Origin of the sequence: Collinsella ureilytica, from assembly GCF_019795105.1 — a bacterium.
Lineage (GTDB): Bacteria > Actinomycetota > Coriobacteriia > Coriobacteriales > Coriobacteriaceae > Collinsella > Collinsella ureilytica.
Genome location: NZ_JAIMFO010000004.1, coordinates 57672 through 115342, shown reverse-complemented (window position 1 = coordinate 115342; position 57671 = coordinate 57672). Strand labels below are relative to the sequence as shown.

The window sequence follows — 57671 nt, the reverse complement described above, 5'->3', positions numbered from 1 at the left end:
GTCCCATGGCTGCCATTAACACCGCCATGATGGACTTCCTGCGTGGCCTTTCTGCTTCGGGTGCTGTGGTATTGGGTCTTGCCATTGGCTGCATGTGCGCCTTTGATATGGGCGGCCCGGTTAACAAGGCTGCCTATGTTACGGGTACTGCTATGCTCACCGAGGCGCTGACCGCCGGTGTGGGTACGCCCGCGTATGCCTTTGGTACCAACTTCATGGCTGCAGTTTCTGCTGCCTGCATTGTTCCGCCGCTCATTACGACCTTCGCTGTTTTGGTAGGTGGGCGCTACTTCAGCCAGGAGGATCGCGATGCCGGTATCGTGAACCTCATCTTGGGCTGCACACATATCACTGAGGGTGCCATTCCCTTCATGACCAAAAACATCTGGCCAGTCATGCCGATCATGATGCTCGGCTCTTCTATCGCCTCTATTCTGACCATCATCTTTGGTGTTCATGTACCTGCCCCGCATGGTGGCTTCTTGGTACTTCCGGTTGTAGATGGCGGCCTGCTGTGGGTCTTGGCGATCCTTGCCGGATCTGTGGTGGGAGGCCTGCTTTTCATCCTCTTTAAGCGCAGTGAGTTTCATCGCGCCCAGGCTGCAGAAGCATCTGCTGTGCTTGAGGCTCCGGTAGCTACTGAGGCTGCTGCAGCTGGTGAGACTGCTGTAAGTGCGCCTGCTGTAAGCGCGCCTGCGCCTGAGGCCGCTGACGCCCCTCGTTCTGAAGCGACCGAAGAAGCTGAAGAGGGCTTTGTAAAGGCAGAAAACATCTTTGTCAACCAGGACTTTGCTTCCCGCGATGAAGCGCTTTCCTTCATTTCAAACGAGGCAGTCAAGCACGGTATTGCCAGCGATGCTGACGATCTCATGGCTGCGTTTTTGAAGCGCGAGGGTGAGGGTTCAACGGGCATGATGGATGGCTTTGCAATTCCGCATGCCAAATCCGATACCGTCCGAGAGGCTGCCGTCATGGTGGTAAAAGATGAGGCCGGTATTGCAACTTGGGAGACCATGGATTCCGCTCCGGTGCATGTTGCTATAGCACTTCTGATCCCCGATGGTCAGGCTGGCACCACGCACCTGCGCCTGCTCTCTAAAGTTGCCGAGGCTTTGATGGATGAAGACTTCCGTGCCACTGTTAAGACGGAGTCTGATCCGGCGCGAATTGCCGCTACCATCAATCAGCGCCTGAGCTAAGCTCACTTTATAGTATGGTCAAGGGAGGGTTATACCAATTGCGGTAAGCCCTCCTTTTCATGTGTGATGAGACGTTGTTTGGTTCTTGTTATCTCTTCGCGCTCATTGCGCTAGAATGAACCCGTAGTCCACTGTGCCCAACACCGTTTTGAGGGCATGGAGCAAAGGAGAGACAGGTATGGTTTCTGAGAAAGTCACGCTGGTCAACCCCCAGGGTCTGCATATGCGCCCTGCTGGTTTGTTCGCCTCCACCATGGGCAAGTTTGCCAGCGATGTGACGGTTGTTGCCCCTGAGAAGGAGGTCAACGGCAAGAGCCCTATGGCGCTCATGGCCGCCGGCATCCCGTGTGGTACTGAGATCGAGATCAAGTGCGACGGGCCAGATGAGGCTGAGGCCTTGAAGGCCGCTGTCGAGCTCGTCAAGAGCGGTCTGGGCGAGTAAATCCCGTCTGGCTGCGGGTGTCAATCCAACCTGGTTCGCGGAAGGCGTCTGCTCATCGGGTGGACGCCTTCGGTATATGGAGACACATAACACTTTGGGTGTTCGTGTTGTAGCTAAGCACGGAGAGAGGAATGGGAATGTACAAGGGAGTCAATGCATCGGAGGGCATCGGTATCGGCACCGTTATGGTTGCTGTTGATCCCGATTTGTCATTCGAGCCGCACGCAGTGAGCGATCCCGCAGCCGAGAAGGAGCGCTACCAGGCAGCTCTGGCAGTCTTTTGTGAAAAGACCCAGGCACAGGCTGACCACATGCGCGAGGCCGTGGGTGAGGCTGAGTCTGAGATTATGCTCGGTCATATCATGCTTGCCCAAGATCCTGGCATGACCGATCAGATCACGAGCATGATCGAGGGAGGTACCTGTGCCGAGCAAGCCCTCGCCGAAACGAGTGGCATGTTCGAGAACATGTTCCTTTCTATGGATGATGAGATGTTCCGCTTGCGCGCTGCCGATATTGCCGATATCCGCACGGGTATCTTGGCAGAGCTTTTGGGCAAAGAGGTTATTGACCTTTCTGTGTTGCCAAAAGATACCGTTATTGCGGTGCACGATCTCACGCCATCTATGACTGCCACTATCGATAAGGCTCACGTGGCCGGTATTGTGACTGAGACCGGTGGTCGTACCTCTCACTCGGCCATTATTGCTCGCGCCTTGGAGATTCCGGCTGTTCTTTCAATTCCAAATATCTGCTCTGAGCTTTCCGGTGGCATGACCTGTATCGTTGATGGCACTCATGGCCATGTCATTGCTGATCCCGATGCTGCTGTGCTTCAAGACTATACCGAGCGTGCCCGCAAATTGGCTGAGGAAAAAGCATCCCTGGGGGCATTCCGGGGTAAAGAGACCCTCACCCAAGATGGTGTGAAAAAGATTGCCGGTGCCAATATTGGCAGCCCCGCAGATGTAGACGCTGCTCTTGCCAATGATGCAGAGGCGATTGGCCTGTTCCGTTCGGAATTCTTGTTTATGGACGCCAAGGAGCTGCCTTCCGAAGAGGAGCAGTTCCAAGCCTATCGTTCGGTTGCCAGCTCGCTCAAAGGTGCTCCGGTCATCATCCGCACCCTCGATGTTGGCGGCGATAAGGCAATTCCGTACCTCAATATGCAAGAGGAAGAAAATCCCTTCATGGGATACCGCGCTGTGCGCTATTGCCTTGATAATGCAGATCAGTACAAGGTGCAGCTCCGTGCCCTGCTGCGTGCGAGCGCCTTTGGTGATGTGAAGATCATGGTTCCGCTGGTTACCTGCGTTGAGGAGATCCGCGCGGTCAAAGATTTGGTTGAAGTCTGCAAAGAGGAGCTTCGTGCTGAGGGCGTGTCTTTCAATGAGGATATTGAAGTTGGCATCATGATGGAGACTCCTGCAGCTGCCAATATTGCCGATCTCTTAGCTTGTGAGTCCGACTTCTTCTCTATTGGTACCAACGATTTAACGGGCTATACCATGGCAGCGGATCGTGGCAACGATCGCGTGGGCTATCTGTATAGCTGGTATTACCCCTCAGTGCTTCGTTCGATCAAGTTCATTATTGAGAGCGGTGTTGAGGCTGGCATCATGGTTGGTATGTGCGGTGAGGCTGCAGCAGATCCGCTGTTGGTGCCCTTGCTCATTGCTTGGGGTATGGAGGAGTTCTCCATGTCTGCACCGAGCATTTTGCGCACCCGCAAGACCATCTCACTCTGGTCTGTTGCCGACGCCAAAAAGCTTGCCGACGAAGCGCTTGCCTGTGCGACTGCTGGAGAGGTTAAGGCAGTGCTCGAGGCGGCAGCGCGCTAAGTTATCTACCATATTCTGCGAGGCGGCACCTGCTGCCTCGCAGTTCATGTATACGGTTCATCCTTTGGAGGTTATGAATGTTTTACACCCTCACTGCCAACCCGGCTGTTGACATGACAACGTCGTGCTCAGCACTTATTCCCGATGAGAATGTGCGCACGCCTGGCGCGAGCTATTCCGCCAACGGCAAGGGCTTGGATGTGAGTTACGCCCTCAAGAAGTTTGGCGTGGACTCAGTTGCTTTGGGTTTTTTTGCTGGCTTTACTGGCCGATATATCGTTGAGGAGACCATGAACATGGGCTGCCTCTGCCGCCCGGTTTGGATCGACGGTATTACCCGCATTAACTGCTATATCAACGATGGTGAGCATGAGTACGGCATCTTAAATCCAGGCCCTGCCCTCACGCGTCAAAGCCAGGAGGAGCTCTATCATATTCTCGATACTGCAGGAGACCTTGACTGCCTCGTCGTATCGGGCTCACTGCCGCCTAAGGCCACTCCTGATTTCTTGTCGCGCGTAATGGATCATGCTCAAGAGCGTGGTGCTGAGGTTGTTTTGGACTTGTCGAGCACGAAGTTGCGCGATCTTGCCAGCAAAAAGCCTCTGCTCATCAAGCCGAATCGCCATGAGATGGCAGAGATTTACGGCATCAAGATCGAGACGGATGACGATGCCCGTCGCGCCTGTGCTCTCGCACATGAGTCTGGTGTACAAAACATCTTGCTCACCATGGGAAGCCGTGGAAGCGCGTACTTCTCCAATGGTGAAGATATCTGGTATGCCAAGCGCGAGTTCAACATCAAGCTCGTCTCTTCTGTGTGCGCAGGCGACTGCACGCTGGCTGCCTTCCTGCATCGCTGGTTTGATGACCGCGATAACGTGGTGGAAGCCTTAAAGCTTGCTCTTGCTACCGGTGCAAACGTGGCTGAGAGCCGTGGCTTGGGCGACTTTGGTCATGTTGATGAGTACAGCAAGCGAATTACGGTTCGCAAGCTCTCGTAGCTCGAGTTCTGCTAACTCGCAAGGTAGCCGTCTTTGAGGTGAGTTTGCTCAGCTCAAACATATCGTGTGTCGGGAGTGACGCCGCTTGCTTGTAAAGCTGTGTTCACTCCCGAACTTCTATTTCTTTTCGCTAGGAGGCCTCATGATTTACACCCTGACTGCCAATCCCGCGATTGACTACAATATCGCCTGCGATGGCCTTGAGCCCAACTGTGTAACGCGAACCCGCAATGCCGTTTATACGCCAAATGGCAAGGGCTTAAACGTAAGCTTTACCTTAGATCACTACGGGGTACCAACAACGATTCTTGGCTTTTTTGCAGGCTTTTCTGGACGCTTTATCGTTGAGGGTGCCGAGGCCTTGGGTGTGCCGGTAAAGCCGGTGTGGACCGAGGGCATTACGCGCGTTAATGTGTTTTTGAACGCAGGTCCTGGTACCGAGTACAACATGGTCAATGCCGGCGCTGCGGTTAATGCTGACAATGAGCAGGAGCTGTTTGAGCTCATTGAGAGCCTTGATGACTTGGATTGCTTGGTCATCTCGGGATCCTTGCCACCTCAGACTTCAGAGCATTTCTTGCAAGAGGTGATCAAGCGCGTGAAGGCCAAGGGAGCTGAGTTTGTGCTCGATATTTCCTCGCCTCAGCTGAAAGAGCTGGTAGCTCTTGAGCCCTTGCTGATCAAGCCCAATGATGATGAGTTGGCCGATATCTTTGGCATTACGGTATCTGGCGAAGATGATGAGTCAGTCCAGGCGGCTATGACAGAGCTGCACGAACGTGGCGTAAAGAACGTCTTGCTCACCTTAGGTGGCGCAGGTGCATATTTCTCCAATGGCGAGCGCCTCTGGTTTGCACGCCGTACGTTTGAGGTCAATGTGGTCTCTACGGTATGCGCAGGAGACTCCTCGCTCGCAGCCTTCTTGTCGGTCTGGTCGCACGATCAGTCTCAGGTTGAAGAAGCCTTAAAGCTTTCGATGGCAACTGGTGCCAATGTGGTTGAGTGCCCGGGTCTTGGAGACTTTGCAAAGGTAGATGAGTACCGGGATAAGATTCTCGTTCGTGAGGTTGTAGCGACCAAATAAACGCTCGCACAAGCTTCGGACTTGAACGATCGTCTCTGGGTAGGCTTAAGGCCGTATACGATTCGACCTGAAAAGGAGTCGCTATGGATACAGCTTCCATCTCAGAGACAGCAACGGCCACGCTTGCCCAAACGCTTGCGAACGATCGAGCTCATCAGTTGGCGAAAAACGCGGTGACCTCAGTGGGAATCCGCAAGGCAGCCAGAAACGCCGAGGCTGTGGCTCAGGCTACAACAGTTTTTGACATCCAGCTCGAGCAGGGCGATCCCACCGATCAAAAGCGCTCTGGTCGATGCTGGATGTTTGCCAGTCTTAATACCATGCGCTATCGCATTATGAAAAAGCTTGGGCTTAAGACCTTTGAGCTCTCCCAGGCCTATCCGCTTTTTTGGGATAAATATGAGCGGTGCAACTGGTTTTTTGAGAACATTATCGCAACGGTCAGCAAGCCGCTCGATGGCCGTGAGCTGGCATTCTTATTAACTGATCCGCTTTGCGATGGCGGGCAGTGGGATATGTTTCGCTCACTCGTGAAGAAATACGGCGTCGTCCCCAAAGAGGCTATGCCGGAGACTCATGCATCTTCAAATACTGGGGATCTCAATAAGTATCTTACACGCTATTTGCGCTCAAGCGCTCGCCGCTTGCGCGACTCCGCCACAGCAGGAGCTACTCAAAGTGACTTGCGTGAGCTGAAAGAAGAGCTGATGGCCGATGTATATCGGGTACTTTCGGTGTGCTTAGGCGAGCCGCCAAAGAGCTTTGAGCTGAGAGTTCGTGATGATAAGAACGAGCTCAAGGCTGAGGGCACGTATACGCCCCAGGAGTTTTTTGCCACATTTGTTGATATGGACTTGGACGACTATATCTCGGTCATTAACTCGCCTACGCACGATAAACCCTATTTGCACTCCTATACCGTTAAATACTTGGGAAACCTGGTGGAAGACGGAGGCGTGCGCTATGTGAACCTGCCAATTGAGGCTTTAAAGCGTGCCGCCATTGCTCAGATGAAAGACGGGCTGCCAGTCTGGTTTGGCTGCGATGTTGATCAGGGCTTTTTGTCAGATGATGGCGTGCTCGATCAACATGCTCTAGACATTGATGCCCTGTTTGATGTGCCGATTGAGGCGGGGATCGATAAGGCGGCGCGCTTGGATTATGGCGAGTCGCTGATGACTCATGCTATGACCTTGGTTGGTGTCAATCTTGATGCGGATGGGAAGCCAACGCGCTGGCGGGTTGAAAACAGCTGGGGAAGCGATCATGGCAAGAAGGGCTACGATATTGCGTCAGACGCTTGGTTTGACGAGTACGTATACCAGGTAGTTGTTGATCGGAAGTATCTGAGCGATGAGGAACTGCGCGCCTACGATAGCGAGCCGATCGAGCTCGCGCCTTGGGATCCCATGGGAGCTCTTGCGCGCTAAGTCATGTGCTGCGTCCTGTTGAACATCGTGCATGTGAGCACACCTGCGCACGTTTTCTCAGCGGGCTCCTAGCCGTGTCCATTCGCGTATACTGCTCTGTATGCGGTACTTGAATGCACAGCTTGCTGGAGTGAGTCCTACACCGGCCTCCCTCGCCGTTCTCGAAGCTCTCGAGGACGGTGGGCTGGAGGCCTGGTTTGTTGGTGGCTGGGTTCGCGATGCCCTGCGAGGTGCTCCAAGCCACGATATTGATCTGTGTTGTTCTGGCACCTGGCAAGAGAGTGCAGCGGCGATCAGCGCTGTTGGCATTCAGGTACTTGAGACGGGCACTCGCTTCGGTGGTATTACCGCCAAGATTGGCACTGAGCGGATCGAAATTACTGCGTATCGAGTTGATGGCTTTTATACCGATGGCCGCCACCCCGATGGCATTGCCTCTGCTCAAACGATTGAAGAAGATCTTGCGCGAAGAGACTTTACGGTTAATGCAATAGCCTGGCATCCACATCGAAAGATCTTGGATCCATTTGGTGGTCAGGCAGATCTTGCTGCGGGTCTTATTCGTGCCGTTGGAGATCCTACTCGTCGCTTTCGTGAGGACGCCCTGCGTATCTTGCGTGCCGTGCGATTTGCCTGCCGCCTAGGCTTTGTTGTAGAAGAAAAAACAGCTGCTGCACTAGCTCTGGCTGCTCCTTTGCTCTCTGCAATACCTTATGAGCGGATCGGCACAGAGCTTGACGCCACCTTGTTAACCGGACGAGCAGGCCCTGCCATGCTGGTCTATCCTGAGGTTTTTTGTGCGGCCATACCTGAGCTTTCGGTCTGCAGAGGCTTTGATCAGCGAAGCCCCTACCATCGCTTTGATGTCTATGATCATACGGCCTACGTGCTGTCCTGGGCCTCGCAGACTATGGTGCGCACAGATAGGAAAGGCGAGCACATCCCAGTAGCAGTTACTGAACTGAACGATGAGCGATCAGGTACCTCAGGAGCTCCTAGAGATGTGTTATCGGACGGCTCAAGACCCAATCGAGGCGTGGGAGCCGGCCAAACATCTGAAGGCGAGTACGCACGCGCTTCTGCTGCCTGCCAAACACCGCTGACTGAGCAAGTTCGGACTCAGCCTCATCTACTGAAGCCTTCACGATCGCTGCTTTGGGCAGCATTGCTTCACGATATTGCAAAGCCTGAGACCTTCACCATTGATGAGGAGGGGAGAGGCCACTTCTTTAGCCATCCTGAGCGTGGCGCGGTTCTGGCGCGCCAGATTATGAATCGACTCTCTTTGCCAAGCCGTCTCATTTCCGATGTTGCACTGCTGGTGCATTATCACGATATGCCGCTTAAGCCTTGCCGCTCAAGCATCTTAGACATGCTCGGTCGTCTTACAAAAAAGAGCTCAGATGCTCCGCGACTGATGGGCGAGCTCCTAGATTTGAAGGTAGCTGATGCGCGAGGTAAAACTGCTGAGTGCGCTGACTATGTTGATGAAATTAGCAAGATGCGCAGGCTCTATGAGCGTCTTCTTGAGCAAGGCTCAGCATATAGCGTGAAAACACTAGCCCTGACAGGATCAGATCTGATTTCAGCTGGCATTGCGCCCGGACCTCAAGTAGGCGAGCTCTTGAATCGCGCGCTGGAGCTCCATATAGACGGCGAAGTGCCGAATGATGCCATAGCACTACTTAAGGCGCTTCAGCTCGGTCTCTGAGTGCATCGAACAATGCGCGTGAGACCCGCTGAGCTGCTTGCCGTGGGCGTACCGAACAATGTGCATGAGGGCAGTTCAGGTGCTTGTCGTTAGTGCAGCTTTTTTAATATAGAACAAACGTGTAATAGCTAACAAGAAACGTAAATTGAATATTACAAACTTAGGAGCAGAAGCTTCTGACCATGAGTAATACTAACTAATAATAATGTATCACTTATTACGAAACATACGTACAAAAAGAGGGGTTGATAATACGAAAGAAGCATGGAATAATACCTGAGACAGTAAATATCGGTATATGTAATTTGAAACTGCGTATCGTCACACAAAATAACCGTTCAGGGGCTATTTCCTACCGAACAGGGGCGATTCGCAGGATGATACAAATGGGGGCAGAAATAACATCTCTACGAATATCCTCTTCTATCTACAGTAATCGTAAATATACGACAATAACTGGACATTTGCTGGCTTGGCGGCTTGACAGAAATTGAATAACTTCATAGCATAAGAGAGGGAGTGGACGCACGTGGTACGAATGAGCGTACCCGTTAACTTATCACCCCTCCCAAATTCTGTATCAAGCAAGGTATCGCCACGGCAGAAAGGAATCCCATGTTCTTAAACGAGGTTGAACGTGAGAAGCTGCAGATCTTCGTCGCGGGCGAGCTCGCTGCGAAGCGCAGGGCTCGCGGTCTGAAGCTCAACTACCCCGAGACGGTGGCCTATATCACGAGCTACCTGCTTGAGGGTGCTCGCGATGGCAAAACCGTCGCCGAGCTCATGCAGAGCGGTCGCCAGGTTCTTAGCCGCGACGAGGTCATGGAGGGTGTGCCCGAGATGATCCCTGATATTCAGGTTGAGGCCACGTTCCCTGATGGCACCAAGCTCGTCACGGTTCACAACCCGATCGCGTAAGAAACGAACGAAGCAAAACGGAAGAGGATTGGAGCGAAATGGGACAGGAGCATCCTTTGATCCCCGGTGAGATTCGTCTCGCAGACACCGACATTGAGATCAACGAGGGTTCGGCAGTAACTACGCTGAGGGTTTCAAATACGGGAGACCGTCCGGTACAGGTCGGTTCTCACATTCACTTTGCAGAGGCAAATAGCGCCTTGAAGTTTGATCGCATGGCTGCATATGGCAAGCGCCTAGACATCCCGTCTGGTACGGCTACCCGCTTTGAGCCGGGTCAGGAGATGGAAGTTGAGCTGATCGACTTCGGCGGCTCTCGCATTATGCACGGTGTCAACAACCTCGTGAACGGCCCGCTCGACGAGACTGATGCGTCCGCCAAGATCAAGGCCTTTGAGGGGATGGAGTAAGCATGAAATACGATCGCCACTCTTATGTGGATAACTATGGTCCGACCATTGGCGATAAGGTTCGCCTTGCCGATACCGACCTTTGGATTTCGCCCGAGCGCGACCTGACCACCTATGGTGAGGAGTCCAAGTTCGGCGGCGGTAAGACCTTGCGTGAGGGCATGGGTCTCAACAGTGTTCGCACTCGTGATGAGGGCGTGCTTGACCTGCTCATTACCAACTGCTTAATTGTTGACTATACCGGCATTTACAAGGCAGACGTTGGTATTAAGGATGGCCGCATCGTAGGCATCGGCCACGGCGGAAACCCCGATCTGCAAGACGGCGTAGACGAGAACATGGTCGTTGGCGCTGCTACTGAGGTTCTCGCTGGTGAGGGCAAGATCCTCACTGCTGGCGGTGTCGATACCCACGTTCACTTTATTGAGCCTGATATCGTAAAGCCTGCCCTAGGCAACGGCATTACGACCCTCTTTGGTGGCGGCGTTGGTCCTTCAGATGGTACGAACGCTACGACCTGCACCCCGGGTGCTTGGTATATCCAGCGCATGCTTGAGGCTGTTGAGGATCTGCCGATGAACTTCGGTATTCTCGGTAAGGGTCATGCTGCTGCTGAGGCTCCTCTTATGGAGCAGATCGAGGCTGGAGCTGCCGGTCTTAAGATCCATGAGGACTGGGGCTCTACCCCATCTTCGATCGATATGGCCCTGCGCGCTGCAGATCGCGGTGACGTTCAGGTTGCTATTCACACCGATACCTTGAATGAGGCTGGCTTTGTTGAGTCTACGATCGACGCTATTGGCGATCGCGTGATTCACGCCTTCCACGTTGAGGGTGCTGGCGGTGGCCATGCTCCTGACATTTTGAAGCTTGTTGGCCAGAGCTCGGTTTTGCCTTCGTCCACGAATCCCACGATGCCGTTCACTAAGAACACCATCGAGGAGCATCTGGACATGCTCATGGTCTGCCACCACCTGAACAAGAACGTTCCTGAAGACGTTGCCTTTGCTGGTTCTCGTATTCGCCCTGAGACCATTGCCGCTGAGGACGTCCTGCACGATATCGGTGCTATTTCCATGATGTCTTCTGACGCTATGGCCATGGGTCGTATTGGTGAGACGGTCATGCGTACCTGGCAGGCAGCCGATAAGAACAAGCGTCAGCGTGGCGCTCTGCCTGAGGATACAAACGGTAACGACAACTTCCGTGTCCGCCGCTATATCGCTCAGTACACCATTAACCCGGCAATCGCCCAGGGTGTCTCGCATGAGATTGGCTCTATTGAGGTAGGCAAGTTTGCTGACCTCGTGCTTTGGGAGCCCAAGTTCTTCGGTGTGAAGGCTTCCATCGTCTTGAAGGGCGGCATGATTGCCTACGCCCAGGAAGGCGATCCGGGTGCTTCCATCCCCACGCCGCAGCCCATCATGCTTCGCCCCATGTATGGAGCACACGGCCGTGCCATGAACAAGACCTGCATGACCTTTATGTCTAAGGCCTCCATTGAGCTCGGTGTGCCTGAGAAGCTTGGACTTCAGCGTCAGGTCTCCGCAGTCAAGGGCTGCCGCAACATCAGCAAGCGCGACATGAAGCTCAACGATGCACTGCCCAACATCACGGTCGATCCTGAGACCTATGAGGTGCGCATCGACGGCGAGCTCATTGTTTGCGAGCCGGCTGAGAAGCTCCCGATGACTCAGCGTTACTTCTTGTTCTAATCATCCCGACGTCCTAGAAAGGCTCTCCATGCTGAAGGTAACCCGTGTGTTAGGTTCCATGAATGATACCAACCATCCTGACCTGCCGGTCGACTGGGTGGAGCTGGATTGGGATCAACTCGGCAAGCGTATCATCCGCACGACCTCCACGGAGGGCCGCGACGTCGCCATTGAGCTTGAGCGCGCAGGTGAGTTGCGCTGCGGTGACATCCTTTTTGAGGATGCTGACTTCGTAGTTGCCGTGCGCGCCAAGCCCGAGGATGCTCTGATTATTAAGCCGTCTGATATGGATGAGATGGGTCGTGTTGGTTGGCAGATTGGCAATCGCCATACCCCATCGGTTATTGAAGCCGGCGAGATCTTCGTTCGCTTTGACCCGACCATGGTAGAGCTGCTTGAGAGCATGCATGTTGAGTTTGAGCGGGGTGAGCACAGCTTTGTTGAGCCAATCAAGTACGGCGGACATCAGCACTAGTAGTTGGTTTCTGCCCTTGGTTCAGCTGCTCGACTCTGCATTTCCAACCGGCGCCTTTGCACATACCTTTGGCCTTGAAACATATTTTCAAGATCGCCGCGTACATGATGCAAAAACGCTTAAGGAAGTTTGTACCTCTTACATCGTGGATGGCGTCGCAGACGCTGACGCCATCCTCGTAGGAGAGGCGCACCGAGCAGCTGCTGCAGGCGAGCTCGATCATTTGATCGAGCTCGATCAGCTTTGTCATGCCATGAAGTTATCCCTTGAGGTACGCGATGCGAGTTCAATGCAGGGACGCCAGTTCCTGCGCTCCATCCGAGCGATCTGTTCAGATGAACTGCTTGTTGCATGGCGCGATCTGGTTCGTGAAAAAGAGGTTCGTTGCCACTATCCCATCGTGTTTGGGATGTATGCAGCCCTTATTGGTGCTCCAGCAGAGGCAGCAATTCTTGCGTTTCTCTATGCCACGACCGGCTCGCTTGTGCTCAATGCAGTTCGTGGTGTGCCCTTAGGTCAGCTTGCAGGCGTGGAGGTGGTGCACGAGATGCTTCCGGTGCTTTCGGCTGCTGCAAAGCGTGCACAAGCGTGCGGTGTTGATGATCTTGCTACCCGATGCGTGGGAGTAGAGATCGCCTCTATGCGCCACGAGCGCCTGCATTCAAGGCTGTTCATCTCTTAGGTGTAACGAAGGTTCGGCTCGTATCCGTATATCGACAATCATATTGGAGGTTGTTCTATGAGCAAGGCACGTCGCTTAGGCGTTGGTGGTCCGGTTGGTACCGGAAAAACCACCATTATTGAAGCTTTAGTTAAGCGTCTGAAGGACGACTATAAGATCGGTGTCATCACCAACGATATCTATACGAAGGAAGATGCCAACTTCCTGATCAGCGAGAATGTGCTTGAAGAGGGAAGGATCATTGGCGTTGAGACGGGTGGCTGTCCGCATACCGCCATCCGCGAAGATGCTTCGATGAACTTTGAGGCAATTGATGCTCTCGAAGATCGTTTTGATGACCTTGATCTTATTTTTGTTGAAAGTGGTGGAGACAATCTTTCTGCCACGTTTAGCCCCGAGCTCGTTGACGCTGCTATCTATGTCATCAGTGCCGCTGCCGGTGGAGACATTCCCCGCAAGGGAGGACCGGGCGTTACCCGCTCAGACATGCTTGTTGTAAACAAGATGGGTCTTTGCCCCTATGTTGGCGTTGATCCTGAGCGTCTGGTTGAGGATACGCGTCGCGCTCGCGATGGTCGTCCCTTTGTGATGGCAGACATGCTTGAGGGTAAGGGTCTCGACGAGATCATTGCCTGGATCAAGCGCGATCTTATGCTTGAGAACGCGTGAGGTAGCTGCCGTGGCCGAGACGACGATGAAGCGCTTAGAGCATGACGGTCGACTGTCTATTGTCTTTGACAAGGTTGCCGGACGTACGGTAATCGCTGACAGCTTCCAGATTCCGCCGTTAAATGTTATGCGTCCGCTGTATGTGAGCGGGCATGACAGGGGAGAGGCGACCGTCATTCTCATGGACTCCTCAGGAGGCTTGCTTCCTGGGAATACGAATGAGATTAGGCTTTCTACAAAGCCGGGTGTGCGGGCACGTTTGCGTCCGCAGGCCGCGACCCTCATCCATCCTTCTTTTGATGGAGGCATCTCTTCTCAGTACATCACGATTGATGTTGCCGATGAATCATCCTTTATGTGGGAGCCTGAGGTCACGATTCCGTATACCGGATCTCGTTATAAAACCGATGTTGAGGTCCATCTCGAGAAGAACTCCTATTTTAGCTGGGGCGATATTCTCGCTCCTGGCCGCCTCCATAAAGATGAGCGCTTTGAGTATGAGACGCTGCTGAGTCGTATGCGTATCTATCGCGAAGGCGAGCTGATCGCGTTTGATTCACTGCGCTTGGATCCGGCTGATCATGATCTAACCCGCTTAGGCGTGCTTGATGGTGCAGACTACATCGCCACGATGTGGTTTGCGATCCCTTCAGTTTATTCCGTAGATGTTGAAGCACTCGCTGCTCCCATCGAAGCTGCTGCCGGTCTTGTTACCGGCGGAATCTCTGAGATCGAGGAGGGGCTGTATCTCATTCGCCTCCTTGGTTCTGATTTGGTTGCCCTGAGAGCTCTTATGGCCGAAGTCGGTCGTATTGCTCTCGGTCAATAGTCCCGGTAAGAGGAACTGCACGAAAGGAAATGCCCATGACCACTACGAATGCGTCGAGTTCTTCGGCGCACAGCTCTGGCAACGGAAAGGCCTATATCATTATTCTATTAGGTCTTCTGGCGCACGCCTTCACCGCTCCTATGGTGAAGATTGCTAACTTCGAGCCCTTCACTTCGGTGATTTTGCGCTGCGGCATTGGTGCTTTGTGCATGTTGCCCTTCGCCTTCCACGAGATTAAGAAGCTCGGTGCCCTGAATAAAATGGGTATCGTCTACTCAATCGTTGCTGGTTTGTTCTTGGGCATCGATTTTTGCTGCTTTAATCTGTCCATCTTCTATGCAGGCGCTGGCATCGCTTCGATTCTGTTGAACATCCAGGTCATCGTCTTGCCCGCCCTCGCCTTCATCTTTGACCGTGAGAAGATTGAGAAGAGCTACTATATCGTTGCTCCGATCATGATCATCGGTGTTGCTATGTCTGGCGGTCTGTTCGATCCTCCTGCACCTCCGGTTCCGGGCGCTCCTGAGTCGGTCTTTGGTATGGATGTTACCCTCTTCGGTACGCTGACCGGTGCTCTTTCTGGTTTCTGCTATGGCTTCTACCTGTACTTTGCTCGTAAGGCCTCCCGTATTAACCACGGTCAGTTCCTCCAGCCCATGACGCTTTCTTCGATCGCTCAGCTGGTTGCTCCGGTAATCGCCATTGTTTTGCTGAGCCACGATCGCGGTTTTGACGTCGTTCACGGCATGATGGCCAACGGCCTTGTTCCTGCTCAGGGTGTGGGTACCGATATCACTGCTATGAACTGGGTCTTTGCAATTCTTCTGGGCTCTGTTGGCCAGGCTGTGGTCTGGACCTTCATCCAGTACGGTTCCATGCGTCTTGAGCCTACTCATGTTGCTGGACTTCTGCTGCTGAGCCCGGTTGCTACCCTTGCAATTTCTTTCGGTCTCTTCCACGAGGTTCCGTCGATGCTTCAGCTCTTGGGTGCAGTCATCGTTCTTCTGGCCGTTTCTTATCAAAATGGCCTCTTGAAGAAGGTTCTTCCTGGCAAGTCTGCTGCCTAAGGCGTTGCTTGACAGCGTAAGCTTCATCTAGCTAAGCGGGGTGCTGATTTTCTGGCTTTGCACCAGATAGAATCGGCACCCCGTCTTTTTATTTCGGTTTCATCTCTAACTTTTTGTCTGCCTTGACAGGTGAACGCTCAAGATCTTCAGTTGAACGGTTGAATGATACTAATTATAGAATACGTGTTATGATGTGTTCGTATCTTTCCCCGTCGTTAAAGGAGACTCATGAGCGATTCTGTGAATCAGCACACAACGAACCGTGTGTCGCCTGCACCTACGCGTCGGCACTTTGTTGTTGGCGCTGCTGCTGCTTTTGCAGCAGTTGCTGGCGGTAGCCTCTTAGCGGGTTGCGGTCAGACGGGCTCAAAGGCCGCTGGTAGTGCTGAAAAGAAAGATGGCACATCGCTTGTAATTGCACTTGGATCGAGCAATGAGCCTGAGGGTGGATTTGATCCATGCTTGGGCTGGGGCTCATCTGAGCATGTGCATGAGCCACTCATTCAGTCAACGCTGATCGTTACCGATAAAGACATGAATATCGTGAATGATCTTGTAACGGAGTATAGCGTTGCTGACGATGGCCTCATGTGGACGTTCAAGATCCGCGACGATATTAAGTTCACCGACGGCAAGCCTCTCAAGGCGAGCGACGTGGCCTTTACCCTGAATACGATCCGTACCTCAGATAAGGCTGAAGCAGACCTCACCATGATTGATAACGTGGAGGCTGTATCTGATACAGAGGTGCGCATCCATCTGAACAAGCCCTATAACGCCCTCATCTATACCTTAGCGGTCATTGGTATCGTTCCTGAGCATGCCTATGGCCCCACGTATGGCGATAAGCCTATTGGATCTGGCCGCTATAAGCTTGCACAGTGGGATCACGGCCAACAGGCTATTTTTGAGGCAAATCCTGACTATTACGGAGACGCGCCAAAGATTAAGCGCTTTACCGTGGTCTTCATGGATGAGGATGCAGCTTTGGCAGCTGTTAAGGCCGGCAAGGTTGATATGGCCTTTACATCGGCAATCCACGCCTCGCAAACGGTAGACGGCTATCGTCTTGAGGCCTTTAAATCGGTTGACTCTCGTGGCATTAACTTGCCGGTTATCCCGGCAGGGTCCACCCGTGTCTCTGATGGTGAGTCCTACCCTGCGGGCAACGACGTAACTTGCCACAAGGAGATCCGTCAGGCCATGAATATGGCGCTTGATCGCAAGGCACTGATCGATAATGTGTTGGGTGGATATGGCGAGGTTGCCTACAGCATTGGTGATGGCATGCCATGGGCAAATCCCGAGATGAAGGTCGAGTACGATCCAGATCAGGCTCGCAAGATCATGGAGGACGCTGGCTGGAAGCAAAAAGATGGCATCTATGAAAAAGATGGTAAACAGGCAGAGTTCACGCTCTACTATTCCACCTCAGATCCGGTTCGCCAGGGTCTTTCCAACGAGTTTGCCCGCCAGATGGGTGAGGTTGGTATTAAGGTGAATGCCGCTGGCCATGCCTGGGATGACATTTTCCCACACTCGTTCTCTGATCCCATCATGTGGGGTTGGGGATCCAACGCACCTTCTGATATCTATGGGGTGACCTACTCCACCAGCGATATGAACTTCTCCTGCTATGAGAATCCGGTCTCTGATGCCTATATTGATCAGGCTTTGGCTACCAAGACCATTGAGGAGTCCTATCCGCTGTGGCAAAAAGCTGAGTGGGACGGAACAACCGGCCCTGCTCCTCAAGGAGACGCAGCGTGGCTTTGGTTCACCAATATCGATCACCTCTATTGGGTCAGCGATGGACTGACTGTCGCTGAGCAAAAGCTCCATCCTCATGGGCATGGCTGGTCTGTCTTGAACAACGTTGATGCGTGGAGCTGGGGCTGATCCATGCATTCTCACGAGGCAGCATCTGCTCGCCCCGTGCCCGCCAGGCGCCAGCATCCCGTATGGGGTGTTGTACGCCTGGTCGTGCTTCTGGTGGCTGTGAGCATTATGAGCTTTGTGCTCATTGGTATATCGCCTATCGATCCGGTGCAAATGAACACCGGTCAGGTGGCTTATGCCCGTATGAGTCCCGAAAAGCGTGCCCAGCTACGCGAGCGCTGGGGTACCGATACACCTATTCCTGAGCGCTATGCCCATTGGGCGGCAGGCGCTATTAAGGGAGACTTTGGAGAAAGCCTGCGCTTTAACCGACCAGTTGTTACCATTATTGGTGAGCGTGCAGTCTCTTCGTTAGCACTCATGGCAGCTGCCTGGCTCATCTCAGGGGTCGTAGGGATTGCTCTTGGGATTCTCGCAGGCATGCACCGCGATACCTGGATTGATCGCATCGTGAAGGGCTACTGTTTCTTGCTCGCCAGTACTCCTTCGTTTTGGCTTGGCCTTGTTGCACTCATGGTTTTTGCGGTAGCTCTTGGCTGGTTCCCGCTTGGCTTTTCTGTGCCTATTGGCGTAGAGGCATCTCAGGTCTCGTTGCTCGAGCGCATTCATCATCTTATCTTGCCAGCTCTTACCCTAGCGCTGACCGGCGTTGCTTCGGTGGCTCTTCATACACGAGAGAAAACCATCGATGTGATGCAGACAGACTATGTATGGTTTGCACGAAGCAGGGGAGAAGGAGATTTTCAAATCCTCATTCGCCATGGCTTAAGAAACCTTGCACTGCCAGCAATTACTTTGCAATTTGCTCAGGTGAGTGAAATCTTTGGCGGGTCGATCTTGGTGGAGCAGGTGTTCTCCTATCCGGGCTTGGGCTCTGCGGCAGTAACCGCAGGCATTGGAGGAGATGCTCCCTTGCTGGTAGGTATTGCCTTAGTTTCTGCGCTCATCGTGGCAGTTGGTAATGGCTGTTCTGATTTGTTATATGGCTTGGTAGATCCAAGGATCCGAGAGGGGGCTGCTCGTGGCTGATCTTGCATATAACGAGAGCTCTCTTGAGCGCGGAGTTCACGTGGGATCGGCGCCTGTTTTGAGCGCATCGGTCGTCAATCTTCGGGGAAATCGCGTACGCATGCTACTCGCTGCTCTTATTGCAGCAGGCTTGCTCATCGTGGTTGCTGTGGTTGGTCGTGTAGTAACGCCTCAGGCTATTCTGGTCGATTTCCCTCATAAGAATCTTGCACCATCTGTGGCTCATCTCTTTGGAACTGACTGGATGGGTCGAGATATGTTGATGCGCACACTTTCAGCGCTTTCAACCTCGCTTTTTGTTGGTCTTGGTGCAGCGAGCGCCTCCTCACTCATTGCATTTTTACTCGCCTGCGTATCTGCTCTTGGTGGACGTGTTGCCGATACGGTGGTTACCTGGCTCATCGATCTCGTTATGGGACTTCCTCATATCGTGCTGTTGATTCTCATTAGCTATGCTTTGGGTAAGGGCTTTACTGGCGTTGTGGTTGGGGTGGCACTTACGCATTGGCCATCACTTGCCCGCGTGTTGCGTGCAGAGATTTTGCAGGCGCGTGAGCGCCCATCTGTTGCAGTCGCTCGAGCCTTAGGCGCAGGTCCTTTAGATATTGCTCTTCGTCATATGGTGCCAGCAATTTTGCCGCAGTTTTTGGTAGGCATGGTCTTGCTCTTCCCACATGCAATTTTGCACGAGGCTTCAATTACCTTTTTAGGCTTTGGTCTCTCGCCTGATGTTCCTGCCATTGGTGTGATTCTTTCAGAAGCGATGGGACATCTCTCTGCTGGTATGTGGTGGCTCGCACTGTTCCCCGGTCTTGCCTTGGTTTTGGCAGTAGCTCTCTTTGATCGCATGGGCTCATTGCTGCGTCGTCTTGTTGATGCCCGCACGGTGCAGGAGTGAGGTCGCTATGAATACCGGTGCTCAAGAAATCCTTCTCGAGGTTGACAATCTTTCAGTCGGCTTTGATCTATATGATGGATCAGCTCCATTTTTCCGGGCAAAAAGACGGCGGACAGAAGTTTTGCACGCCATGTCAATCTCGGTATATACCGGCGAGGTAGTTGCCATGGTGGGTGCCAGTGGTGGCGGAAAGACCGTACTGGCAGATTGTATCCTTGGTCGCTTTGCGGGAAATGAAGAGGTAACGGGAAAAATTCGTTATCGTGGCAAGCCCTGCTCAGCTGAGGATTTATCGAAACTTCGAGGCAATGGTATTTCATATGTTCCTCAAGGCGTGGGCTTTTTGGATCCTCTGATGCGTGCTGCAGACCAGGTTCGTGGCCTAGCTCGAGGAGCCACGCGTGAACAGCGTGCTCAGGATGCTGATCGGCGTATTGTGCGGCAACGCGAGCTTTTTGAATCCTATGGGCTTGATCGCGAAGTTGAGCGCCTCTATCCTCACCAGCTCTCTGGCGGTATGGCGAGACGCGTCTTGCTCATGTGTGCGCTCATGGATGCTCCTCAGCTTTTGGTAGCAGATGAGCCTACGCCCGGTCTAGACTTGGTGCTCGCAATTCATGCCTTAGACGATATTCGAACCTTTGCCAATGAAGGCGGGGGAGTACTGCTCATTACGCACGATATTGAGCTGGCCTTGGCCGTGGCAGACCGCGTAGCAATTGTTCGCGATGGAACTGTGGTGGAGGTAGCGCCAGTTGCCTCATTTGAGCGCCCGGAGCTGCTCGCTCATCCGTATACCCGTGCCCTTTGGCATGCCCTTCCCGAAAACGGGTTTACTGCATGTGATGAAGCGGACATGGCAGCTGAGGGACCGCAAAACGATGCGGCAAAGGAGGTTTCTCATGGCGCTTGAGGCAACAAATATTGGATATGCCTATCCGGGCTGTACGCCTGTTTTTGAGCAGATCAGCCTGACGGTCGCTTCCCGAGAGCGCCTCGCGCTTACTGCTCCTTCAGGCTTTGGAAAAACCACGCTCTGCCGGGTGCTTGCTGGCTATATGCCCCCCTTAACCGGCCGGATTCTTGTTGACGGATCGTCTCTTCCCAAGCGAGGAGTCCGGCCGGTTCAGTTGCTGTGGCAGCACCCCGAGCAAGCCTTTGCCCCTCATTTGAGATTGCGCAATTCTTTGGCAGAAGCCGGGGCGTGGGATGGGCAGACCGGTCGTGAGTTACGGGAGCGCTTTGGCGTGCGTGGTGAGTGGCTCGACCGTATGCCTCATGAGCTTTCTGGAGGCGAGCTGATGCGGAGCTGCATGGTACGCGCCCTACTTGCTCATCCTCGCTATCTTATTGCTGATGAGGCCACGGCTATGCTGGACGCTCTAACACAAATGGAGGTCTGGAAAGCCTTTATTTCAGTACTTGAAGCAGAGGAGATGGGATTGCTGTTTGTTTCCCATTCACCCTCCTTGGTTTCACGTATCGCGACGCGAAGCATCGATCTCGCGAGCCTATGCAGGCAGTCTTCTTCACTGTCTTCATAAGCCTTGCACAAGCGTGAGGCTTAAGAACTTTGGTCTTGCGCTTGAGCTGCTCGTCACGTAATATACGTTCTTGCGCAAAGGAGCGCAGGCACATCATTGGGACGTCGTCTAATGGTAGGACAGCGGATTCTGGTTCCGTCAGTGGGGGTTCGACTCCCTCCGTCCCAGCCAAACTGCTCTCTTTTAAGCAAACGGCCCGTTCGTCTAGCGGTCAGGACGCCGCCCTCTCAAGGCGGAGGTCACCAGTTCGAATCTGGTACGGGCTACCATGAGTTCTCTGGGCACTCCGAGCCCTTTACATATGGCCCGTTCGTCTAGCGGTTAGGACGCCGCCCTCTCAAGGCGGAGGTCACCAGTTCGAATCTGGTACGGGCTACCACACGCCATGCGGGCTATCGAACATCATCGGTAGCCCGTTTTCGTGTCAACTCAATTGGCTGTAGAGCGTATACGGGCTATAGAGCGTATACGAGCCGTTTTACAAGGGTGCTCAAAAGCCTGGTGAACAATATGTAATAAAACATGATATTTCAAGTCTTTCATCACCGGCCGTTGCATGGGCTTGGAACATGGATGTTATGCAGGTAAGTTCCATGCGAATTTACCTGCATTTATTGTCTGCTCTTGGGATCGCATAAGAGCAAACAGTTGTGATCTATCAAACAAGATGCTCTCATTACATGATGATGCAAGGGTGTTCTCCGTGAGACCTCGCCTAACTTGCGAGCTACAGGTAGGATAGGAGAGTCTGAGAGTCACGATCATGTATTTAGCCACTCTTCATCTTCGGATTTAAGAGCGGTATCGAGGAGAACCATGACGGTCACAAGCCCAAGCACGCCGCCAGCACCGCAGGTTGATGCCCCCCATTCCGGAGATGATAGAAAAGGGGCAACCCGCGGAGCGATCTTTATTGGATGCGCACTCATTGCGTTCTTGGTGTATTTGGTGTTGACCGGCCAGGTAGCCCAGTTTATGGAAGCCCTTTCTAACGTGCAGGGCATGTGGCTCACGATTGCCTGCCTTTGCATGTTGTTATATCTCGTGTTTGGAATTGCTGCCTATGCAATTGCTGTTTGGCTCGATCCAGAGTCTCCGGTTGGTATCCGCGACCTGATTTCGGTTGAGGCAAGCGGAATCTTTTTTGGCAATCTCACGCCTATGATGATGGGCTCAACTCCTGCTCAGATTTATCGGCTCACAAAGGCTGGTCAAAACGTAGGCGAGGCGGGAGCGATTCAGTTCACACGCTTTATTGTGTATCAATTTGGGCTCGTGGTTTGGGGAGCCATCCTGCTTGCTGCTCGTATGCCGTTCTTTATTGAACGCTATTCAGATATTGGCGCGCTCACGGTGCTTTGTATTTTTAGCTTTGGCGGGCACGTGGGCATTTTGCTGCTCATCTTTGCAATTGCGCTGATGCCCAAGACGGTTGTGCGTGTTTCTCACTGGGGGCTTACGCTCTTGGGTCGCCTCGGTTTTGACCGTGAGAAGATTGAGCGCTGGCGCGGCTTTGTAGACGGCGAGGTGTATTCGTTTTCAGATAAGTTCAAGCTTGCTGCCGCCCATGCGTCATCTATGGCACTCACGGTGGTAATCACCATGCTGCAGCTTGCCTTTTTTTATCTCGTTCCGTATTTCTTGATGCTTGCCTTTGGGCATCATGAGGTAGATTTTCTCTCCGTTATGGCAGCCTCTGCCTTTGTACAGCTCTTGTCTTCTGCAGTGCCCTTACCGGGCGGCACGGGTGGTGCAGAAGGCGGCTTTGCTCTGTTCTTAGGGCACTTCTATGGATCTGCTGCCACGGCTGGCTATCTCTTGTGGCGTCTTATTACCTTTATTATTCCAACGATTGTGGCAGCCCCTTTGCTTGGCTTGAGAAGCTCGCATGAGGCGAGTATTCATGATCGCTGGGATCGCTTGATTGCCACACGCGCCCGCCGAAAGCACAAGCGTGAGAAGACAGCCGCGAGGTCTTCTCGGGCACCTGTGCAGCTTTTAGAGGCCACAGGAGATCAAGAGAAGCCAGTGCAAGAGGTACGCTCCTCGAAGGCAGCTGCTGTGCGGCGAACCGCAGAAGGTATTACGGTCTCTCCAGAAGCAATGCGCAAACGCGTGAAAGCGCGACGTCATCCAAACGCAAAGTAACAGCAAGGCGAAGCACCAAGGTAAGGTGCGCCCCCGGCTATTAAGGCCCCGGCTATCTAAAGAAAGATCCCAAGAGCGTATCTTGCTCTCGGGATCCGAATTCCTTATGTGCTACTGAAATCGATTACTGGTAGCGGAGGGCTTCAACAGGATCGAGCTTTGCAGCGCGGCGTGCCGGATAAATTCCAAAGATCAAGCCAATGCCAACCGAAACACCAACGGCAAATAACACTGTTTCGACCGACATTGCAGGCACAATATGGGTGGCACCGCCCGTGCCTAAAAAGCCACTGCTTTGTTCTGCTGAATTAACTGCAAAGGCAAGTCCCCAGCTAATGAGGTAGCCAAACACCATACCGATGATGCCACCGGTCACGCATACCACAGCAGACTCAGTTAAGAACTGCATGGTGATGTCTCGTCTCGTAGCACCGAGAGCCCGGCGAACACCAATCTCACGTACGCGCTCGGTGACGTTGGTAAGCATCATGTTCATGATGCCAATGCCGCCAACCAACAGTGAGATGCCAGCAACGGCACCCATGATGAGCTGAAAGCCGCTCATGAATTGATTCATCATATCGATGATTGATTTCATAGTTGAGGTGTAGAGCAGCTTTTTATCTTCCTCTGTTTGGAGGTTTTTGATCTTTGCAAAAGCCTCCTTGGTCTTTTCTGCGAGCTCGTCTACGTCAACACCTTCACGTGCTAATCCAACGATATGATCAATCTCGCCGGTGCCAACCTTGAAATAGCGATCAAGGGTACCAAAGGGAATGCAAGCTTGGAAAAAGTCCTCAGAAGGCCTCATTCCGGCACTGTTCTCGGTCACACCAATGACGGTAAAGCTCTTACCATTGAGTGTGAGGGTTTTGCCAACAGCTTCTGATTCTGAGGTTCCAAATGCAATTCTGACGCCCGTTCGATCTAAAACGATGACACGCGCGGCAGTCTCATTTTCGCTCTCAGTAAACATCCGCCCTGCAATGATTTTTGCCTGTCCGGTCATCTCAAACAGGGAAGGGGAGCCGCCCATCATGGACACATTGACATCTTTATTCTTTGTTTTCAGATTGGTGCCACCAAAGTTTCCTGCCTCAATACGTTCATACTCAGGTAAGGCGAGCCCCAGTCGCTTCAGGTCTGTTTTTGAGACCGGGCCAGCATAGCTCATATTGATGATGCGAGAGGCATTGAGGCCAAGGCTGCCCAGAAGACTTTGTTGAATGCCGCCAATGAGCGAGGTCATGGCAATAACGGCAGCAATGCCGATAACAATTCCTAAGATGGTAAGAAAGCTTCGGCCGCGATTTGCCTCTAGTGAGCGAAGGGCTTCGCGAATAAGATCGATAAAGCTCACAGCGAACCCCCTTCTGAGCGGGTATGGGGCAGGTCGGAGAGGGTGCGCCCGGAAACTGCAGTACCGGGAAGCGAGCCATCCGCACTACCTTCATGAAAGAGCCTGCCGTCGCGGATGGTCACAATTCGGTCGGCTTCAGCTGCAATATGGGGGTCATGGGTGATGAGCACGATTGTTTTTCCTGTGCGTTGCAGAGCATGGAAGCTCTCAAGCACCATCTGGCCCGTTGCAGAGTCCAGATTGCCGGTGGGCTCATCTGCCAAGATAATGGCTGGATCGTTCACGAGTGCACGAGCAATGGCTACACGCTGCATCTGTCCACCCGAGAGCTCGCCAATCTTATGGTCGTAGTGGTCTACCGGAAGACCCGCTTGAGCGAGGGCAGATACTGCTCGCTCTTCGCGATGCCCATGGGCATAGCCTGTATAAACCAAGGGGAGCATGACATTATCAAGGACGGTCATCCTTGAGAGCAAATTAAAGCTTTGAAATACAAAGCCGATGCGCTCGGAGCGAACCTCTGCAAGCTCTTCATCATCGAGCTGAGCTACATTTAAGCCCTCTAAGAGATAGGTTCCGGCCGTTGGTGTATCAAGACAGCCCAGGATATTCATGAGGGTAGACTTGCCCGATCCCGAAGGGCCAGTAATTGCCACAAACTCACCTTGAGCAACCGTGAGCGAGATGTTGTGGAGGATGTGCGCCATACCCGCCTCTGTTTCAAAGACGCGATGAATGTGGCGAATGTCTATGACAGGAGGCATAGTTCTCAGCCCTCAGAGTTCTCAGTTGAACCCTGCTGCCCATCTTCTGCCTTACCCTCAGCTCCGCGAGCATCTGCTTCACCTTGAGCTGCTGTGGCCTCTGAGGAGCCGTCTCTGGGAGCCGAACCGTGATCCTCAGCGCCTGTTGGAGCCATGTGATCCGAAGATCCAGCATTGACAGGGGTGCCACCTGAGATAATGAGAGCCTCGCCATCGGCAACCGGGGACTCGGGCATGTCAGAGACAACATCAGCAGGACGACCAATGACTGCCATATCTTCATTTTTCGCAACGACGGTTACCTCACGAGACTCATAGGTGTGCTTCTCGGGGTCAACCTGAACATTAACGTGGAAGTGCTCGCCATCATCAGTTTGGAGCGCGGTGACAGGCACCATAATGACATCTTCAATACGCTCAGTGATTAACGATACTTGAGCGCTCATGCCGGGCTTCAGGCGCGGGTCTGGCTCTGGAATGAGAATATCAACGGCAAAGGTGGCACCAGCACCACCGGGATCGTGATAGCCCATCGGCCCACCTTGGCCAAGATTAGAAGCGATGGAAGCAATGCCGGTAACCTTGCCGCTCAAGGTCAACTCTGGCAGGGCAGCAAAGGTAACACTGGCTTCTTGATCAACAGCAACCTTGGCAATATTTGCCTCATCAACCTGAACCGTGACCTTCATCTGTGATAGATCTGCAATCATCACAGGCGGCTCGCCGGCACGCTCGCCAGTACCAACAACAGGAGCTCCAACGCGGGCGTTCATAGCAACCACGCTACCGGTAAGCGGCGAGGTAACCGTACGCTTATCTCCTTGTGCGATAGCCTGATCAAGTGTGGCTTGAGCGGCTTCAACAGCAGCCTTGGCATCTTCTACGCCATTGGCAGTCGCCGTAGCACCCTTTTCGTCTACACCCTCGGTGTCATCTGAGTTCAGCATATCTTCTGCCTCGCGGGCAGCAGCGAGGTTGCGCTTGGCGGTTTTCAGGGCGCGCTGAGCCTCAGCGATCGTGCGATCAAGGTCATCGTTTTTAACCTTTAAGACGACGTCGCCCTTTTGTACGGTTTGACCGGCAACAACATCAACTTCAGAGAAGGTACCGGTGACTTCTGGGGTGATGACCGTGGCAGATAAAGGCTCCAGCGAGCCGGATGCCCGAACGGTTGTTGTGTATTCTCCGCGTGTGGCCATATCAACCACAGGCTCTGTAAGCTGATCTGGCTTTTGCGAGAAGATATGCACGAGCACAACAAGAAGGATGATGACCGCAGCTATAAAGCCACCAATAATTGCTCTCCGGCGAATTTTGCGACGCCTGCGCTCAGCCCGCTTGGCCTTGAGCTTGGCATAGACCTCATCGTCAGTCGATCCCACATCGCTTACGTTTGCAAGGGCTTCGGACGGTGGGGAAAGCTTGGTAGTAGCTTGGGTAGAGGGCACCGGAGGAATCGGTGGAACCGGATTTTGAGCCTCGGTCTGCGGCTTGATCGGAATGTGTGGTTCATTCGTATCAGACATCTGCGCTCCTATCGTAAGGTGGCATGATGTCATGATAGATTAACTTGAGCGATCTCAAGGGATCAGTGGATGATTTCAGGCAAGTGTTACGATTTTGTTATCCAATCGGGCAGTGCAGAGATCGCTCAGTTAGTAGTGCACAATTACGCAAAGCCCTGCTGAAATGAGACCATAGAGCTCTTCTGCCTTAGCGTAGGGGAGGTTTACACATCCGTGGCTTCCTACATAGTAGTAGGCATCAGGATTTGAAAAGCTCGACGATGCTTGCCATGTTGCATCGTGAAAACCAATAGCGCCTCCTACAAAGGGCATCCAATAGTCAACCGGCGTGCGATAGATTGGCTCTCCTGTTTCTGGATCCTTCTTGCCTATGAGCGTGACGTGGCGAGCGAGGTTATTGATGCTGTAAATGCCTGTGGGGGTGGCATTGCGCTGGTTGGGGTTGCCTGTAATGATGCCCGATTCCCAAAGGAGTGATCCGGCACTGTCATAGAGGTAGGCGTGCTGTTCTGAAATATCGACATCAAGCCATGAACCCCAGTCGCGCTGGCCTTTTCCGGCAAAGGTATCTGCCTCGCGCTTGAGTGGAAGCTCAAGTGTTTTGTCGCCCCCTGCCTGTACTGCCTCAGCTACCAAGCGAGCAGCCTCTGCTGAGTCGACAATCCAGCCGAAGGTGCCTCCCGAGATAGTAATCTGCTTGCCGTCAGGTCGTGTATAGCTGCGCTCTGAGCCTACGGTATCAAGCGAATCGGTGGTATAGGTGCGCACCCAGTCTTGTAAGGCTTTGCTATCGAGGTGAGGAGTCAAGTGCTCATCAAAAGAAACCCAGGTAGCAAGTTGTTGTGGCTCAATCTTTGCTACCTCATTGCCTGCCATCGTAAGCGTGATGTGAGAAGAGACGAGCTTCGTAGCTGTGGCGCACGCGGTTTCAATCTCTTCTTTTGAGGACCGATTAGCAAAGGATAAAAAGCAAGACTCATCGATCTCAACTGAGTCAATAAGGTTTGAGAGTGCGGTACGCGCCAACTCCGAGATACGATTTTGATCGAGCTTGGCATTGCTCAGTGCCTTTGTGGAGCTAAAGGTAGCGGTTTGAGGATCAAAGGCACTTTGAGCATTAAATTCACCCGTTCTGTCTTCGTTATATGCATCAATTGCCTGGTTGAGCTCTTTTTGAAACGCCTCATTATTAAAAGAGGCGGGCAAAGGAGCAGCCTCTGTTGTGGGATCAAGCGTGTTTGCTCGAGCTTGCTCTACCTTGAGCAGAGCCTTCCCAAGCCGCCACGGCCAGGCAAAGGGCGTATTGGTAGCTAACACATCTGAGGAACGTTTGGAGGCATCGAGGAGGTCTGAACCTTTGGGAGGTGTATAGGTCCACGAGAAGCCTTCACCGTTGATATGCAAGCGATAGGCTGCTGCAGCCTTGCCAATACGCTCCGAAGCAGCATCTTTGGTGGCAAGGGATACATCAACGCCAGCAATCGAGGTATGCGGATAATAGATGAAAGAAAAGACGAGGACTCCCACGAGATAGGTGAGACCGATGAGGCCGCCAAAGACGCCGAGCGCGATACGAAGGCGGTGATGAGGTCGATCGTGAGCTTTGCCGCCTTCAGACTCAGCGGTGCTGTCGCGCATGTGAGCTCCTGTTTGAGCAGAAGCCTGTTCATGAATGCTCACCGGGGCAAGTATGCGCCCAAGATTGTTGTCTTCAGACGTTACGCTTGGGATACGTGCGTTGAGAGCGCTTGACTCACTGAGCGCGCTCGAGTGTATAGAGCCCTGAGGCACCTCATCGTTTATATCTGAGCTGGATGCTTGGGCGCCTGAACTGCCAGGTGCACCTGCGCTTGTTTGCATAGTTGAATCGTTTGAACGGGGCATCTGAGCACTCCCCAAGGATCAATCTGTTTTAACTTCGTTTCAGCCATGAGATAGTATAGCAACCCAGCGCGGACATGCACCGTCCTGAAACAATGAGCACGAACTCGAGATTTCTTTTGGAATGATGGGTTTAGGCACGGGGGCAAGCTGCACAGCCAATCCGCGCAGCTTGGGCAGAAGGAGCCACGGCAATGCCTCCCTGAGCAGTTTCGCGAAGGCTCGAGGGCAAGGCCTTGCCTACGTCATACATGACACGTGCCATTTCATCAAAGGGAACAAGAAAGCTAACGCCTGAGAGTGCGAGCTGTGCTGAGGAGAAAGCTGTCGCCACACCGATAGCGTTTCTCGTTTGACACGGCACTTCTACCAAGCCAGCAACCGGATCGCATACCAGGCCTAAGAGATTGGAAAGAGCAAGCGAGGCTGCATCTAAGGCTTGCCGAGGGCTGCCTCCAAGCATCTGAGTCACTGCTGCTGCAGCCATAGCAGCAGCACTTCCTACCTCTGCCTGACAGCCGCCTTCAGCTCCAGCAACACTGGCATTTGCAGTGAGGATGAGCCCAATGGCTGCGGCACAAAAGAGGGCTTCAGCAACATCTGCATGGCTTGCACCGACGTGCTCGGCGAGGGCGAGCACGCAGCCAGGCACAATGCCTGCTGATCCTGCGGTAGGAGCTGCCACGATAACGCCCATAGAGGCACTTCGCTCAAGAACAGCCATTGCTCGAGCGATAGCGTTGGTTTGAACAGAGCCGGTGAGCGCGGATGCAAGCTTGGAAGAAGCATCTGCGACTGCCTTTGCCTGGCCGCCTAAAAACCCGCCCAGCGACGGCTCGGGATGGGCAAGCGGAGCCTCTGTTTCCTCGTGCATAACCTCAATGACGCGCTTCATAAGAGCTGAGGGATCTTTGCCCATAAGCGCAGTCTCTCGCCTGCGCATCAAGTCGCCAATGGTGGCCTTGTGCTCCTGACAAGCTTTGAGAAGTTGAGCGCCTGTTTGAAAAAGACTTGACGTACTGACGCCGGGAGCCGAGCTTGTGGTACCCGGCAGTTCAATAAAGGTTGCCCAAAAAACCGCCGGTATTGCTTCAATGCGTGGGAGTACCAGAGGAAGAGCCGCGCCGTCCATTTCAAAGATGGTATACGCTCGTCCGCCTTGCTCAGTTCTATAGGTACGGCAAAAGGCAATATTGACGTGATCTTGAGCGAGGGTTTGGGTGAGCGCCGCTAAGGCACCGGGAATATCTTGGTGAACAACAAAGAGGGTGGTGTATTCGCCCGATAGGTCAACGTCAATATCGTTGATTCGGCTGATGCGAATACGCCCGCCGCCCAAGCTTTCTCCATGAATCTGAACGGTCGAGCCAGACGTGGTGGTGACATCAATTCCTACGGAATTGGGATGGAAGGCCTCGTTATCGCCACCAATCTGTATGCGGTACGAAAGGCCTGCTTGTTGGGCAAGCTCGAAAGCATCTTTAATGCGCATATCATCGGTGTTAAGCCCTAAGGCTCCTGCTACCAAGGCTCGATCGGTGCCATGCCCTTCATGAGTATGGGCAAATGAGTTCCAAAGCGTAAAGGAAATGCTTGCAATCCCATCGGTTGCAAGGGCGCGAGCAACCCGGGCAAGTCGAAGCGCTCCTGCAGTATGTGAGGAGGAAGGGCCGACCATGATCGGGCCTAAGATCTCAAAGGCAGATAGGTTGGCAGCAGTTTGGGCGGGGGCAGACATAGTGCTCCTAAAGGGTTGGAAAGGAGGTATTAGCCAGCAAGACCACGTGCACGCTTGAGACGGGCAAGGCAATCCTTGGAACCAATGAGAGCCATGGTCTGACCAAGCGGAGGGCTGACAAGGTTGCCACAAATTGCTACACGAACTGCCTGGAAAACCTGGCGCTTTTTCATATCAAGCGCTTCGGGCAAGGTTTCAAGAGCAGCATCAATCGTCTCGGGATTCCAGTCAGTGTTTTTTAGATGCGAAAGCACTTCTTCTGCTGCGTCTAACACCTTGCCCATGCCTTCAGGCGCAAGGCCTTTCGCCACCGATCGCTCATCAAAAACAAGGGTGTCGGCATGCTGAAATACGGGCTCAGCAATAGGTGCGGCATCACCTAAAAACTTCGTGCGCGGCTTGACGATTGAGGCCAAAGCATCAATCCAGGACTCATCAAACTCATCGCCAACCTCAACAAAGCCAGCTTCAACGAGTTCAGGAAGCAAGATTTCATCTGCAAAGCGTGAGTCATCCATGGCAGAAATATACTCAGCATTCATCCAGTCAAGCTTTTTTGGGTCAAAGGTTGCTGGGTTTTTAGAAATGCGATCGAGGCTAAAGCGACTCGCCAATACATCGCGCGGAATAATGGTGGTTTCTCCATCGAGCGACCAGCCGAGAAGAGCAAGATAGTTTACGAAGGCATCAGATACATAGCCTGCATCTCGATACTCCTCAACTGAGGTAGCGCCGTGGCGCTTGGAGAGCTTTTTGCCATCCGCACCTAAGATCATCGAAATATGAGCAAAGATGGGAGTTGGTGCTCCGAGCGCTTCATAGACCATGACCTGGCGAGGCGTATTCGACAGATGGTCGTCACCACGGATGACATGGCTAATTTGCATAGCCGCATCATCAACCACGGTGGCAAAATTATACGTTGGCGTTCCATTTGAGCGCAGAATCACAAAGTCATCTACCTCATGAGCATCAAAGACTACCCGTCCGTGGACCGCATCATCAATGATGATATCCCCGCGATTTTCCGGCACCTTAATGCGCAGGGTATAGGGCTCTCCTGCCTCCATGCGTCTTTGAGCCTCGTCATGAGTAAGATGACGGCACCGCTTTTGATAACCCTGATTGGGGTCTTTGCGAGCCTTCGCCTCTTCACGATCTTGGGCGAGCATCTCTTGTGTGCAAAAGCAGGGATAGGCATGGCCTTCTTCAAGCAGGCGCTGAGCAGTCTTTTGATAGATATCCAAGCGCTCGGCCTGAGCATAAGGACCAAAGTCTCCACCCGCATCCGGTCCCTCATCCCAGTCAAGGCCTAACCAACGAAGCGCTCTTAAGATAATCTCGGTATTTTCTTTGGTTGAGCGCGTCGGATCAGTGTCATCAATGCGCAGAATAAAGGTACCCTGATGAGATCTGGCAAATGCCCAGTTGTAGATAGCCGTCCGTGCCCCGCCAATATGTAGTTTGCCAGTGGGGGAGGGTGCGAAACGTACGCGGACAGGTGAGGTCATGCTCAAATCCAATCGTCGTAGTAAGAGAAGCCATGAAGCTTTTGATTACATATGCATTTTTGCATTATAGCGCCGCAGCTGCTGGCCTGCCCCAGATTAAGATGAGACGATGAGGGCGTAGAGAGGGGGAACGTATGAGAATCGAGCATATTGCACTGTATGTCCGTGACCTTGAGGGTGCTCGAGGCTTTTTTGAAACCTACCTTGGTGCGCAGGCAGGTGAGAAATACCACAATGCACAAACCGGATTTACCTCATATTTTTTGAGTTTTGAGGATGGCGCTCGCTTGGAGATTATGAATCTTGCAAGCAAGCATGAGTATCCGAATCCGGAGTCGTCCTTAGGCTGGGCTCATCTTGCGTTTTCGCTTGGATCGAAAGCTGCGGTAGATAAGCTGACTGCGCGTTTGGCCTCAGATGGCTTTGAGGTGCTCTCAGGCCCTCGAACCACGGGAGATGGGTATTACGAGAGCTGTGTAGTTGGCTTTGAGGGGAATTTGATTGAGCTGACCGTCTAGGCTTATGTCTGGTTTTGCAGAGCGTTTTATCTTAGGGCATCGTGTTTGGCGGGCATTGCACGCTTCAACCTCGAGCTGATGGTCGTGGCTCATGTCGTATCAGCTCACACGGTATCGCGTGCTCGAGCTGATGGTCTCGGCGCATGCCTTATCTGACTCGCACGGTGTTACGTGTCTCAGCTTGTGGCTTAGATGCATGTCTGATGTGGTAAGCCTTGCAGGCCGGGGGCGGAAGCCTCAGGTGAATGCTTGCAGCGTGCCCGTGTGTGCTTGTTCGCATGCTCGTATTTCCTGTCTCCAATATGGAAAAGTAATATATATCAAACTTATAGGCCTGCAGCCTGCCGAAGCTGCTACGATGGATCTGTCCTATTGGGAAGTATTCCTATCAAGGAGGATCTATGTCACTGATCAATAAAGAAATTGGCGATTTTTCTGTAATGGCTTTCTCAGATGGTGAGTTTCAGACCGTCACACGTGAGGATGTTCTAGGTGGGTGGAGTCTTTTCTTCTTCTATCCAGCAGACTTTACGTTTGTATGCCCAACTGAGCTGGAGGAGCTCGCTGAGCTGTATGACGACTTTAAGGCAGAGGGTTGTGAGATTTATTCGGTCTCGTGTGATACGCATTTTGTGCATAAGGCCTGGCACGATGAGTCTGAGCGGATCAAGAAGGTTCGCTACCCCATGCTCGCAGATCCTGCTCATGTGCTCGCCCGTGATTTTGAGGTGCTCATTGAAGCAGATGGCCTAGCTGAGCGCGGTGCCTTCATTGTTGATCCTGAGGGCAGAATTCAGGTCTATGAGGTAACGGCAGGAGGTATTGGCCGCAATGCTCATGAGCTTTTGCGCTTAGTTCAGGCGGCAAAGTTTGTTGCCGAGCACGGTGATGAAGTGTGTCCTGCTACCTGGCAGCCCGGCGCTGAGACGCTCAAGCCCTCGCTTGATCTGGTAGGTCAGCTCTAAGGGCTATCCGCTCGTAGGTATTTCGTATCCCGTCAATTTGCTGCGGGGCTTCGTCTTCGCGGCGGAGTCCCGTTTTTGTTGTTAGTACCTCGTGCTCGTAATGAGCTCTTATAGAAAGGAAACGCGTATGGCTCACGCACAGGAGTCTTCTGTGAGCACAGCGGACAATTTCGATCCCAGCACGCTGTATGACGCCGTCATTATTGGCGGCGGTCCGGCTGGTCTTACTGCTGCCATCTATCTAGCTCGCGCGCGCTATCGTGTGCTGGTGGTTGAGAAAGAGCGCTTTGGTGGGCAGATTACGATCACCGATGAGGTTGTCAATTATCCAGGTGTGTTATCTGCGAGTGGTACTGAGCTGACCGAGACGATGCGCAAGCAAGCAGAGGCGTTCGGTGCAGAATTCTTACTCGCTGAGGTATCGGCGCTTCAGATGGAAGACCCGATAAAACGCGTGCAGACCTCGCGTAAAGAGCTGCACTGCTTCGCAGTATTGTTGGCAACCGGTGCATCTCCGCGCTCTGCAGGCTTTATTGGTGAAGAGGAGTATCGGGGTCGTGGTGTTGCCTACTGTGCAACGTGCGACGGAGAATTCTTCTCTGGCAAGGATGTCATTGTGGTGGGCGGGGGCTTTGCTGCTGCTGAAGAGGCGGTGTTTTTAACCCGCTATGCGCGGCGTGTTCGCATCTTGGTGCGCGAGCCAGACTTTACCTGCGCTCCTGCTGTAGCAGAAGAGGCAAAGCGTCATGAAAAGATAGACGTCTATCTTAATACCGAGGTCTGTGAGGTGGGAGGCGATGGCAGCAAGCTCAGCTTTGTGCGCTATCGCAATACTCAAACTGACAAGGAAGAGACCTTCCGTTCAGAAGACGGCTCACATATCGGTGTCTTTGTCTTTGCAGGCTATGCTCCAGCAACCGATCTTGTTCGTGATCTTGCCACCCTTGATGAGCACGGCTATGTGCTGGCCGATGCTGAGCGTATGAGTGGATGCGATGGGCTTTTTGCCGCAGGAGACGTATGCGCAAAGCGCTTACGCCAGGTAGCTACTGCTGTTGGTGATGCTGCCGAGACGGCTACGGTGATGGAACGTTTCTTACAAGAAGCACAGGAAAAAACGGGCCTGCATCCAACACCTCCGGTCTCTCGTCCCACACATAAACCCGCATCCGCTGTGTCTCACACAGAAGGCACAGATGGCGGCTTTATTGATGAGGCCATGCGCGCTCAGCTCGCTCCGGTTTTTGAGCGCATGGCAGCTCCGGTGATCTTGAGACTGCATCTCGATTCAAGTTCAGCTGCAGCTGAGCTTGGTGCTTTTATGGATGAGCTAGCTGCTGAGACAGAGAAGCTGAGCGTTGAGCGCGTGAGCGAGGGCGATCAAGAATACACACCGTTTGTTGAACTCATTCGTGAAGACGGTACCTCGTCTGGGCTCGCTTTTCACGGCGTGCCGGGAGGACATGAGTTTACGAGCTTTATCCTTGGCATCTATAACGTGGCAGGTCCTGGCCAGCAGATTGATGATGCTGCCCGAACAGCTATTGCGTCGATTGCCGAGCCAATAACCTTGAAGATTTTGGTTTCTCTTTCATGCACGATGTGCCCTGAGACGGTTCTATCAGCCCAGCGTATTGCTGCTGAGCATCCTCTCGTGAGCGCTGAAGTCTTTGACGTTGCCCGTTTTCCTGAGCTGCGTGAGCGCTTTGGTGCTATGAGTGTTCCTTGCGTGGTGATTGAGCAGGGAGGAAGTGAGCGAACGATCTTTGGTAGAAAGGATTTGCCTACGCTTCTTGCTGAGCTGGTATGAGTAAGCTCCTTGCATGCTTGAGCTCACATCCTTGATCGTCCTGCGTTCGAGCTTTTGCTATCTGAGTGCTTTGCCGCGTGAATGTGGGCAAGCAGGCTACAATCGATAGACATAGGTGACCCGGCGGAATGGCAACGGCCGCCGGGCACTTCGTATGAAAGGGGTCTTCTGTGACTGATCAACTTCGTTCCACCTCACCTGTGCGTGAGGGGCGCTCCTACCTTTTTACTTCAGAGTCGGTAACTGAGGGGCATCCAGACAAGATTGCCGATCAAATATCTGATGCTGTGCTTGATGCGATCATTGCTAAAGAGATTGATCTTGAGTCGCGTGGCTATGTTTCACCTGATGGTAAGCCTGCGAGTGTTGAGGCTGCTCGTTGTGCGTGTGAAACCTTGCTCACTACCGGTATGGTTGTCGTTTCTGGTGAGATTCGCACCGAGGCCTATGTTGATGTGCAAGAAATCGTTCGCTCGGTTTTGCGCCGTATTGGCTATGACCGAGCAAAATATGGTTTTGACTGCGAGACCTGTGGAGTTATCAATATTATTCATGGTCAAAGCCCTGATATTGCCCAAGGTGTGGATGAGAGTCATGCAGTGCAGGCAGGCAAGACAGATGATCCCTTAGATCAAATTGGTGCCGGAGACCAAGGCATGATGTTTGGGTATGCAACCGATGAGACCCCGGTACTCATGCCTATACCGCACTATCTTGCAAGTCGGCTTGCCGAGCGCTTATCTGAGGTGCGCCACAACAATACCTTGCCGTATTTGCGCCCTGATGGAAAGACGCAGGTGAGCGTGAGATACGAGGGAGATTGTCCGAAGGCAGTAGAGTCCATTGTGATTTCTACTCAGCATGCAGCTGATATTCACGATATGAATCGTATCCGCCAAGATTTGATGCGCGAGGTCATCGCACCCGTTATGCAAACGGCAAACATGGCATGGGAAGACGCGGAGGTCTATGTAAATCCTACGGGTCGTTTTGTCATTGGCGGGCCTATGGGTGATACCGGCCTTACGGGAAGAAAAATTATCGTTGATACCTACGGTGGTTCAGGTCGCCACGGAGGTGGAGCCTTTTCTGGTAAAGATTGGACCAAAGTGGATCGCTCGGCAGCCTATGCCGCTCGCTGGGTTGCGAAAAATGTTGTGGCTGCAGGTCTTGCACATCGTTGCGAGGTGCAGCTAGCCTATGCCATTGGCGTGGCTCATCCCTTGTCCATCATGGTAGATACCTTTGGCACAGCACGCGTGCCTGAGGCCCTCATTGAGCAGGCAGTTGAGCAGGTCTTTGACCTGAGGCCAGGGGCGATTATTCGCGATCTAGATCTCATGCGCCCCATCTATGAGAAGACTGCTACCTATGGTCACTTTGGTAGGGAAGATTCAGACTTTACCTGGGAGCGATGTGATCGGATCCAAGCAGTTCGCAGTGCCTGCGGTCTTTGAAATTCACGCGAACCCCGATCACGCGAACCCCGATCATGCGCACCTCGATCACGTGAGTCTCGATCGTCTGATCTTTGAGCTTATGCACATCGTTTGTCTTACCAGCTTCGTTCGCCCCGCCGGCCTTGGTTGAGTTGCCATAAATATGCAAGGCCGGTGAGCGTGAGGTAGGGCTCTGCGGTGGCGTCGCGCTCAAGAGTGGCGGCAATTGCTGCAGCGCCCTCACCGGTGACGATAATGGCGGGGTCTTCGTTAAGCTCGGAGCTGATTGCATCGATAAGACCATTGATGCGTGCAATCTCTCCTAAGACCACACCGGCCTGAATTGCCGAACGGGTATTTTTACCGATAACGTGTTTCGGTGCTGTAAGTTCAATCATGGGCAGGCGAGCCGCTGCTCGCTCAAGTGCGCGGGCCCCTAGGGCAAGCCCCGGTGCAATGATCCCTCCAAGAAAGACCCCGCTGCTATCTATGACCTCAAAGTTTGTAGTTGTTCCCAAATCAACCACTACAACAGAGCCACTGACCAGCTCACGTGCAGCTACCGCATCGGCAACACGATCTGAGCCTACCTCTTTTGGATCGTCATAGTTCATCTTGAGGCCAGTTTTAAGGCCTGGTCCTACGGTGAGTACCTTGCTGGTGCTTACACGCTCGAGCGCTCCTGTCCAGGTTTGTGTGAGATTGGGAACAACACACGAAAGAATTGCTCCTGCAAGGTGAGCAACACCGAGACGTCCCAGTGCGATTTCAAGTGAGGTGAGCGCCTCATCCTCGGTGAGACGGCTCGGCGTTGTGAGGCTCACGGTGCCCAGTAATTCAGTTTGGTCAAACAAGCCAAGGTCAGTACGGGTATTTCCCACATCAACAGCCAATACAGCTTCATGTCCGGGATGCTGAGCGTTCATGGTGCTCCAAATCTTTGAGCATTGTCTTTCAAAATGACTATACTATGTCCCGTCCGTGACGTAACCCGACTCCTCGTTACAGGGGGAGCGGATATACGAAGGAGCGTATATGTTGCCTGAGTCTTCGGGTGCGCAAGCGCGCACCCATATCAGCCTTGCCGGTATGATTATCGGTTGCATTGGCTGCGTAATCATCACTGCCTCATCGGTGTATACCGCCTTAAAAATGGGTTCACTCCCGTGGCCTACCATCTTTACCTCGATTATGTCTTTGGTGTTGCTGCGTGCCTGTGGGCGTCGAAGTTTGAATGAGGTCAATGTTACACAGATCATCATGTCTGCCGGTTCCATGGTTGCGGGAGGTATTGCGTTTACCATTCCGGGAATCTGGATGCTCGGTTTGGCCGATACGGTGAGCCCCTTGCAGATTATGGGTGTGGCACTTGCCGGAACACTCTTGGGGCTGGTGTGCACGGCTCTCATTCGTCGTCGCTTTGTTGATGAATCTGATCTTGAGTATCCCATTGGCACGGCAGCTGCCGAGACCCTGCTCGCAAGTGAGGCGGGGGGCAATACGGGTCGCCGACTCTTTGTATCGATGGGGCTCGCCGGTGTATATGCCGCAGTTCGCGATGTGGCGCACCTCTTACCGCCTATGATTGCGACCTTGCCGATTCCTGGCGTCGCGTTTGCCATCTATAACTCACCGATGATGCTCGGCGTGGGCTTTTTGATTGGTGCCTCAGCTGTTGGATTTCAGCTTGCCGGTGGTCTCCTTGCCAATTTTGGTCTGATCTGGGGAGGATCTACCTTAGGTTTGGTTGATCTCACGACTGCTCAAGGCATGGTTGCAAGTGCCGGTATGGGTCTTATGATGGGCTCAGGTTTAGGCGTTGTGATCAAAGATATTCTGCCAAAACTGGCGATACAGGTGCGCGCTCATACCAAGACACAAGAAGGCTTGGTTGGTGATTTGACAGGTCGCTATGATGCAGGAGCTTTGGCGCTCATGGTAGCGCTCGCTGTCTTGATTGTGGTGACAATACTGCGTCTTTCTCCCATCGTGGCTGTGGTGGTTATTGCCATGAGTTTTGTGACAACCATCATGAGCGCTCAGTCGGTTGGACAGACCGGTATTGACCCCATGGAGATCTTTGGTCTGATTGTTCTTTTGCTCGTTGCCTGGATTTCAGACACGGCAAGCACGGGGCTCTTCTTGGTGGCAGCGCTCATTGCGGTTACCTGCGGCCTTGCGGGCGATGTCATGAGCGATTTTAAGACCGGTGCTGTCATCGGTACCGATCCGCGTTCGATGTGGTACGGCCAGGCTATCGGGGCGCTTTTAGGCTCGGTGATCGCTGTTATTACCCTCTGTGCCCTCTTTGCAGCGTACGGCCCTGAAGCCTTTGGACCGGGAAAGCTTTTTGTATCCGCTCAGGCAAGCGTTGTTGCCACGATGGTGTCTGGAATTCCGAGTGTTCCATTTTTTGTGGGCGGAATTCTGGGTGGTATTTTGCTGCACGTCTTGGGTCTTCCGGCAATTATGTTTGGCCTCGGCGTGTATTTGCCGTTCTTCTTTACGCTCACCATGTTTGTGGGAGCTTCTGCAAAGTTCATCTATGATCGCGTGATGGTTTCCCGGGGCAAGGCTCGGCGTGAGAGCGATGAGGCGGGTATTGTATTTGCCTCTGGTCTGTTAGGTGGAGAGTCAATCGTGGGCGTTCTCATTGCGCTTTCAAGTGTGATTGCGGGCTTGCTTGCATAAGGAAGCATCCGGCTGGGTTGCCTGTACTGCTGCATGGTTTGGTGGTGTTTCTCGCCCTACAGCCCCATTGCGCTTAGGATGCGTGATCGTTTGTATCCAAGCTGCGCTACACTGGGGGCATGAGCGAGAACCGAACGAGACAGACACGGCTATTTGAAGAGGATCAGCTGGATCCTTCCGTAGCTCATGAAACGACTAAGCAGTCGATTGGCGCGACAGCATCTGGCTTTGCCCTGGTTATTGTTGATATTCCTGCGCGAGCCTTATCTGAGCCCTTTGCCTATGGCGTGCCCACTACGCTCAAGGGGGTGGTGTCGATTGGAACCTGCGTGTTGGTTCCTTTCGGCAACCGCCCTGCAGCGGGGTACGTGGTTGAGCTTGGCCAGAGCTTGCAGGAGCTTACTGGTACAGAAGGCCTCGATCCTGGCCGTGTGCGCTTCATTTCCGCTGCGCTATCAGATCCAGTCTTTTCTCATACTGCTCCTGCTGCAGCTCAGTGGATGAGCCAGGAGTATGCTGCTCCTTTGGCAGAGTGTCTTCGTCTTTTCTTACCGCCAGGGGGAACGCCCCGACTTCGCAAAGACCTAGATGGCTCATGGCAGCTGGTGCCTCCAGCGATTGAGCCAAAACAGGAACGTTGGGTCTATCTGACTGATCACGGTCGTGAGTTTGAGCCGCGTGCGAATGCAGCTCGGCAGCGCCAGCTCATCTCAGCGCTTGCGTGCGGGCCAGTTACAACGCGCGAGCTTCGGCTCCTCTGCCCTGATATGACAAGCGCCATTCGCTCGCTTGAGCGCCAAGGTGTGGTGAGCGTTGAGGAGCGCCGAGCATGGCGTGGCAATGCAGCTGGAACAACCTCACTATCTTCTGCTTCCGCCCAACGTCCAGATCAGCTCACGCAAGGACAACTCCAAGCCCTGGCAGCGATCGATCGGGCGTATGAGGCAGGTGCCGGTGATGTGGTCCTCATTGACGGGGTAACCGGATCGGGTAAAACCGAAGTCTATCTCTCGGCAATTGAGAAGGTTGTAGCGCACGGTAAAACTGCCTGTGTGTTAGTGCCTGAGATTTCACTCACCGCTCAAACGGTAGGGCGTTTTCGCTCACGTTTTGGGGAGGCAGTAGCCGTCTTTCATTCGCGTCTTTCTGCTGGTGAGCGCCTCGATCAGTGGGATATGGTTGGAGAAGGTAGGGCGCGCGTGGTGGTAGGGGCACGTTCAGCGCTTTTTTGTCCCATGCGAAATCTCGGGCTCATCATTATTGATGAGGAGCATGAGCAGTCCTATAAGCAGAGATCGAGTCCGCGCTACCATGCACGCGAGCTGGCAGCAAAGCTTGCTCAGCTTTCAGGCTGCCCGCTTGTTTTGGGATCTGCAACCCCTTCCGCCGAGGCGATGGCACGCTCAGCTCAAGGTGAGTTTGGTGGCGTTTCTTGGCAACGAACACAGATGCTTGAACGTCCTTCTGGAGCGGTTTTACCGCGTGTGCGCATTGTAGATTTGCGTCGAGAATTTGCACGTGGTGGTCGCTCAATCTTTTCTGGAGCGCTCCGGCAGGCCTTGCTCGATGTGGCTGATCGTAAAGAAAAGGCGATCATCTTACATAATCGCCGGGGCTTTGCTCCGTTTTTGCTCTGTCGTGAATGTGGCTGCGTGCCAACGTGTCGCCACTGCTCAACAGCACTTACCTATCATGAGCACAATCATTCCCTGGTTTGCCATACCTGCGGAGAAACCTTTCGTGTCAGACCTTATCCTGCGCCGGGTTCAGCCTGCCCGCGCTGTAAGAGCCGCTATTTGGCCAAGATGGGCTTAGGCACGCAGCAGGTTGAACATGCCTTACGTGAGCTGCTGCCCGCAGATGTTGAGATTATTCGGATGGACGCCGATACAACGCGGGGTAAAGATGGGCATCGGCGCGTGCTCGAGGCCTTCGATGATGCGCATACCGCCGTGTTGTTGGGCACGCAAATGATCGCTAAGGGTCTTGATTTCCCTGAAGTTACGATGGTAGGTGTGATTAACGCAGACTATTCGCTGCATATGCCTGATTTTCGCGCACAGGAGCGAACCTTCGATCTTTTGGAGCAAGTGGCAGGTCGCGCAGGTCGTGCAGGAGGGTCAAGCGAGGTCATTATCCAGACCTATCGCCCCGATGATCCAGTTATTCGTGCCGTGGCTGCTCATGATCGCGAGCTTTATAGTGAGCCAGACCTCGCACAGCGCAAAGAGGCTCGCTATCCTCCCTATGTGCGCTTAGCAAATATTGTTGCTCAGGCACGAAATCCACGAGCGGCTCGCGCCTGTCTTGAGCGCTATATGGCCATCCTCTGCCGTGAGCTTGCTCATACGTCTGCTGCCTTAGCACCAAAGCCGGGTGGTGAGGTTGAGATCTTAGGGCCTAATCCTTGCGCGATCGAGCGGGCGCACGATCTGTATCGCTATCATATCCTGGTAAAGTTTCCCCTTACGGCTCCGGTTCCTCAAGCGCTCTCGCGATCGGCTGCGCTCAGTGCGCCTGATCGCTCAGTGCGCCTGACGGTTGATGTGGACGCCTATGATCTTATGTAGCTCTCTCATACGCCCTGATCTGTTAGTATGCTTTTTCCTGCTCAGGGTACATGAGATGTGGCATGAAAGACGAGCTGTATCGTACGGTTCAGCGTTTATATAGCAAGAAAGGAGCGCGACGATGGAGGTAGATGGCGTTGTTTTGTCACCCGATCCGCGCCTGCGTTGTGAATGTGCAGAGATTGATCGTATTACACCTGAGATTGTTGCCTTAGCTGAGCGGATGCGCCGCATTATGTTTGAGGACGGGGGCTGCGGTCTCGCAGCTCCACAGGTTGGCGAGAACCTTCAGATGGTATTGGTGGATACCACCTATACCGATGCTACCGATTACGACCCGTATGTTTTGATCAATCCAGTGATTGTTGAGAGCTCTGATGTGCTTGTTCCCTATACGGAGGGCTGTCTCTCAATTCCCGGTATTACCTGCGAGATTATGAGGCCAGATCGAGTTGTGGTTGAGGCTTATGATCTCTCGGGCGACCTGCTGCGCTATGAGGCGGCCAGAGATTTGTTCTGCGTGTGCCTTCAGCACGAGATTGACCATATCCACGGCATTACGATGTTTGAACGCCTATCAGGCCCCAAGCGTATGCGTGCTTTGAAGGAATACCAAGAGGCGCTCGCGCGTGGAGCGAGGCCAGGAGAAACTGCCTAGTCATGTATTTGCATGAGCTTGGTTGCCAGACGACGTATGGGTCTGGTGGCTTGGTGGTGTTTGAGAGAGGGGAGTGTGAGATGCGCATCGTTTTTATGGGTACCCCCACGTTTGCGGTGCCTGCATTTCAGCGTTTAGCGGATACATATGAGGTTGCCCTCGTGCTCACCCGGCCTGATGCGGTGAGAGGGCGTGGACGCAAGCTCGTTGCCTCTCCGGTCAAGCTTGCCGCGCAAGAGCGAGGTATCCAAACGCTTGAGTGCTCCCGCTGCGATGATGGGGTTATCTCTGCGCTTGCGCAGGTAGAGGCTGACGTTTTTTGTGTTGCTGCCTTTGGATGCATTTTGCCAGAGGCAGTTTTGCAGCTGGTGCCTGCTGGTTGCGTGAATGTGCATGCCTCGCTGTTGCCACGCTGGCGAGGTGCGGCTCCCATTCAGCGGAGTATCTTGGCGGGAGATGAAGAAACGGGCGTCTCGATCATGAGGATCGAAGCGGGTCTTGATACGGGGCCTTATTGCGCACAGGCACGGTGCTCTGCGCTCGGAAAAACTGCTGATGAGCTTACCGGCGAGCTTGCAGAGATGGGGGCAGCGCTGTTAGTGGAGCAGTTGCCTGCAATTTGTGAGGGCAGGGCGCGCTGGATTGCGCAAGATGAGAATCATGTCACTCATGCGGCAAAAATTACAAAGGCAGAGATGAGGCTTAATCCTGAAGATTCAGCTTCAGTAAATCTTCGTCGTATCCTGGCATCCAACGATGCAGCTCCTGCTCGCGCTCAGTTAGATGGCATCTCTTCTCGTGTACTTTTTGCTCGCCCATCTGATGAGTCGCTTGAGCCAGGAGAGCTCAGGGCTCAGGCGGGGCGTTTAGTGGCGGGTACGCGTGATGGGGCGTTTGAGATCGTAGAGCTCAAGCCCGATGGCAAGCGTGCCATGGATGCTCGAGCCTGGCTCGCCGGGAGGCATGTTGAGACCTCACGATGGAGTGCGCTCTCGTGAGCGGGCTTTCACCTGCCAGAAAAGCAGCCCTTGCAATACTTGAACAAGCATCCTTTCGAGGTGTGCACGTTCAAGATGTTCTTGCAGATACACATCTGCTTTCCGGCCTCGATTCCAGAGATGCTGCCTTTGCGCGCCGCTTGGCGCTCGGTACGGTGGCCACGTCTGGTTGTATACATGAGCTGCTCGATCGATTCCTCAGATCACCCAAATCCTTGTCGCGTCGTGTACGCATAGCGCTTCAGCTTGCAGCATTTGATCTACTCTATTTGGGTCGTGAGCCTCAGGTTGGTGTTAGCCAAGGTGTAGAGCTCGTACGTAGTCGGGCGCGCGCTGCGACCGGTCTTGCAAATGCGGTCTTGAGGCGGGTGGCTGAGCAAAGAAAAGCGTTTTTCTCTGCTTCAGACGTCGCAAAACATCGTCGTCAATCAGTGATGAAGGCTCGTTTAGCAGGGCTTCCCACCTGGCTTTTTGATGCCATTGAAGCATCGGTTGGGCTTGAGGCTGCCTCAGATCTTGCTGCATGCCAGCTTGATCCGGCACCTTTGAGTGCATATGTGCATGATGTATCTTGGTCTGGTTTTGAGCCGGTAGCTGGCCTTGCTGAGCCATGCTGCGAGGTGGGCGGATCTGAGTTGGTGGGAGCGTATGCAATCTCGGACATGCAGGCACTCTTAACAAGCGATCCTTTTTTAGCAGGGCGGGTGATCGTTACCGATCTTCATGCCCAGCGGGTAGCGCGTTCAGCGCTCAGGCCTGGGAGCTTGCTTGAGATTGGTGCGGGTCGTGGGAATAAGACCTATGTGCTCGCGAGCTTGGCTAAGCGCTCGCATATTGCCCGAGAACATATCGCAATTGATATCAGTGCATATCGCTGTCGGATGAATCGTGATCGCCTCGCGCGTGCTGGACTGGGTGAGTCTGTTCAGGTGTATGCAGGAGACGCCTGTGCTTTGGATACGGTTTTAGCTGATCATGATCGCGCAGCAGGGGGTGTGTCAGCCTTCGATACCGTGCTTATCGACGCTCCTTGTTCTGGTACGGGAACCATGCGAAGACATCCCGAGATTCCTTGGCGGCTGGATCAGAAGGCCATCGCTCATGATTTGCCTGCGCTCCAAGGGCGCTTGCTTGAGGCGGCAGCAAAGCGCGTAGCTGTTGGTGGTCTTTTGATCTATGCAACCTGCTCGGTGCTCTCATCAGAAAATGATGAGGTTATCCAAGCGTTTTTAGAGAGCAATGCTGGTCGAGGATGGCACCTCGCTTGGTCGTGGCAGACCTGCCCGGCACCGGGCGCGTTTGATGGGCACTTTGCAGCCGGCTTGGTTCGAGATGAGATATAAGCGTTTGTTCAGATAGCGGTACGGAGGTGCACGATTCCTTTTCATAGGGCAGTATGTATTGCTACACCTGATCATCTCTGTCACGCATGTACGCAAAAGAGTGGCATAGTTTGTGTTCTCTGCAATAAAACGGTAAGAGAGGGTTCAAGAATTGATGAAATCGGCCACGATAAGCTGGCTTGAAGTATGATTACGAGGTTTGTTTCGTTCGAGAGATTGTTCTACACATGAAGATCTACCATGACAGTCGTTCGTCTCGGTTTCGCTCTCCGTTCGGTGCGGTTGAAGCTGGTACGTCTGTTTCAATTGCTGTTGAGGTTTCCGAGGCTGATATATCGTCGGTTCGAGTAACGCTTCGTCTTTGGGTTGATGGAGATGGCGAGCGCCTCGTTGTCATGAGTCAAGACCCTGAAGAGCTTGGTCTCTTCTCTGCTGAGGTTCCCTTAGATGAGGCCAATATTGTTTGGTACTCCTTTATTGCAGAGACGGATCATGAAACCGTCTATCTTGGCGCAACTCCTGGAAAGACCGGAGGAGTCGGCGAGATGAGCATCTCTGCCGATCCACCCTCCTTTCAAATTACGGTCTATCGCCCCCGCGCAGTCCGGCCGAGCTGGTATGAACAGGGCATCGTGTATCAGATTTTCCCTGACCGGTATCGCCGTGATGCAGACTGGCTTGAGCGTACCGAAGCTGCTCTCGCGCCCGCGCGCTCTGGCATGGGCAGGCATATTGTGAAAGATTGGAATGAGCCACCGGTATACGATCGTAATCCAGACGGCTCAATTGCGAGTTGGGACTTATATGGAGGGTCTCTAAAAGGTATTGAGGAGGATCTGGATCGTCTGAGCGATCTTGGTGTGACCGTCATTTATCTCAATCCAATTTTTGAGGCTGTGAGCAATCATCGCTATGACACGGCAGACTATATGAAGATCGATCCTGTCTTGGGCGATGAAAAAGACTTTACAGACCTCTGTCGTGAGGCAGCCCAGCGCGGGATTTCGATCATTTTGGATGGTGTGTTTAACCATACCGGCGATGATTCGGTTTATTTCAATCGCTATGGCAATTTTCCTGGGCTCGGTGCCTGGCAAAGCGAGAAATCCGTCTGGCGTGATGCTTACACCTTCCACGAAGATGGAACCTACGACTGCTGGTGGGGTATTTCAAACATGCCAGCAACAAACGAGTCTTCCAAGCGCTTCAAAGATCTTATTGTTGGAAAAGATGGGGTAGTTCGTCATTGGCTTGCAGCGGGTGCACGCGGATGGCGTCTCGATGTTGCCGATGAGCTTTCAGATTCCTTTATTAGAGAGATCACGGCTGCTGCCTTAGCTGAGCGTCCTGATGCTCTGATCTTAGGTGAGGTCTGGGAAGATGCTTCAAATAAGGTGAGTTATGGCCAGTTAAGGCGTTATCTTTTAGGCGACGAGCTCGACTCTGCAATGAATTATCCGTTTAGAATGATGGTTTTGGATTTCTTGCTTGGTCGCATTGGCTCGGACGAGGCAGCAGAGATCATTGAATCCCTCGCTGAAAATTACCCGCCAGAGGCCTTGTCTTGTGCTCTGAATCTGCTGGGAAGCCACGATCGCCCGCGCATTGCCTCGGTTCTCGGTGGAGGCCCTGATGAGGGAGCCTTGGCAGAAGAAGAGCGTGGACGCTGGCGCTTGGACGCTGGTTCCATGGGTCTTGCAAAATCCCGCTTTTGGCTTGCAAGCCTCATTCAAATGACGTTTCCGGGCGTTCCCTCAATTTATTATGGAGATGAGTTTGGCCTCGAGGGTCTTTCTGACCCAGGCAATCGTCGTCCGTTGCCCTATCTCAAAGATGTTCACGATACCGATATGCAAACGATTATCAAAAATGCTGCTGCGGTCAGGCGTGCTCTGCCTTTTATGACAACAGGAACGATTCGCGCCATAAGCTCGGGCAATAAGGATGTTTTGGCCTATACGCGCTCTGGTGACAAAGAAGCCGCAACGGTTTTGATCAATCGCTCCCTCTCGTCATCGGCCGACCTTGCTATTCCGGCTTTGGCTCCTGCTGCAACTGAGGTGGTGGGCGGACGTGAGGTGGTCATCGGAGAAGATGGTCTTGTGCATCTCAGCCTGGAACCTATGGGCTCTGCGATCGTTCACTTCCATGAGAAGATCCGCCTCGAAAAGCCTTTGGCGTCTGGTGTGGGAACGGTCTGCCATATTACCTCGATCCCAAATGAGCAGGGTTTTGGCACGCTTGGTGAGCCTGCTCGGCGCTTTGTAGATCATCTTGCTGATCTGGGTCTTTCATACTGGCAGGTATTGCCCGTCAATCCAACCGATGCGTTTAATTCTCCGTATGCAGGGCCTTCTGCCTTTGCTGGCAATATCGAGCTTGTAAGCGGAGGCGAAGCCGAGCTTCGGTGTTCATATAAGACCTGGAAGGGGAGGAAGGCGAAAGGCCGGGGGCTTTCTGTTCGAGGGGCTGACCCGGCATTTGATCAGTTTGTTGCTCAGCAAGCTGCTTGGCTTGAGCCATATTGTGCCTACACTGCAATTAAGCAGGCACAAAAGGGTAAACCTTGGCAAGCGTGGCCAGAGCAGTTGAGGTCATACCGGCCAGAGCTCTTGGATGATCGACGCTTTGCAGACGAGGCACGTTTTGTAGCCTATGGTCAGTTCTGCTTTGACCAGGCCTGGCATGAGCTCGCTCGCTATGCCCATGAGCGTGGCATTGCTCTCATCGGCGATATTCCTATGTATGTTTCTGCAGACTCAGTGGATGCCTGGGCTCATCCGGAGCTGTTTCATTTGACGGAGACGGGTGAGCCTGCCGAGATTGCCGGCGTTCCGGCAGATGATATGGCACCTAATGGTCAGCTTTGGGGAAATCCAACCTTTCGTTGGGATCATATGAAAGAGGATGGATATACCTGGTGGATCCAGCGCCTTGAGCGCGCATGCGACCTCTATGACGTGGTGCGTCTCGATCATTTCTTAGGCTTCCATAGCTATTTTAGTGTTCCGGCTGGTTGTACCTGCGAGCAAGGGCGTTGGCTTGCAGGACCTGGAGTCGATCTGTTCCGGGCTGCTCATCGAGCCTTGGGGCCTTTGCCCTTTATCGCTGAAGATCTTGGTCTTTTAACTCCGGGTGTGCGTGCCTTAAGCTCAAGCTGCGGCTTTTTAGGGCTTGATGTTCTTCAATTTGAAGACTATGACGTGCGATGTGGCGTACGGCCACGGGTCGATAAGATGATCTACACCTCAACACATGACACCGCAACCCTCATAGGTTGGTGCGCAGCTTCGTTTACGGGAGGCAGCGAAAACGATGAGGCGCGCGAGCTGGCTCAGTCCATTATGGCCTCTGCGCTCGAGTCAAAATCAGAAGTGGTTATGATCCCACTGCAAGACATCTTGGGCTTGGGCGAGGATGCGCGCATGAACTATCCCGGTGTTGCAGAAGGTAATTGGTCATGGCAGGCATCTGAAGACGAGATTGCCAAGGCTCGCGATGGTTTTGTTGAGCTCATGAAAGCCGCTGATCGCACAAAGACCGTGTCGGTCGCGTGAGTGACTGAGATGCGGCGTGATCTGTTGTTCTGAGTTCTAATCGCAGGTACGTGCGGGTTGAGAGATGAGGAGATGTGGGCTTATGGCTCGCTATGACTACCGGTGTTCGGCATGTGGTGAGGTATTTGAGGTTGAGCATGGCATGGGGGAGCGACCTGAGATTCACTGTCCCGTCTGTAATGCGGTAGCTCAAAAAGAGTTTAGCGCCACCGGTATCGCGTTCAATGGAAGTGGTTTTTACAATACCGATCATCGGGACGTGCCACAAAGCTCTGCTGCGTCGGACTCTCAAGGAGGACCAACAACAGGGGATGCCAAACAGCTTGCGTCGGCATCTGCTTGTGAGCATTGTCCACATAAGGACAAGTAGTCGTAGAGCTGCCCGTACGACATCCATAGGAACAAACGCATGCAGCCCCTCCTCGGGGCTGCACTGCTTTCTTAAGCTACGTAGGTAAGATGCTGAAGATGGGTTCAGCGGGGTGAGAACAAGAGCCTACTTCTTTTTAGACGAGGATCTCTGTGCCTTTTTCTTACTCGAAACTGAGCTTGCTTTTGCTGTGGCACGAGCGCCGGTACTCGCCTTCTTTGCTGGGGCGGCGGTAGGCTTGCTTGTTGCGACAGCTTGCTTCGTTGACGTGGCGCTCTGCTTTGTTGACGAGGCGGTAGTCTTTTCTGCGGTCTTTGCTGGCTGCTCAACAGGGGCGCTGGCCTTCTTAGATGTCGTTGCCTTTTTTGTTACGCTGCTCGTTTTCGCAGCCGTTTTCTGAGCGGTCGCGCGTCCTGTCGTCTTTGAGCTTGCCCGCTTTGTGGTGCTCTTTGTTGGTTTTGGAGATACCTCAGGTGAGGTAGCAGCTGCATCTGCTGCTTTTGCAGGTGCCTCTGGTGAGTCTGTAGGCGCATCTGTTGCTGTTACTTTTTGCTTTGCAGCAGGTTTGCGCGCCCTTGTGGCAGATGATTTCTCCGCACCCTGAGCGGTCTTTTTCGCATCGTTCTTTTTAGCTGTGCTAGCTGTCTTTTTTGGGGTGGCAGTGGCTTTGCGAGCTGCTGACTTCTTGGTCGCTTGTTTTGTAGCTGTCTGCTTGGATTCAGGCTCAGGCGCTGGTGTCGCTTCAATCGCTGGAGCCGCTGGTGCAGAAGCGGCAGCCTTTGTGTCTGCGAGCTCAGATGCAGGCTCTGCTACAGCGTCAACCGTGCCAGTATCTTCGGATGCCCCACCTTGCGCATCAGCTAATGCTGCATGGCTTGATCGATTATCTGTAGCGCTTGGTACTGCAGATGTGTCCTCCTTATCGCTCTCATCAGCACGCGCAGGGGCTGGCTCTGGCTCAGGAGGTAGAATCTCCGGACGGAGGTAGCGATACAGATCAAGATAGCGGTTCGCGCTTTCTGTCCAGCTAAAGTCTTTGCTCATGGCCTGTTTGATCACGCGGACAAAGGCTTCGCGATCATCCCAGAATAGGCGTGCACCACGAAAGACAGCATCCCCCAGCTCATCTCCGTTGAAATTAGCAAAGGAAAAGCCCGTGCCCTCGCCGGTCTCGTAGTTATAAGGAGTGACCGTATCTTTGAGACCACCAGTCTCGCGCACCACAGGCAAAGAGCCATAGCGCATAGCAATGAGCTGTGAGAGGCCGCAGGGCTCAAAGAGGGAGGGCATGAGGAAGAGATCAGAGCCTGCATACATCCGCTGAGAGAGCGACGGATCGAACTGAATACGGGCAGCCATGCGGCCAGGATGGCGAGCCTCAAAGGCGCGAAGCGCATTTTCATAGTCCACATCGCCCGTGCCAAGAATAGCTACCTGTACCCCGCCATCAAGGATGCGGTCAAGTGCATAGAGCACCAGGTCAAGACCCTTTTGACGAGTCAGGCGAGTAACCATTGCCATGAGCGGCAGGTCGTCTCTCACTTCAAGCCCAAGTTCTTCTTGTAGGCGAGCTTTAGAGATGGCCTTGCCAGACAGATCATCGATCGAAAACGGAGAGGCTAAGGCCGTATCGGTTGCCGGGTTAAAAGCTTGCGTGTCAATGCCGTTTAAAATGCCTTGCAAAATGGGTCCTCTACGGCGGAGCACTCCGTCAAGACCCTCACCAAAGGGAGCAGTTTTAATTTCTTCTGCATAGGTAGGGGAGACGGTGGTAATGGCATCGACGTAATTGAGGGCACCGAGCATATAGTTAATTGAGTCTGCATCACAGCGCAGTTGCGAAGCTGCAGCAGGGATGTGGGCAAGCCCTAAGATGTCCTCAAGAATCTTATCTGAGAATTGCCCCTGGAAGGCAATATTGTGGATGGAAAAGACCGTTTTCACGTCCTGCATACCGGGAACATCGCGATAAAACTCGCGTAAAAAGACGGGTGCTAAGGCCGTATGCCAGTCGTTGCAGTGCAAAATATCACAGGTAAAGCCATCGGGAAGATGCTGCAAAGCCTCGCAAATTGCCTTTGAGAAGAAGGCAAAACGCTCACCATCATCAAAGAAGCCATACGGGTAACCACGAGCAAAATAGCCTTCGTTATCTACAAAGAGATAGGTCACTCCGTTGTATTCGAGGCGCTCAAGTCCACAGTAGGCACTTCGCCAAGCAAGCGGTACGGCAAAGGAGCAGAGATGCTCCATCTGATCGCGCCACCAGCTATCAATCGTTGCATACTTTGGCACCATAACAATGACATTGGCACCAGCGCGGGCGAGTGCATGAGGAAGTGATCCTGCAACATCGCCCAAGCCTCCCGTTTTTACAAAGGGAGCTGCTTCGGCGGACGCAAAGACCACACCGAGTTTTCTGTGAGTTGCTGCCATAACTTGTATCAGCCTTTCATATTCAAGGCCGCCGCCCGGTCGCGAGGCGAGCCGGACGGCGGAAATCCGTACATATCGAGCGCGTGGAGCCTAAATCCGTAAGCTCTGCTTGCCAACCACGAGCAAATGATCGGTGGTGCCACGAAGCTCGGTGTTCTCAGCAACCACATTGTGCTTGTCTAGGATGGCGTTTTCAACGGTTGCCCCGGCACCGATGACGCATTTTGGCATGATGATGCTGTTGAGCACCTTAGCGCCTGGCTCTACTACAACGCCACGGGAAAGGATTGACCCGCGCACCATGCCCTTTACCGTGCAGCCTGCAGAGATGAGCGAATCACGGGCGTTGCTGCTTGCATCATATTTTGCCGGAGGCGCGTCATGCGCCTTGGTAATAATGGGACGCTCAGGTAAGAAGAGGCGGTCATAGGTCTCAGGTCGTAAGAGATCCATGCTGCGATCATAGTAGGTGCGCTCATTAAAGATGCCTACCACAAGCCCCTTAAACTCATAGCTGCACACATCGATGCGCTCAAAGTCAGAGCGAATTGCCTCAAAGAGGTCAAGGTAGTCAGCCATGGCATAATCGCGAATGATCGTGAGGAGTAGTTCTCGATCAATAATGGCGCAGTCCATAAATTTGGCATCACCATACGAGCAGCCGCTCTTCATAGCCTGCACGCGTCCACGCTCACCAATGATGAGCGATTGAGCGTCGGTTTGGCTGCGCTCTGCCATGGTATAGACCATCGTAACGCCAGCACCTGAGTCACGATGAGCATCAATAATCGTATCGAGATCGAGGTTGAAGATGATGTTTGAGGCCATCATCACCACGTATTTTGCCTGTGAGCGCAAGAAGAGCTCAGCGTTTGCAATAAGATCGCGGAGCAAGAAGCGCATACCAAGCTTGCTGGTACCAAAGGGGTTACCAGGAACTAGGAACAGACCACCCTTTTTGCGGTCGAGCATCCAGTCTTTGCCCGAGCTCACGTGGTCTATGAGTGACCTGCAGTTACCCGGCATAACAAGGCCAACCGTTTTAATCCCGGCATTCATCATATTTGAGAGCGGGAAGTCTATGAGTCGATAACGACCCATGAATGGGATGGACGCAATAGGACGGTTTCTGACCAAGGCGGAAGGATCGCGCGATGCATAGTTGGCGGTGATATAGCCAATGGCATTTTTGTTGATCATTGGTCGTTCCCCCTTCCGATGATGACGTCATTGCCAACGACGGCCGTATCCTTTGTGGTGTCTACCGACCCGAGCCGTACATTTTCCTCAACAACGGCGTTTTCACCCAAGATTGCCCGGCGCACCCGAGCACCTGCTTTTACAACGGCTCCGGGCAAGAGCACGGAGTCTTCAACCACTGCTCGTTCACCCACAATGGCGTCAGTCGATAGAATCGAGTGAATAGCGGTGCCATATACGCGGCAGCCATTGGAGACGAGGCAGTCACTGACGCGAGCCTCAGGACCGATATAGTGCGGTGGCCGCATGGTGATATTGCTCAGCACGGGGAAGTTCTGATCAAACAGATCAAACTCAGGGTGCTCTCCTAAGAGATCCATTGACGTTTCGTGGAAGCTTGCAATGGTACCGACGTCTTTCCAAAAGCCGTGGAACTCATAGGTATAGAGGCGCTTTCCTTGCTCGAGCATCTTAGGAATGATGTCATTTCCAAAGTCATGGCTGGAGCGCTGATCCACCGCATCTGCCTCAAGAGCCTCTACTAAAGCATCGGTTGAGAAGATATAGATTCCCATCGAGGCCAAGTTGGAGTCGGGCTTTTCGGGCTTCTCGCTAAACTTAACGATGCGATCGTCATCGTCGGTGGTGAGGATACCGAAGCGGCTGGCTTCTTCCCAAGGCACCGGCATAACCGAGACCGTAAGCTCAGCCTCGTGGGCAATATGGGCATCGAGCATCTTGCGATAGTCCATGCGATACAGGTGATCTCCAGAGAGAATCAGCACGTAGTCGGGGGAGTAGCCCTTAATATAGTCGAGGTTTTGGGTAATGGCATCGGCAGTGCCTGCATACCATGCGCCACCCTCTTGTGTTGCATAGGGAGGGAGAATGGAAACGCCGCCATCGCGCGAGTCCAAATCCCATGCCTCACCTGATCCAATATAGGAATGCAACAGGTAGGGGCGATACTGTGTTAAGACACCAACGGTGTCAATTCCTGAGTTCGTGCAGTTTGATAAGGCAAAGTCGATGATCCTGAACTTGCCCCCAAACGACACTGCGGGTTTGGCGATTTTCTGGGTCAGTGCACCCAGTCTGCTGCCCTGTCCTCCCGCGAGGAGCATGGCGATGCATTCTTTCCTGCTCATCGGAGCCTTCCTCTCTCGTACCTTTTCGAATGGTGTTCCTCCTGTTGTTCGCGTCCTTTCACTCAGGCGATCTGATCTGGAGTCGAGCGCTCAGCCCTTATGCACCCCAGATTTCGTCGCGGTATTCACGGATAGTTCGGTCGCTTGAGAACCAACCAGACATTGCCGTGTTATGCAGAGCGCGGCGGTTCCAAAGCGTGCGGTTTGCCCAATCATGATTGAGTTTTTCAAAAGCATCCACATAGGAGTGGAAGTCGAGTAAGACCAGGTCGGGATCGTTATTGATCATGACCTCATTACGGATGGATTCAAATCCACCAGAGAGTTTAGAGAAGGTGCCATCGGTGAGTGAGCCTACGACACGGCCGAGACGCTCAGGATCGTCATTTAATAGATCCCAAGCAAGGTAGTTGCCCTTATCCTTGAGCTCTTGCACTTCTGGCTTGGTCAGGCCAAAGATGCCCTCGTTTTCTCTACCCGCAAGATCGACAATCTCGATATTTGCTCCATCAAGGGTGCCTAAGGTTAATGCACCATTCATCATGAGCTTCATGTTTGATGTGCCTGAGGCTTCTTTGCCAGCGGTTGAGATCTGCTCAGAGATCTCAGCAGCAGGATAGATGAGCTGGGCATTTGAAACACGGAAATTGGGGATGAAGCACACCTTGATCAGCTCGTTGACACGCGGATCCTTATTGACCACGTCGGCAACTGAGTTGATGAGACGAATAACTTCCTTTGCGAAGGTATAACTCGACGCAGCCTTGCCTGAGAAAATGAAGGTGGTTGGCTCAATCGTCGTGTTAGGATCGGTCGTGAGGCGCTGATACAGATCAATGACCTTAAAAACATTTAAGAGCTGGCGCTTATAGGCATGGAAGCGCTTAACCTGAACATCAAAAATTGAAGCCGGGTCAATAACGAGGCCGGTCTCGCGCTTGACGTAGCGAGCGAGGCGTGCCTTGTTTTCAAGCTTGGTAGCCCCAACCTTTTCTAAGAAGGCTGCATCCTGTTTAAAGGGGAGGAGGCGCTCAAGCTCTGAGGCATCATCGAGCCAGCCGGTACCGATGGCAGAGCTGATGAGGGAAGCATAGCCCGGATTTGCTTCAGCTAAGAAACGTCTTGGGGAGATGCCGTTGGTCTTATTATTGAATTTCTTAGGCGTGAGCGCATAGAAATCGCGCAGTACCGTGCTTTCCAAAATCTCGGTATGAAGCTTTGCGACACCGTTAATGGAATGGCTGCAGATGACCGACAGGTTGGCCATACGCACCTCGCCATCCCAAAGAATTGCGGTGTTGCGGAAGTGCTCTTGCCAGCCCTCGGCTGCGGTATCAAAGGATTCAGCCCAGCGGCGGTTGATCTCTTCAATGATTTGGTAGATTCGAGGAAGCAGTCGGCTAAAGGTATCAATTGGCCAGCGCTCAAGTGCTTCGGGCAAAATCGTGTGATTGGTAAATGAGACAGTCTTTGTGACAATCTCCCACGCTTCATCCCACTCAAGGCCTTCCTCATCAAGCAGGACGCGCATGAGCTCAGGGCCGCACATTGCCGGATGGGTATCGTTGGTGTGAATTGCAACACGATCGCTCAGATGTGCCCAATCAGAACCATATTCCTCGCGATAGGTACGCAAGAGACTCGAAATACCGGCTGCAACAAAGAGATACTCCTGCTTCAGGCGCAAAAGACGTCCGTGCTCACCCTGGTCATTGGGGTACAAAATGGCACTAATTGCCTCAGCGTTGGCTCGATCAGCATCGGCGCGGGCGTAGTCGCCATGGTTAAAGGTCTCAAGATCAAAATGCTCTTCTGCAGGCTCAGCGCTCCACACGCGCAGCTTATTAACGGTCTTACCGCCAAAGCCTACAACAGGAATATCGTACGGAACAGCAAGTACCTCACTTGCCCCTTCAACGGAATAGACCTGTCGTCCATTTTTCTCGCGAGTAACAACGTGTCCGCCAAATCCAATGCGTACAGCGCGATCTTGGCGACGAACTTCCCAGGGGTATCCGCCGGAAAGCCACTCGTCGGCAACCTCATGCTGGCGGCCATTTACAATCTCTTGCTTGAACAAGCCATAGCGATAGCGCATACCATTGCCATAGCCCGCAATGCCTTCATGTGCCATAGAATCTAGAAAACATGCCGCGAGGCGTCCCAATCCACCATTTCCAAGAGCCGGATCAGGCTCGAGCTCGCAGAGCTCATCTAAGTCAGCGCCCATGTCGGCAAGTGCCTCGGCTACAAGATCGCGAATGCCAAAGTTCAGCAGATAGTTATCAAGCAAGCGTCCAATCAAAAACTCGATTGAGAAGTAATAGACGCGCTTCTTATGCTTGCGGCTGCTCTCGGTAAAGCTCTCTGAAGCTATATCGCGAGCATGTCCGGCGATGAGGCGAGCGAGTGCTTGGTAGCGATCAGTTGCTCCAGCCTCCTCAAAGCTCTTGCCTGTGAAGGCTTTTACCACGAGGCGGTACTCATCAATAAACTGCTCTTTGTCTTGAAAGATCGTGGTCATGGATTCCTCTCTGGGGGCGCTTTCGCGACCCGTCTGGTGAATAGATACAAAAGCTCAGTCTTAGCTCGAGCGCTTGGGCCGAGATTGGCTGGGCGCTGGCGTGGACTTTTTTATGCGTGCAGCTGACGAGGGTCGAGCTGATGCAGTCTTTTTGGTACGCACAGCCTGCTTGGTAGCAGCTGTAGAAGTCTTTGTGTCTTGGCTTTGTTTCGCGGGTGTAGCGGAAGCCTTCTTTGTGCTCGTAGATTTCTTTACGCTCGCTGTAGCTGCTTTTGAACTCGCCGTCCGCGTATGAGCGGTACTCTTTTGAGCCTTAGAATGAGACGTGTTGGTTTTTGAGCCTGGGCTCGCAGCCTTCAATAATTGTGCTGACCGGTCGCGCTGGCTTGCGCTTTGACGCTTTGAGCTCGTCTTAGTAGCAGATCCTGCCTGGGCGCGGGGTTGTACGCGACGAAAGACAAGACCAGCAAGCGGTGGCAAGCAGGGAAGAATTGAATGCTCAAGCCCGTCTGAAGACTCCTCAACACTTACGCACGGTCGTGAATTAGTTTTGCCTGAGCCGCCATAGCGCTCTTCGTCTGAATTGAAGACCTGACGCCATTTTCCAGGTGTGGGAACACCGACCCGGAAGCGCTCGTAATAGGCGGGCGTGAAGTTAATGATGACAAGCAGGTCGTCTTGAGGTCGCTCGCCTTTGCGGATATAGCTAATGACTGACTTTTCAGAGTCATCAGCATTAATCCATTCAAAGCCGTTTTGTGTGTAGGAGCGTTCCCAAAGCGCGCGCTGAGCCGTGTAGAGGTGATTCAGTTCGCGGCAAAAGACTTGGTGGTCATGATGCAAGGGAAACTCATCGGCCAAGAACCACTGGATTGACTCGTAATAGCGCCACTCAATGTATTGGCCAATCTCATTGCCCATAAAGTTGAGCTTTGCTCCGGGGTGAGTCATCTGATAGAGCGCCAAGGTGCGAAGTCCCGCGAACTGACGCCATTGATCGCCCGGCATGCGCTGGATGAGGGAGCATTTTCCGTTTACCACCTCATCGTGGGAGAGTGGCAAAACAAAGTTCTCGTTGAACGAATACATGATGGAGAAGGTGAGCAGGCCATGAGCGCCGGGGCGCCAAGGGAAGTCAGTCTGCATATAGGAAAGGGTGTCGTTCATCCAACCCATGTCCCATTTAAGATGAAAGCCCAAGCCACCATCCTCAGGTGGATAGGTAACGAGCGGCCAGGCAGTCGACTCTTCTGCGATCATTAACACATCGGGGTGCTCACGCCCCATAGCTGAGTTTACGCGGCGCAAAAAGGCTGAGGCATCCAAGTCTTCTTCCGTGCCGAGGTGGTTAAAGACCTTATCGGCCGGGTTATCGACACCAAAGTTCATATAGAGCATGCTTGAGACACCATCAACACGGATGCCGTCAAGATGGAACAGCTCAGTCCAGAACAAGGCATTGGAGAGCAGGAGGCTTACTACCTCACCACGGCCAAAATCGACCTTGTGAGTACCCCAGTTGGGATGGATGCCTTGCTCATAGAGCATGTGACCATTAAATGATGAAAGTCCCTGCTCATCTGCACAGAAATGCCCGGGTACCCAGTCCATGATGACCCCGATGCCAGCAGCATGGCAGGCATCAATAAAGGCCATGAGTTGCTGAGGGG

44 protein-coding genes and 3 tRNA genes (2 of these 47 cut by a window edge) are annotated in these 57671 nt (G+C 53.1%); 35 read left to right on the top strand and 12 right to left on the bottom strand.

The genetic code is table 11. The annotated features are described in order from the left end of the window. The 24 genes from K6V98_RS00620 to K6V98_RS00500 all read left to right on the top strand — a co-directional run. A protein-coding gene (locus K6V98_RS00620; protein ID WP_222198595.1) for a fructose-specific PTS transporter subunit EIIC crosses the window boundary here: on the top strand, positions 1 to 1199 show its 3' portion. 886 nt of this gene lie to the left of the window's left edge; only the last 1199 of its 2085 coding nucleotides appear in the window; its start codon lies off the left edge, out of view; its stop codon occupies positions 1197 to 1199. Positions 1200 to 1377: 178 nt separating this feature from the next. Further along, complete coding sequence (locus K6V98_RS00615; RefSeq protein WP_222198594.1) at positions 1378 to 1641, top strand: HPr family phosphocarrier protein; 264 nt, start codon at positions 1378 to 1380, stop codon at positions 1639 to 1641. A 137-nt stretch (positions 1642 to 1778) separates the two neighbouring features. Next, positions 1779 to 3482 (top strand): phosphoenolpyruvate--protein phosphotransferase, encoded by a 1704-nt coding sequence (gene ptsP, locus K6V98_RS00610; RefSeq protein WP_222198992.1) that lies wholly within the window; start codon positions 1779 to 1781, stop codon positions 3480 to 3482. Positions 3483 to 3559: 77 nt separating this feature from the next. Next, entirely contained in the window at positions 3560 to 4486 is a 927-nt protein-coding gene (locus tag K6V98_RS00605; RefSeq protein ID WP_222198593.1) for a 1-phosphofructokinase family hexose kinase, read from the top strand. A gap of 142 nt (positions 4487 to 4628) precedes the next feature. Next, positions 4629 to 5570, top strand: a complete 942-nt coding sequence (locus K6V98_RS00600; RefSeq protein ID WP_222198592.1) for a 1-phosphofructokinase family hexose kinase — start codon at positions 4629 to 4631, stop codon at positions 5568 to 5570. Positions 5571 to 5653: 83 nt separating this feature from the next. Beyond that, on the top strand, positions 5654 to 7000 hold the full coding sequence (locus K6V98_RS00595) for a C1 family peptidase (protein WP_222198591.1): 1347 nt from the start codon (positions 5654 to 5656) through the stop codon (positions 6998 to 7000). Between the two features lie 100 nt (positions 7001 to 7100). Further along, entirely contained in the window at positions 7101 to 8711 is a 1611-nt protein-coding gene (locus tag K6V98_RS08620; RefSeq protein ID WP_306792634.1) for a CCA tRNA nucleotidyltransferase, read from the top strand. A 615-nt stretch (positions 8712 to 9326) separates the two neighbouring features. Beyond that, positions 9327 to 9629, top strand: coding sequence for an urease subunit gamma (gene ureA / locus K6V98_RS00580; protein ID WP_222198590.1), 303 nt, complete (start codon positions 9327 to 9329; stop codon positions 9627 to 9629). A gap of 38 nt (positions 9630 to 9667) precedes the next feature. Next, positions 9668 to 10039 (top strand): urease subunit beta, encoded by a 372-nt coding sequence (locus tag K6V98_RS00575; protein WP_222198589.1) that lies wholly within the window; start codon positions 9668 to 9670, stop codon positions 10037 to 10039. Between the two features lie 2 nt (positions 10040 to 10041). Continuing rightward, positions 10042 to 11754: an urease subunit alpha gene (gene ureC / locus K6V98_RS00570; protein ID WP_222198588.1), complete on the top strand. Its 1713-nt coding sequence runs from the start codon at positions 10042 to 10044 to the stop codon at positions 11752 to 11754. A 28-nt stretch (positions 11755 to 11782) separates the two neighbouring features. Beyond that, positions 11783 to 12229, top strand: coding sequence for an urease accessory protein UreE (locus K6V98_RS00565; RefSeq protein ID WP_222198587.1), 447 nt, complete (start codon positions 11783 to 11785; stop codon positions 12227 to 12229). Positions 12230 to 12245: 16 nt separating this feature from the next. After that, positions 12246 to 12911 (top strand): urease accessory protein UreF, encoded by a 666-nt coding sequence (locus K6V98_RS00560; protein ID WP_222198586.1) that lies wholly within the window; start codon positions 12246 to 12248, stop codon positions 12909 to 12911. 57 nt (positions 12912 to 12968) lie between these two features. After that, entirely contained in the window at positions 12969 to 13580 is a 612-nt protein-coding gene (ureG, locus tag K6V98_RS00555; protein WP_222198585.1) for an urease accessory protein UreG, read from the top strand. 10 nt (positions 13581 to 13590) lie between these two features. Beyond that, on the top strand, positions 13591 to 14409 hold the full coding sequence (locus K6V98_RS00550; RefSeq protein WP_222198584.1) for an urease accessory protein UreD: 819 nt from the start codon (positions 13591 to 13593) through the stop codon (positions 14407 to 14409). 35 nt (positions 14410 to 14444) lie between these two features. Further along, positions 14445 to 15476, top strand: coding sequence for a DMT family transporter (locus K6V98_RS00545; protein WP_222198583.1), 1032 nt, complete (start codon positions 14445 to 14447; stop codon positions 15474 to 15476). Between the two features lie 228 nt (positions 15477 to 15704). Continuing rightward, positions 15705 to 17375: an ABC transporter substrate-binding protein gene (locus K6V98_RS00540; protein WP_222198582.1), complete on the top strand. Its 1671-nt coding sequence runs from the start codon at positions 15705 to 15707 to the stop codon at positions 17373 to 17375. 3 nt (positions 17376 to 17378) lie between these two features. After that, positions 17379 to 18404, top strand: a complete 1026-nt coding sequence (locus K6V98_RS00535; protein WP_222198581.1) for an ABC transporter permease — start codon at positions 17379 to 17381, stop codon at positions 18402 to 18404. Continuing rightward, complete coding sequence (locus K6V98_RS00530) at positions 18397 to 19302, top strand: ABC transporter permease (RefSeq protein ID WP_371734488.1); 906 nt, start codon at positions 18397 to 18399, stop codon at positions 19300 to 19302. The genes K6V98_RS00535 and K6V98_RS00530 overlap by 8 nt, the downstream gene beginning before the upstream one ends. Positions 19303 to 19309: 7 nt before the next feature. Then, positions 19310 to 20215 (top strand): ATP-binding cassette domain-containing protein, encoded by a 906-nt coding sequence (locus K6V98_RS00525; RefSeq protein ID WP_306792633.1) that lies wholly within the window; start codon positions 19310 to 19312, stop codon positions 20213 to 20215. After that, positions 20205 to 20846, top strand: coding sequence for an ABC transporter ATP-binding protein (locus K6V98_RS00520; RefSeq protein WP_222198580.1), 642 nt, complete (start codon positions 20205 to 20207; stop codon positions 20844 to 20846). The genes K6V98_RS00525 and K6V98_RS00520 overlap by 11 nt, the downstream gene beginning before the upstream one ends. Before the next feature lie 97 nt (positions 20847 to 20943). Further along, positions 20944 to 21017 (top strand) — tRNA-Gln (locus K6V98_RS00515). A gap of 22 nt (positions 21018 to 21039) precedes the next feature. Beyond that, positions 21040 to 21115 (top strand) — tRNA-Glu (locus K6V98_RS00510). Between the two features lie 34 nt (positions 21116 to 21149). After that, positions 21150 to 21225: transfer RNA gene (locus tag K6V98_RS00505), tRNA-Glu, on the top strand. Between the two features lie 437 nt (positions 21226 to 21662). Beyond that, positions 21663 to 22994 carry a lysylphosphatidylglycerol synthase transmembrane domain-containing protein gene (locus K6V98_RS00500; RefSeq protein ID WP_222198579.1) on the top strand — a complete coding sequence of 444 codons (1332 nt, stop codon included), beginning with the start codon at positions 21663 to 21665 and terminating at the stop codon, positions 22992 to 22994. Positions 22995 to 23118: 124 nt separating this feature from the next. Here the strand turns inward: K6V98_RS00500 and K6V98_RS08740 are convergent, their stop codons facing one another. From K6V98_RS08740 to gltX, 6 genes are all read right to left on the bottom strand, one after another. Next, positions 23119 to 24354, bottom strand: coding sequence for an ABC transporter permease (locus tag K6V98_RS08740; RefSeq protein ID WP_222198578.1), 1236 nt, complete (start codon positions 24352 to 24354; stop codon positions 23119 to 23121). Then, positions 24351 to 25118 (bottom strand): ABC transporter ATP-binding protein, encoded by a 768-nt coding sequence (locus tag K6V98_RS00490; protein ID WP_222198577.1) that lies wholly within the window; start codon positions 25116 to 25118, stop codon positions 24351 to 24353. The genes K6V98_RS08740 and K6V98_RS00490 overlap by 4 nt, the downstream gene beginning before the upstream one ends. Positions 25119 to 25123: 5 nt before the next feature. Further along, positions 25124 to 26644 carry an efflux RND transporter periplasmic adaptor subunit gene (locus K6V98_RS00485; protein ID WP_222198576.1) on the bottom strand — a complete coding sequence of 507 codons (1521 nt, stop codon included), beginning with the start codon at positions 26642 to 26644 and terminating at the stop codon, positions 25124 to 25126. A 129-nt stretch (positions 26645 to 26773) separates the two neighbouring features. Then, entirely contained in the window at positions 26774 to 28282 is a 1509-nt protein-coding gene (locus K6V98_RS00480; RefSeq protein WP_222198575.1) for a L,D-transpeptidase family protein, read from the bottom strand. Positions 28283 to 28658: 376 nt separating this feature from the next. Then, the gene (gene sdaAA, locus K6V98_RS00475) at positions 28659 to 30263 is read right to left on the bottom strand and encodes an L-serine ammonia-lyase, iron-sulfur-dependent, subunit alpha (protein WP_222198574.1); all 1605 of its coding nucleotides are present in this window, start codon (positions 30261 to 30263) and stop codon (positions 28659 to 28661) included. A gap of 29 nt (positions 30264 to 30292) precedes the next feature. Beyond that, entirely contained in the window at positions 30293 to 31774 is a 1482-nt protein-coding gene (gene gltX, locus K6V98_RS00470; RefSeq protein WP_222198573.1) for a glutamate--tRNA ligase, read from the bottom strand. A 134-nt stretch (positions 31775 to 31908) separates the two neighbouring features. Between gltX and K6V98_RS00465 the strand changes: the two genes are divergently transcribed. The 4 genes from K6V98_RS00465 (at position 31909) to metK (ending at position 36524) form a co-directional block, all read left to right on the top strand. Then, entirely contained in the window at positions 31909 to 32292 is a 384-nt protein-coding gene (locus K6V98_RS00465) for a VOC family protein (RefSeq protein WP_222198572.1), read from the top strand. Between the two features lie 401 nt (positions 32293 to 32693). After that, on the top strand, positions 32694 to 33257 hold the full coding sequence (gene ahpC / locus K6V98_RS00460) for an alkyl hydroperoxide reductase subunit C (protein ID WP_222198571.1): 564 nt from the start codon (positions 32694 to 32696) through the stop codon (positions 33255 to 33257). A gap of 127 nt (positions 33258 to 33384) precedes the next feature. Continuing rightward, on the top strand, positions 33385 to 35067 hold the full coding sequence (locus K6V98_RS00455; RefSeq protein WP_222198570.1) for an FAD-dependent oxidoreductase: 1683 nt from the start codon (positions 33385 to 33387) through the stop codon (positions 35065 to 35067). Positions 35068 to 35237: 170 nt separating this feature from the next. Continuing rightward, entirely contained in the window at positions 35238 to 36524 is a 1287-nt protein-coding gene (gene metK, locus K6V98_RS00450) for a methionine adenosyltransferase (protein ID WP_222198569.1), read from the top strand. Between the two features lie 98 nt (positions 36525 to 36622). On the opposite strand, the gene K6V98_RS00445 is transcribed toward metK, so the two are convergent. Next, entirely contained in the window at positions 36623 to 37432 is an 810-nt protein-coding gene (locus K6V98_RS00445; RefSeq protein ID WP_222198568.1) for a type III pantothenate kinase, read from the bottom strand. 109 nt (positions 37433 to 37541) lie between these two features. Between K6V98_RS00445 and K6V98_RS00440 the strand changes: the two genes are divergently transcribed. The 7 genes from K6V98_RS00440 to K6V98_RS00410 all read left to right on the top strand — a co-directional run bounded on the left by K6V98_RS00440 (position 37542) and on the right by K6V98_RS00410 (position 48693). Continuing rightward, the gene (locus K6V98_RS00440; protein ID WP_222198567.1) at positions 37542 to 39197 is read left to right on the top strand and encodes an OPT/YSL family transporter; all 1656 of its coding nucleotides are present in this window, start codon (positions 37542 to 37544) and stop codon (positions 39195 to 39197) included. Between the two features lie 119 nt (positions 39198 to 39316). After that, positions 39317 to 41767, top strand: a complete 2451-nt coding sequence (gene priA / locus K6V98_RS00435; RefSeq protein ID WP_222198566.1) for a replication restart helicase PriA — start codon at positions 39317 to 39319, stop codon at positions 41765 to 41767. A gap of 121 nt (positions 41768 to 41888) precedes the next feature. Next, complete coding sequence (gene def / locus K6V98_RS00430) at positions 41889 to 42425, top strand: peptide deformylase (protein WP_222198565.1); 537 nt, start codon at positions 41889 to 41891, stop codon at positions 42423 to 42425. Between the two features lie 80 nt (positions 42426 to 42505). Continuing rightward, the gene (fmt, locus tag K6V98_RS00425; protein WP_222198564.1) at positions 42506 to 43423 is read left to right on the top strand and encodes a methionyl-tRNA formyltransferase; all 918 of its coding nucleotides are present in this window, start codon (positions 42506 to 42508) and stop codon (positions 43421 to 43423) included. Then, positions 43420 to 44766 carry an RsmB/NOP family class I SAM-dependent RNA methyltransferase gene (locus K6V98_RS00420; protein ID WP_222198563.1) on the top strand — a complete coding sequence of 449 codons (1347 nt, stop codon included), beginning with the start codon at positions 43420 to 43422 and terminating at the stop codon, positions 44764 to 44766. Before fmt ends, K6V98_RS00420 begins: the two co-directional genes overlap by 4 nt. A 227-nt stretch (positions 44767 to 44993) precedes the next feature. Beyond that, the gene (locus K6V98_RS00415; RefSeq protein WP_222198562.1) at positions 44994 to 48323 is read left to right on the top strand and encodes a 4-alpha-glucanotransferase; all 3330 of its coding nucleotides are present in this window, start codon (positions 44994 to 44996) and stop codon (positions 48321 to 48323) included. An 82-nt stretch (positions 48324 to 48405) separates the two neighbouring features. After that, entirely contained in the window at positions 48406 to 48693 is a 288-nt protein-coding gene (locus K6V98_RS00410) for an FmdB family zinc ribbon protein (RefSeq protein WP_222198561.1), read from the top strand. 126 nt (positions 48694 to 48819) lie between these two features. On the opposite strand, the gene glgA is transcribed toward K6V98_RS00410, so the two are convergent. The 5 genes from glgA to glgB form a co-directional block, all read right to left on the bottom strand. Then, entirely contained in the window at positions 48820 to 51129 is a 2310-nt protein-coding gene (gene glgA, locus K6V98_RS00405; protein ID WP_222198560.1) for a glycogen synthase GlgA, read from the bottom strand. A 90-nt stretch (positions 51130 to 51219) separates the two neighbouring features. Continuing rightward, positions 51220 to 52329: a glucose-1-phosphate adenylyltransferase subunit GlgD gene (gene glgD, locus K6V98_RS00400; protein WP_222198559.1), complete on the bottom strand. Its 1110-nt coding sequence runs from the start codon at positions 52327 to 52329 to the stop codon at positions 51220 to 51222. After that, entirely contained in the window at positions 52326 to 53477 is a 1152-nt protein-coding gene (locus K6V98_RS00395) for a glucose-1-phosphate adenylyltransferase (protein ID WP_222198558.1), read from the bottom strand. Before K6V98_RS00395 ends, glgD begins: the two co-directional genes overlap by 4 nt. Positions 53478 to 53574: 97 nt before the next feature. After that, entirely contained in the window at positions 53575 to 56001 is a 2427-nt protein-coding gene (locus tag K6V98_RS00390) for a glycogen/starch/alpha-glucan phosphorylase (RefSeq protein WP_222198557.1), read from the bottom strand. A 60-nt stretch (positions 56002 to 56061) separates the two neighbouring features. Beyond that, positions 56062 to 57671, bottom strand: partial view of a 1,4-alpha-glucan branching protein GlgB gene (glgB, locus tag K6V98_RS00385; protein ID WP_222198556.1) — the 3' portion only. 823 nt of this gene lie beyond the right edge of the window; only the last 1610 of its 2433 coding nucleotides appear in the window; its start codon lies beyond the right edge, outside the window; the stop codon is at positions 56062 to 56064.

Excerpts from the sequence above, each read along its gene's own strand:
- K6V98_RS00485 (WP_222198576.1), bottom strand. The coding sequence starts at position 26,644 with ATGTCTGATACGAATGAACCACACATTCCGATCAAGCCGCAGACCGAG.
- K6V98_RS08620 (WP_306792634.1), top strand. The coding sequence starts at position 7,101 with ATGCGGTACTTGAATGCACAGCTTGCTGGAGTGAGTCCTACACCGGCC.
- ahpC (WP_222198571.1), top strand. The coding sequence starts at position 32,694 with ATGTCACTGATCAATAAAGAAATTGGCGATTTTTCTGTAATGGCTTTC.
- K6V98_RS00410 (WP_222198561.1), top strand. The coding sequence starts at position 48,406 with ATGGCTCGCTATGACTACCGGTGTTCGGCATGTGGTGAGGTATTTGAG.
- gltX (WP_222198573.1), bottom strand. The coding sequence starts at position 31,774 with ATGACCTCACCTGTCCGCGTACGTTTCGCACCCTCCCCCACTGGCAAA.
- K6V98_RS00565 (WP_222198587.1), top strand. The coding sequence starts at position 11,783 with ATGCTGAAGGTAACCCGTGTGTTAGGTTCCATGAATGATACCAACCAT.
- K6V98_RS00540 (WP_222198582.1), top strand. The coding sequence starts at position 15,705 with ATGAGCGATTCTGTGAATCAGCACACAACGAACCGTGTGTCGCCTGCA.
- K6V98_RS00445 (WP_222198568.1), bottom strand. The coding sequence starts at position 37,432 with ATGAACGCTCAGCATCCCGGACATGAAGCTGTATTGGCTGTTGATGTG.
- K6V98_RS00395 (WP_222198558.1), bottom strand. The coding sequence starts at position 53,477 with ATGAGCAGGAAAGAATGCATCGCCATGCTCCTCGCGGGAGGACAGGGC.
- K6V98_RS00535 (WP_222198581.1), top strand. The coding sequence starts at position 17,379 with ATGCATTCTCACGAGGCAGCATCTGCTCGCCCCGTGCCCGCCAGGCGC.
- sdaAA (WP_222198574.1), bottom strand. The coding sequence starts at position 30,263 with ATGTCTGCCCCCGCCCAAACTGCTGCCAACCTATCTGCCTTTGAGATC.
- fmt (WP_222198564.1), top strand. The coding sequence starts at position 42,506 with ATGCGCATCGTTTTTATGGGTACCCCCACGTTTGCGGTGCCTGCATTT.
- glgD (WP_222198559.1), bottom strand. The coding sequence starts at position 52,329 with ATGATCAACAAAAATGCCATTGGCTATATCACCGCCAACTATGCATCG.
- K6V98_RS00545 (WP_222198583.1), top strand. The coding sequence starts at position 14,445 with ATGACCACTACGAATGCGTCGAGTTCTTCGGCGCACAGCTCTGGCAAC.
- def (WP_222198565.1), top strand. The coding sequence starts at position 41,889 with ATGGAGGTAGATGGCGTTGTTTTGTCACCCGATCCGCGCCTGCGTTGT.
- ureC (WP_222198588.1), top strand. The coding sequence starts at position 10,042 with ATGAAATACGATCGCCACTCTTATGTGGATAACTATGGTCCGACCATT.
- K6V98_RS00490 (WP_222198577.1), bottom strand. The coding sequence starts at position 25,118 with ATGCCTCCTGTCATAGACATTCGCCACATTCATCGCGTCTTTGAAACA.
- K6V98_RS00525 (WP_306792633.1), top strand. The coding sequence starts at position 19,310 with ATGAATACCGGTGCTCAAGAAATCCTTCTCGAGGTTGACAATCTTTCA.
- K6V98_RS00480 (WP_222198575.1), bottom strand. The coding sequence starts at position 28,282 with ATGCGCGACAGCACCGCTGAGTCTGAAGGCGGCAAAGCTCACGATCGA.
- K6V98_RS00465 (WP_222198572.1), top strand. The coding sequence starts at position 31,909 with ATGAGAATCGAGCATATTGCACTGTATGTCCGTGACCTTGAGGGTGCT.
- ureG (WP_222198585.1), top strand. The coding sequence starts at position 12,969 with ATGAGCAAGGCACGTCGCTTAGGCGTTGGTGGTCCGGTTGGTACCGGA.
- K6V98_RS00575 (WP_222198589.1), top strand. The coding sequence starts at position 9,668 with ATGGGACAGGAGCATCCTTTGATCCCCGGTGAGATTCGTCTCGCAGAC.
- K6V98_RS00390 (WP_222198557.1), bottom strand. The coding sequence starts at position 56,001 with ATGACCACGATCTTTCAAGACAAAGAGCAGTTTATTGATGAGTACCGC.
- ptsP (WP_222198992.1), top strand. The coding sequence starts at position 1,779 with ATGTACAAGGGAGTCAATGCATCGGAGGGCATCGGTATCGGCACCGTT.
- K6V98_RS00415 (WP_222198562.1), top strand. The coding sequence starts at position 44,994 with ATGAAGATCTACCATGACAGTCGTTCGTCTCGGTTTCGCTCTCCGTTC.
- ureA (WP_222198590.1), top strand. The coding sequence starts at position 9,327 with ATGTTCTTAAACGAGGTTGAACGTGAGAAGCTGCAGATCTTCGTCGCG.
- glgA (WP_222198560.1), bottom strand. The coding sequence starts at position 51,129 with ATGGCAGCAACTCACAGAAAACTCGGTGTGGTCTTTGCGTCCGCCGAA.
- K6V98_RS00440 (WP_222198567.1), top strand. The coding sequence starts at position 37,542 with ATGTTGCCTGAGTCTTCGGGTGCGCAAGCGCGCACCCATATCAGCCTT.
- K6V98_RS00615 (WP_222198594.1), top strand. The coding sequence starts at position 1,378 with ATGGTTTCTGAGAAAGTCACGCTGGTCAACCCCCAGGGTCTGCATATG.
- K6V98_RS00500 (WP_222198579.1), top strand. The coding sequence starts at position 21,663 with ATGACGGTCACAAGCCCAAGCACGCCGCCAGCACCGCAGGTTGATGCC.
- K6V98_RS00605 (WP_222198593.1), top strand. The coding sequence starts at position 3,560 with ATGTTTTACACCCTCACTGCCAACCCGGCTGTTGACATGACAACGTCG.
- K6V98_RS00600 (WP_222198592.1), top strand. The coding sequence starts at position 4,629 with ATGATTTACACCCTGACTGCCAATCCCGCGATTGACTACAATATCGCC.
- priA (WP_222198566.1), top strand. The coding sequence starts at position 39,317 with ATGAGCGAGAACCGAACGAGACAGACACGGCTATTTGAAGAGGATCAG.
- K6V98_RS00520 (WP_222198580.1), top strand. The coding sequence starts at position 20,205 with ATGGCGCTTGAGGCAACAAATATTGGATATGCCTATCCGGGCTGTACG.
- K6V98_RS00595 (WP_222198591.1), top strand. The coding sequence starts at position 5,654 with ATGGATACAGCTTCCATCTCAGAGACAGCAACGGCCACGCTTGCCCAA.
- K6V98_RS00455 (WP_222198570.1), top strand. The coding sequence starts at position 33,385 with ATGGCTCACGCACAGGAGTCTTCTGTGAGCACAGCGGACAATTTCGAT.